Raw genomic sequence first — 56,750 nt, 5'->3', positions numbered from 1 at the left:
GGTACGTCCAGCCGTGCAGGCCCTTCTTCTTGGCCTTCTTGCAGAGGGCCAGCATGTCGTCCCAGGTCTTCGGGTATTCGGTCTCCAGCCGCTCGCGGAGCATCGTGTCCGAGTACCAGATGCCGTAGACGGTCTGGGCGATGTTCAGCTGGTAGCAGGCCTCGGTGCCGAACTGGCCCATCTCCAGGACGCCGGGCACCAGGGTGTCGCGCACCTTGACGTCCGGGTCGTCCCAGCTCGGGGCGTCGAGAAGTTCGGTGACATCGCTGACCTGCTTGTTCTTGACGAGCTTCGAGATGGACATCATCTCGGCGCCGGAGTTGTTGACCACGTCCGGCGGGTCGCCCTTGATGATCCGCGGCTGGACCTGGGTGGCGATGCGTTCGGTCTTCTTCTGGTCGACCTCCGCCTTCGGATACCGCTTCTCGTACATGTCACTGACGAAGCGCGCGTACTTGTCGTCGTATCCGCCGTTGAAGATATACGCCTGAAGAGCGGCGTTGTCTTTGACGCCCAACGGATTCTTGGCCGACTTCTTGCCCTTTTCGGCCTTCGTGTCCTCGTCGCCGCCCGTTGCGCAGGACGTCAGCGAGCCGAGGGCCGGCACGGCGAGCAGTCCGGCCGCGGTGGCCTTGACGACATCGCGACGGTTGACGCTGTTGGTTCCCATGCTCAAGTCCTCGCCTTCTCCAGGACTCAGGCGGTGTACCGGTCTCCCGTCAACTCGCCACCGGCGAAGGGCCCGACACCGCGGGTCAGTTCAAGCTGAGTGGTGCGGATCTTGCGGATGGTGCGCCAGTGAATCGGCGCCCGCGCGCGGGTACCGTTCGAGGTGGGACAGGTATAGTCCACTCTCCGCCACCTGGGCAAGATCGAGAACAGTTCGACCGACCATCTTTCCCGAGTTGAGACCTGTGCTGATTCCTCCTTCTTCCGGTATCCCCAACTGACTTGACACCAGGGCGCGTAGATACGTTACTGGTCGCTGAAATCCATAGATTGACAACGTTGTCGGCCTGCCTGCTGAGAGGTCCGTGTGCGTCAGCCGTGGAAGACCCAGGCCAAGGTCCGCGAGGTCCTCTCCCGGCTCTACGTCGGCAGCGAGATCGGCCAGGGCTACCCGGGCGACGAGGACAACGGGGAGATGTCGGCCTGGTACATCTTCAGCGCGCTGGGCTTCTACCCGCTGGTGATGGGCTCCCCCGAGTACGCGGTCGGCTCCCCGCTGTTCACCAAGGCCACCGTCCATCTGGAGGGCGGCCGCGACCTGGTGGTCAAGGCGCCCGGGAACAGTAAGCGGAACGTCTACGTCCAGGGGTTGAAGGTCGACGGCAAGAAGTGGCACTCCACCGCGCTGCCGCACAAGCTGCTGGCCGACGGCGGAACCCTGGAGTTCACCATGGGGCCGGAGCCGTCCAAGTGGGGCACGGGAGGCGACAGCGCCCCGTCGTCGATCACCCACGACGACAAGGTGCCCTCCCCGCAGGCCGACGTCAGCGAGGCCGACGACTCCCCACCGCTGGACAACACCTCCAGCACGGCCGCCGATGTCACCTTCGATCCCGTCCCGGTGGCCGAGGGCGCCCGCGTCACCTCCTACACCCTCACCTCCGACGACCGCGCGGTGGCGCCCGGCGGCTGGCGGCTGGCGGCTGGCGGGGTCGCGGGACGGCAAGCGGTGGCACACGGTGGACCGGCGTACGGGCGAGACCTTCCGCTGGGACAAGCAGACCCGGGTGTTCCAGCTTCCGCACACCGCCCGCTACCGCGGCTACCGGCTGGTTGCGGCTGGGCCGAAGGCCCGGCTGGCGGAGGTGGAACTGCTGGGCAGGCGCTGAGCGCACCGCCTCCCCGGCCAGGGGCTGGGCTTCCCGCTCAGCCCCTGACCGGAACCGCCCGGCCGTGAGGAACCGGAACCGACCGGCACCGGCACCGGCACCAGCACCGCGGACGGGCGAAACCGCGGACGGGCCGCGCCCCTGCCGGGGTGCGGCCCGTCGTCGTACGACCCGAGCGGCTGATGTCAGTCGCGGATCAGCGAGCGCAGGACGTACTGGAGGATGCCCCCGTTGCGGTAGTAGTCGGCCTCGCCGGGGGTGTCGATGCGCACCGTGGCGTCGAACTCCACGCCGGTGTCCGTGGTGACCTTCACCGTGGCCGGGACCTCACCGTCGTTGAGCGCGGTGATGCCCGTGATGGAGAAGGTCTCCTCACCGGTCAGCCCCAGGTCGAGGGCGGAGCCACCGGTGGGGAACTGCAGCGGCAGGACACCCATGCCGATGAGGTTCGAGCGGTGGATGCGCTCGTACGACTCGGCGATGACGGCGCGCACGCCCAGCAGCGCGGTGCCCTTGGCCGCCCAGTCGCGGGAGGAACCGGAGCCGTACTCCTTGCCCGCGAGGATGACCAGCGGGGTGCCCTGCGCCTGGTAGTTCTGCGCGGCGTCGTAGATGAAGGAGACCGGGGCCCCGCCCTCTTCGTTCTCCCGGGTGAAGTCCCGCGTGAAGCCGCCCTCGGTGCCCGGCGCGATCTGGTTGCGCAGCCGGATGTTGGCGAAGGTGCCGCGGATCATGACCTCGTGGTTGCCGCGCCGCGAGCCGTAGCTGTTGAAGTCGCGGCGCTCGACACCGTGCTCGGTCAGGTACTTGCCCGCCGGGGTGTCGGCCTTGATGGCACCGGCCGGGGAGATGTGGTCGGTGGTGACCGAGTCGCCCAGCTTGGCCAGTACGCGGGCACCGGAGATGTCCTCGACCGGGGCCGGGTCCATGCCCATGCCCTCGAAGTACGGGGGCTTGCGGACGTAGGTGGACTGCCGGTCCCACTCGAAGGTGTCGCCGGTCGGAACCGGGAGGGCCTGCCACTGGGCGTCACCGGCGAAGACGTCGGCGTAGTCCTTGGTGAACATCTCCTGGCCGATGCAGGAGGCGACGACCTCCTCGACCTCCTGCTCGGAGGGCCACAGGTCGGACAGGTGGACCGGGTTGCCGTCCTGGTCGGTGCCGAGGGCCTCGGTGGTGATGTCAACCTTCATCGAGCCGGCGATGGCGTAGGCGACCACCAGCGGCGGGGACGCCAGGTAGTTCATCTTGACGTCCGGGTTGATCCGGCCCTCGAAGTTGCGGTTGCCGGACAGGACGGAGACGACGGCCAGGTCGTTCTCGTTGACGGCCTTGGAGACCTCGTCCGGCAGCGGGCCGGAGTTGCCGATGCAGGTGGTGCAGCCGTAACCGACGAGGTTGAAGCCCAGCTTGTCCAGGTACGGGGTGAGACCGGCGCGGTCGTAGTAGTCCATGACGACCTGCGAGCCGGGGGCCAGGGTGGTCTTGACCCAGGGCTTGCGGGTCAGGCCCTTCTCCACCGCCTTCTTGGCCAGCAGCGCCGCGCCGACCATGACGTACGGGTTGGAGGTGTTGGTGCAGGAGGTGATGGCGGCGACGGCCACGGCACCGTGGTCGAGGTCGTAGGTGACCCCGTCGGGGCCGGTGACCTGGACCGGCTTGCTCGGCACGCCGTTGGAGACGGCCGGGGCGTCGGAGGCCGGGAAGGACTCCTTGCCCGCCTCGTCGGTGTCCGCCTCGGAGACGTAGTTGACGACGTCCTGGCCGAACTTGTGCGCGGCGTCGGCGAGCGCGATGCGGTCCTGCGGGCGCTTCGGGCCGGCGATGGAGGGAACGACCGTGGAGAGGTCCAGCTCCAGGTACTCGCTGTACTCCGGCTCCTGCGCGGGGTCGTGCCACAGGCCCTGCGCCTTGGCGTAGGACTCGACCAGCGCCAGCTGCTCGGAGCTGCGGCCGGTCAGCTTGAGGTAGTTGATGGTCTCCTCGTCGATCGGGAAGATCGCCGCGGTGGAACCGAACTCCGGCGACATGTTGCCGATCGTGGCGCGGTTGGCGAGCGGCACGGCGCCGACGCCCTGACCGTAGAACTCCACGAACTTGCCGACGACACCGTGCGCGCGCAGCATCTCGGTGATGGTGAGCACCAGGTCGGTGGCGGTGGTGCCGGTGGGCAGCTCACCGGTGAGCTTGAAGCCGACGACCCGCGGAATGAGCATCGAGACGGGCTGGCCCAGCATCGCGGCCTCCGCCTCGATGCCGCCGACGCCCCAGCCGAGGACACCGAGGCCGTTGACCATGGTGGTGTGCGAGTCGGTGCCCACCAGCGTGTCGGGGTAGGCCTGGCCGTTCCGGACCATGACCGTGCGGGCCAGGTGCTCGATGTTGACCTGGTGCACGATGCCGGTGCCGGGCGGGACGACCTTGAACTCGTCGAAGGCGGTCTGGCCCCAGCGCAGGAACTGGTAGCGCTCGCGGTTGCGGCCGTACTCCAGCTCGACGTTCTTCTTGAACGCGTCGGAGGTGCCGAAGGTGTCGGCGATGACGGAGTGGTCGATGACCAGCTCGGCCGGGGCCAGCGGGTTGATGCGGTTGGCGTCGCCGCCCAGTTCCTTGACCGCCTCGCGCATGGTCGCCAGATCGACGACGCAGGGCACACCCGTGAAGTCCTGCATGATCACGCGGGCCGGCGTGAACTGGATCTCCTGGCTGGGCTGCGCCTTGGGATCCCAGTCGCCGAGCGCGCGGATGTGGTCGGCGGTGATGTTCGCGCCGTCTTCCGTGCGGAGCAGGTTCTCCAGCAGGACCTTCAGGCTGTACGGAAGCCGGGCGGAACCCTCTACTTTGTCCAGCTTGAAGATTTCGTACGACTCGTCGCCCACCTGCAGCGTGCTGCGGGCGTCGAAGCTGTTCGCCGACACGACAGTCTCCTTCAGTGCCTTGAGTGCATCGGCCGCCGGTGCGCTATGGTGAGCGGGACACGAAGTTAGGTAAGCCTTACCAATTCCTACCGACGCCAACCCGTTCCGCTCTGCGACAGCGACCGCGACGTATGCCGTCGCCAGTTATCTCGATGTCGAGATAACTCTAGTACACGACCGCCCGCCGGTCATGCCTGCCCCCGGGTGCCCACCGCGCGCCGCGCCGACACACGCACGCGCCATGGATCTGAGGCTCCGCCTGCCCCACAGTGGTGCCGTGGCCTCCACAGACCCGCCGGCCCCCGGCCCGCACGGCACCGAAGCCCCGCACGAGCCCGCACTGAAGCGGGCCATCGGGCCCAAGCTGCTGGTGCTGTTCGTGATCGGGGACATCTTGGGCACCGGCATCTACGCCACCACCGGCAAGGTCGCCGGCAAGGTCGGCGGAGCGCTGTGGCTGCCCTTCGCCATCGGCTTCGTCGTGGCGATGCTGACAGCGGCCTCGTACGTGGAACTGGTCGGCAAGTACCCGAAGGCCGCCGGAGCCGCGCTCTACACCCAGCGCGCCTTCAAGGTGCCCTTTCTGACGTTCATCGTCGCCTTCATGGTGATGTGCTCCGGGCTGGCCTCCGCCAGCGCCGCGGCACGGGCCTTCAGCGGGGACTACCTCGACGAGCTGACGAACGGCGCCCTGCCGCCGACCCTGGTGGCGATCCTGTTCGTACTGGCGCTGGCCGGACTGACCCTGCGCGGCGTCTCGGAGTCGGTGAAGACCAACGTCGTCTTCACCGTGGTGGAGCTCACCGGTCTGACCGTCATCCTCGCCATCGGAGCCGCCGCGGTGCTCACCGGCGACGGCGAACCCTCCCGGCTGGGCGACCTGGAGACCGGTGGCACCGGCTACGCGCTGATCTCCGGAGTGCTGGGCGCCACCGCGCTGGGGTTCTTCGCGTTCGTCGGGTTCGAGGACTCGGTCAACATGGCGGAGGAGACCGTGGACCCGCAGCGGGCGTTTCCGCGCGGCATCTTCATCGGCGTCGCGGTCACCGGCACCGTCTACGTCCTCGTCGCCCTGATCTCCTCGCTGCTCGTACCGACCAGCACGCTGGCAGGATCGAGCGGGCCGCTGCTGGAGGTGGTCAAGGCCGGCGGGGTCGACTTCCCGCACCGGCTCTTCGCCCTGATCGCCCTGTTCGCCGTCGCCAATTCCGCGCTGATCAACATCATGATGGCCTCCCGGCTGTGCTACGGCATGGCCAACGAGCGCATCCTGCCCCGCGCGATGGGCAGAGTGCTCCCCGGTCGCCGCACCCCCGTCGTCGGCATCGTCTTCGTGACGCTGCTCGCCCTCGGCCTGGTGTCGACGGGCGAGATCGCCGGCCTCGGGGACACCACGTCCTTCCTGCTGCTGTGCGTGTTCGCCGTGGTGAACGTGGCGGTGCTGGTACTGCGTCGCGACCGGGTCGCACACCAGCACTTCCGCGTCCCGACCGCCCTGCCCGTACTGGGCGCCGTCACCGCGCTGGTCCTGGCCAGTCCGCTGGCCGACCGCGCCACCGGGGTCTACATCCGGGCGGGCGTTCTGGTGCTGATCGGCATCGCACTGTGGGGCGTCAACAAGCTGGTGCTCAGGGCGAGCGGCGAGGACTGACCCGACCGGGCGAGGGCGGGGCGCAGGTCCGGGGCGCAGGTCCGGGGCGCAGGATCCCGTCTGCACCGGATCTGATGGGAGCGCAACCTGACTGCGGCATTCGGGCGGTTGCCCGGACGGCACACGCGTCTCACCACCCCCGGGTGCGTTCCTATCTCAGATCTGAGATACCGTTTCGTGTATGACCGACGACTACCTCGCACGTATCGGCCAGTTGATCCGCGACGCCCGTCAGCACCGGGGCTGGACCCAGTCGCAACTGGCGGAAGCGCTCGGCACCAGCCAGAGCGCCGTCAACCGGATCGAGCGCGGGAACCAGAACATCAGCCTTGAGATGATCGCCCGGATCTCCGAGGCGCTGGACAGCGAAATCGTGTCCCTTGGTTACTCGGGCCCGATGCATCTGCGAGTGGTGGGCGGACGGCACCTCTCCGGCAGCATCGACGTCAAGACGAGCAAGAACGCGTGCGTGGCCCTGCTGTGCGCCTCCCTCCTCAACTCCGGCCGTACGGTGCTGCGTCGGGTCGCCCGCATCGAGGAGGTCTACCGCATCCTGGAGGTGCTCTCCTCCATCGGCGTCCGCACCCGGTGGATCAACGGAGGCGCGGACCTGGAGATCGTCCCGCCGGCCGAACTCGACCTGGACTCCATCGACCAGGAGGCGGCGCGCCGCACGCGGAGCATCATCATGTTCCTCGGCCCGCTGCTGCACCGGATGGACCGCTTCCGCATCCCCTACGCGGGCGGTTGCGACCTGGGCACCCGCACGGTCGAGCCGCACATGAGCGCGCTGCGCCACTTCGGCCTGGCGGTCACCGCCACCGAGGGCATCTACCACGCCGAGGTGGAGACGGGCGTCGCACCCAAACGGCCGATCGTGCTGACCGAGCGCGGGGACACCGTCACCGAGAACGCGCTGCTGGCCGCCGCCCGGCACGACGGCGTCACGGTCATCCGCAACGCCTCGTCCAACTACATGGTCCAGGACCTGTGCTTCTTCCTGGAGCAGCTGGGCGTCCGGGTCGAGGGCATCGGCTCGACGACGCTGACGGTGCACGGCGTGCCCGTCATCGACACCGATGTGGACTACTCGCCCTCCGAGGACCCGGTCGAGGCGATGAGCCTGGTCGCCGCAGCCATCGTCACCGAGTCCGAGCTGACGGTGTGCCGGGTACCGGCCGAGTTCATGGAGATCGAACTCGCGGTCCTGGAGGAGATGGGCCTCGACTTCGACCGCAGCGCGGAGTACGCGGCCGACAACGGACGTACCCGGCTGACGGACCTGACGGTGCGCCCCTCCAAGCTGGAGGCGCCCATCGACAAGATCCACCCGATGCCCTTCCCCGGCCTCAACATCGACAACGTCCCCTTCTTCGCCGCCATCGCCGCCTCCGCGCAGGGCAAGACCCTCATCCACGACTGGGTCTACGACAACCGCGCCATCTACCTCACCGACCTCAACCGGCTCGGCGGCAGGCTGCAGTTGCTCGACCCGCACCGGGTACTGGTCGAGGGCCCCACCCGCTGGCGCGCCGCCGAGATGATGTGCCCCCCGGCGCTCCGCCCGGCCGTCGTGGTGCTGCTCGCCATGATGGCCGCGGAGGGCACCTCCGTGCTGCGGAACGTGTACGTCATCAACCGCGGCTACGAGGACCTGGCCGAACGCCTCAACGAGGTGGGAGCCCAGATCGAGACGTTCCGCGACATCTGAGGGCATGACCCGAGGGGCGATGCTCCGGGAGGGGGCGACGGTCAGGTCGGGCCGCCCCTCCCCCTCCAGGTCGACCCCGCGGTTCACCCCTTGAGGGAGGCCAGGCCGCGTTTGACGTCGTCCAGATTCATCGCCGGCTGGACGGTGACCTCGGCGCCCATCTCGTTGAAGAAGGGTTCGCTGAGCGCCACGAGCTGGGAGGAGTCCTGCATGTCGAACACCATCAGACAGCTCCGGTGGCCCCGGTCCGGGGTGAAGTAGGCGGCCTCCGGCTGAAGGCGCTGCAGCAGGGATTCGAGCAGCTCGCCCATCCGGCCGCTCTCGATCAGCTCGCTGCCCTTCTCCGTGTCCAGTCTGGCCTTCAGCAACATCCGCATGGTGCGGCCTCCTCGCAGGTCGGGGCGCCCGGGCTGCCGGGCGCTCCCACCCTCCCCCGAGGCGCGGTGCGGCGCGACAGTGCGGCGTCCAAGCAGGTGACCGGGGCGGGCGCCCCCTCCGTGCGGGTCGACGGGGAGTCAGGGCCGGGCGGTGCGCAGCGGGTCGTACGGCGTCAGGTCCAGTCTTACGTCCGGGTCCGGGTCCGGCTCCCGGCCGAGGGCCAGGCGGGCGGCGACGGCACCCACGAACGGGCCGGCCGTCAGGCCTCCCGAACCGAGGCCGTTGGCGACCACCAGGCCCTGCAAAGCCGGGACGGTGCCCAGCAGCGGAAGTCCGTCCGGGCCGGCCGGGCGAAAGCCGACCCGGGTCTCCAGGTGAGTGGCCGGGGCGAGGCCCGGCGCCACCGCCAGGGCCTGGTTCAGGACTTCGGCGAGGCCGCCTGCCGTGACACGGTGGTCGAAGCCGCCGCCGTCCTCGCGGGTGGCGCCGACGACGACGCGGGAGTCGTCGAAGGTGAGCAGGTAGTGGCCGGTGCCTGCCGGAAGAACGACCGGCCAGTGGGCCGTGTCGGTGCCGGGCAGCCGCAGGTGGACGATCTGGCCCCGCTGCGGAACGACTTCGACGCGTACCCCGACCGGATCCAGCAGCGCCCTCGACCAGGCGCCCGCGGCAGCCACCACGGCGTCCGCCCCGATCAGTTCGCCGGCCACCCGCACCCCGCGTACCCGGCCGTCGCGGGCCTCGATGCCCGCTGTGCCGGCGACCGTACGCAGTCCGTGCCGTTCGGCCGCCGCGACGAGCGCCGCGCGCAGTCTGCGGCCGTCCAACCGGGCGGCCCCGGACAGTTGCAGAGCGGTGCCGCCGAAGCCGCCGTCCTTGTGGCCGAGGGCGGGGAACAGCCGTCGGGCCTCGGTGGCGTCGACGGTGGTGACCTCGCCCGCGTGCGGGTCGGCCGCCGCGCGTGCCGTCACCCGCGCCCGCACCTGTTCGGCGCGCTCCTCGTCCGGTGGGAGCAGCAGCAGGGCGCCGACCTTGCGGTGGCCGACCTCGTGCTGTCCGTCCTCGGCGAGGGCCGCGAGCAGGCCCGGGTAGTGCGCGGCGCCGACCACGGCGAGGGGTTCCTCGTCCTGGCCGGTCCAGGGGCAGGTGATGCCCGCACCGGCCGCGGTGGCGCGGCCGGTGTGCGCGGCGTCGACCAGGACGGCCTCGGCTCCCGCCCGGACCAGCTCGTACGCCGTGGCCGCGCCGACGATTCCGGCTCCGATGACGACTACCCGCACCCCGACCCTGCCTCCTCAGCCCTGCCCGGTCTTTCGCAGCAGCATTCCCGCAGTTGCCCGCGGCCTTCCGCAGCTGCCCGCGGCCTTCCGCAGCCCTTCGCCGCTCATCGTGGCTTTCCGCGGCCCCTGGGGAGCCCGGACCAGGATCACCACCGGCGGGTCAGGCGTCAACGCCCGGTCGGTGCTGACTTCCGCTCCGTCGGCCGAGAGCCGTCACCAGGGCCGCGGCTGCCAGGTGGAGGAGCGCGACGAAGAGGGTGAGGACCAGGGCCGGGAGGTGGGCGAAGGCGCCGACGAGTGCGGTGCCCGCCGCCGCGGCGGTCAGCTTGAGCCCGGCGCCGAGGGTGAAGACCTGGGTGCGGGCCTCCTCGGGGGCGTGGTCGGCGCGGATGCGCAAGGTGGCCGTCAGCAGCGGACCGTCACCCAGCCCGGCGAGGGCGAACAGCACGACCGTCCATGGGAGTGACGGGGCGAGCGCCGCACCCGCCAGCGCCGTCGCGGTCGCCAGCAGGCCGAGGCGGGCCAGCCGCGCCGGGGCCGGTGCGCGACGCCACCGCGCCACCCCCAGCGAGCCGGCCAGCCCGCCCACCGCGAACGCCGTCAGCAGCACCCCGCCCGCGCCCGGTTCACCCCGCTGCGCGGCCAGCAGTACGGCCGTGACGGGAAGACCGCCGACGCCGAGGAAGGCCACGCAGGTCGCCACCGTGACGGCCCGCAACTGCGGGATGTGCCACAGGGCTCGCGCTCCGATGGCGAGTTCACCGGGTCGAAGCCCTCGCCTCAGGGGTGTGTGGCGGGGTGCGTCGCGGTCGGCGGCGGGGAGCCGTTGCGTCACGCAGAGGAGCGCGGCGCAGCTTGCCGAGGTCGCCAGGAGCGCCGTCGCCAGGGTCGCGGAGGCCGCGGTGGCCGCGGTGCTGACGGCGGCCGGGGCGGCGACGGCGGCGGCGTTGTAGGTGGTGGCGTCCAGGGCGTAGGCGCGGGTACGCGTACGACCGACGGGGACGCGGGTGGCGAGCAGGCTGGAGAGGCCACCGGTGACCATGGGCCCGACGCTGCCGCCGACCAGCGCGGCGCCGAGGGTCAGCGGCATCGGCGCCCGCCCCAGCGTCAGGCCCAGGAGGGCGATCGCCGCGCCGAAGACGGCCAGCGCGCAGCCGTGGAAGATGCGTGGGGCGCGGGCCCGTTCGGCCAGCGCGCCGACCACGGGGGCCGCCACCGCGTGCGGTGCCAGCCAGGCAGTCAGCACGAAGGCGCCCGATGCGGGGCTGCCCGTCCGCTCCACCGCGAGCAGGGCGAGCGCGATACCGACGCCCTCGTCCGCGAACCGCGCCAGGAAGGCCGTTGCCAGGTACGTCACCATCAGCGCGGCTCCCGCTCCCTCCACGCGCGTCACGCGCACGCGTAACGCCTTGTTTCTATAATGCGTTACATGGAGCAGTACGGCGACCCTCATGGCGACTCCCCCGGCCTGCGGCCCGGTCGGGGACCTCTTCCGGCCGGAGCCGGGGGGAGGCTGATCGACCTCGCCAACGCCGTACGCGAGGACCCCGCGCTGCCCCGGGACGCGATGGCGGCCCTCCTCGCCCGGCACGGTGAGACGGAACGGGAGTTGCGCGGCCTGACGGGTGGTGAAGCGGCAGCGCTGCGCCGGGCGGTCGCCCAGCTGACGGAGCGGGTGTTGACCGAGACCGACACCGACCGCGCGGCCGAGGCGCTCAACGCGCTGCTGGAGCGCTGCGCGGCCCGCCCCCGGCTGAGCAGACACGGCGGCCACCCCTGGCATCTGCACGTCGACCGGAGCGACGACGCGAGCTGGGCCGACTGGTTCACCGCTGCCGCCGCGCTCGCCCTCGCCCAGCTGCTGAGCGAGCGCGGCGGTATCGCCTGGGGCGAGTGCGCGGCACCCGGCTGCCGACGGCTCTTCCTCGGCGGCGGCCCCGGCGCCCGGCGCCGCTACTGTTCGCGCGCCTGCGCCACCCGCACGCGCGTCGCGGAGCACCGCCGCAGACAGCACGGCGGCTGATGCCGGTGAGCGCGGGTCTCAGGGCAGTACCGCGATGCCGTCCAGCTCGATCGACGCCTTCTCGTCCCACAGCCGCACCGCGCCGATGACCGCCATCGCCGGATAGTCGCGGCCCGCCAGTTCGCGCCATACGCGGCCGAGTTCGGCCGCGTGTGCCCGGTACGCGGGCACATCGGTGGTGTGGACGGTGACGCGGGCCAGATCCGCCGGTGTGCCGCCACAGGCGGCGAGGGCGGCCAGCAGATTGGTGAGCGCGATCCGGAACTGGCCGGGGAGGCTCTGCGCGGCGATCCGCCCGTCGCCGTCGAGTGCCGTCTGACCCGCGAGGAAGACCAGCCGGGAGCCGGTGGCCGTCACCGCGTGCGAGAAGCCGCGGGGCGGGGAGAGCTCCGCGGGGTTGACTCGGCGCAGAACGCCGTCACCGTCGGGTTCCGGGCTCATGGGCGCGGCACCTCCGCTTTCGCCGCGGCCCGCTCCCGGGCCTCGTGCGCTGGTGGTTCCCTGCGCGACTCCTTGTACAGCTCCTTGGCGATGAGGGAACGCTGCACCTCGCTGGCGCCCTCGTAGATGCGGGGTGCCCGCACCTCCCGGTAGAGGTGTTCGAGCAAGTGCCCGCGCTGCAGGGCGGCGGCTCCGTGGATCTGGACGGCGGCGTCCACCACGTACTGCGCCGTCTCGGTCGCCAGCAGCTTGGCCATGGCCGCGCGCCGCGCCAGGTCCCCGCCACCACCACCGCCACCGCCACCGCCACCGCCACCGCTGTCGTACGCGCACGCCGCCGCGTACACCAGCAGCCGGGCCGCCTCCGTACGGGTCGCCATCTCCGCCAACTGGTGCGAGACGGACTGCAGATCGCGCAGGGCGCCGCCGAACGCGCGGCGCCGGTCGGCGTGCGCGAGCGAGGCGTCGAGCGCGGCCTGCGCCATGCCAATGGCGAACGCGCCGACGCTGGGACGGAAGAGGTTGAGGGTGCGCATGGCCACCCCGAACCCCTCTCCCGGCTCGCCGAGGAGGTCGCTGCGGGTGACGCGTACGGCGTCGAAGGTGAGGGTGCCCAGGGCGTGCGGCGCGAGCATGTCGAGGGGCTCGCCAGCGAGCCCGGGCCGGTCGGCGGGGACCAGGAACGCGGTCACGCCCCGGGAGCCGGTGGCCTCGCCGGTGGTGGCCTCCCCGGTGCGGGCGAAGACGGTGTAGAAGTCCGCCCATGGCGCGTTGGAGATCCATGTCTTGGTGCCGGTCAGCCGCCAGCCGCCCGAGCCACCGGCACCATCCGAGCCGCCGCGGCCGACGCCGTCCGGTTCCGCGCGCAGTGCCAGCGCGGCGGCGTCGCTGCCCGCACCCGGCTCGCTCAACGCGAACGCCGCCACGGCCCGCCCCGCGGCGGCGGCCGGCAGCCAGCGGGTCCGCTGTGCGGCCGTACCCGCGTCGGCGACCGGCCCGGCGCCCAGTCCCTGGAGCGCGAGGGCGGTCTCGGCCTCCGGGCAGGAATACGCCAACGACTCGCGCAGCAGGCACAGTTCGAGTGCGCCGACCGGAGGCCATGGGGGTTCGGCAGGTACCGCGCGGGCCAGCAGCCCGAGCGCGCCGAGTTCGCGCAGCAGCCCTCTGTTGACCCTTCCGGGCTCGCCCTGGGCAGCCAGCGGGGCGAGCCGGTCGGCGCCCAGGCCGCGCAAGCGCGCACTCCACGCGCGCTGTGCAGGTGTGAGGGCGAACTGGCAGGTCGGTGGCGGGGTGGTGGTCATGGCGGCTCCCCTCGGCCGTGGCCCGGTGCGGCCCGGACCTCCGGGCCGTCACCTCCTGTCTATCGCGGACCATTGACTGCCGTCACCAACGCGTTACGCTCGACGCCACTCACCGTACCGCCGCAACACCGCCGCCGTACCGGCGCAGAACTGCCGCCGTACTGCCGCCGCACCGGCGCCGCCGGCAGCGCGTGGTCCGTCGGCCGACGTGCGGAAGGCCGCCCGCGAGGGGGTAGAACGGTCATGATTCCGACTCCGTCCGCACACGTCGACACCTTCGCACGGGACCATCTGCCGCCCCGGGACCAGTGGCCCGTTCTCCTGCTGGACGACCCCGCCCTCTCGTGCCCTGCCCGCCTCAACTGCGGCGCCGAGTTGCTGGACCGCACCATCGACCGGCTGGGCGCGGACCGGCCCGCCTTCCACTCCGGTGGGCTGCCGCCGCCCGAGGGCGAGCCGCACGGAGCTCCGACACCGCGGCGCACCTGGTCGTACGGCGAACTGCGCACCACCGTCGACCGGCTGGCCCATGTGCTGACGGGCGAGTTGGGTGTGGTGCCGGGCAACCGGGTGCTGCTGCGCGGGCCGACCAGCCCGGAACTGGCCGCCTGCTGGCTGGCGGTGATGAAGGCGGGTGCCGTGGCGGTGACCGTCCTCGCGGCGCACCGGGCACGCGAGTTGGCGACCATCTGTCGACTGGCGCGGATCACCCACGCGCTGTGCGACGCGCGGGTGGCCGACGAGTTGGCCAGGGCCGAGGTACCGGGGCTGTGTACACGGCAGTTCGTCGCCCGGGGCACTCCCCCGGCTTCCGCCGACGGCGCTCCCACCCGGACGAAGGCCCAAGGAGGTGAGGACGACGTGCTGCGGGTGGCGGCCTCCATGCCGGACCGGTTCGAGGCGGTCGCCACGGCGGCCGACGACGTGGCCCTCATCGCCTTCACCTCGGGCACCACCGGCAGACCCAAAGGGTGTGTGCACTTCCACCGGGATGTGCTGGCCGTCGCCGACACGTTCGCCGCGCGGGTGCTGCGCCCACGTGCCGACGACGTGTTCGCGGGGACGCCTCCGCTGGGCTTCACCTTCGGGCTGGGCGGGCTGCTGGTCTTTCCGCTGCGCGCCGGGGCCTCCGCGCTGCTCGACCAGTGGAGCGGCGCGGCCCGCACGCTGGCGGTGATCGCGGCCCACCGGGTCTCGGTGCTGTTCACGGCACCGACCGCCTACCGGGCGATGCTGCCGCTGCTGGACGAGCCGGGGCCGGCCGGTCCCCGCGATCTGTCGTCGCTGCGCCGCTGCGTCTCCGCCGGTGAGCATCTGCCCGCCGCCACCTGGGAGTCCTGGTACGCACGGACAGGGCTGCGGATCATCGACGGGATCGGGGCCACCGAGCTGCTGCACATCTTCATCTCGGCCGCCGACGAGGCGGTCCGGCCCGGCCGTACGGGAGTTCCCGTGCCCGGGTACCAGGCCCGGATCGTGGCGGAGGACGAGCGGGGGAAGCTGGTGCCGGTGCCGGACGGCACGCCGGGGCTGCTCGCGGTGCGCGGCCCGGTCGGCTGCCGCTATCTGGCGGACGAGCGCCAACGCGCGTACGTACGCGAGGGCTGGAACATCACCGGGGACACCTATGTGCGCGACGCGGAGGGCTACTTCCGCTTCGTGGCGCGCGCCGACGATATGATCATCTCGGCGGGGTACACCATCTCGGGCCCCGAGGTCGAAGAAGCGCTGCGGCGCCACCCGGACGTGTGCGAGGCCGCTGTGGTGGGCTGCCCCGACGAACAGCGTGGGCAACTGGTGGTCGCGCACGTGGTGCTGGCCTCGGAGGTCGAACCGGGCAGCGGCACGGCCGAGCGGCTGCGGCGGTTCGTGCGCGGGGAGCTGGCCGCGTACAAGTGCCCGCGCCGGTTCGTCTTCCCGAAGGCGCTGCCGCGCACCCCCACCGGCAAGCTGCAGCGCTACCGGCTGCGCGAGCGGGACCCGCAGCCGCAGCCGGGCGGCGGGACGGCCGGGCGGCAGCCCTAGAGTGACAGCGTGGTTCCAAACGTGTTTCCGCAGCTCGGCGAGGCTGCTCAGGCCCCCGGTGCTCCGCAGTTGAGCAAGCCCTCACCCGGCTCCCTCATCCTCACCTTCTACGGCGCCTACGGGCGTGAGCTCCAGCCCGGAGGCAGCGTCCCCGTCGCCGCCCTTATCCGGCTGCTCGGCGCCCTGGACATCGACGCGCCGGCGGTCCGCTCCGCGGTCTCCCGGCTCAAGCGGCGCGGACTGCTGACCGCGGACAGACCCGGCAGCAAGGCGGCCGGATATCGCCCCTCGCCCGCCGCCGACCAGCTCCTCGCCGACGGCGACCGCCGTATCTACAGCCGCCCCGAACCGGACGGCGACTGGCTGCTCGCCGTCTTCTCCGTGCCGGAGAGCGAACGCGACCGGCGGCACGTGCTGCGCTCCCGGTTGGCCCGGCTCGGTTTCGGCAACGCCGCACCGGGGGTGTGGATCGCGCCCTCGCACCTGGAGGACGAGACGCGGCACACGCTCGACCGGCTGGAACTGGCGCCTTACGTCGATCTGTTCCGCGGCCGCCACACCGGTTTCACGCCGACCGCCGAGGCGGTGGCGCGCTGGTGGGACCTGGAGGCCATCGCGGAGAGCCATCGCGCCTTCCTCGCCGAGCACGAGCCGGTACTGCGCCGCTGGACACGGCGCAGCCGGGTGCCCGGTCGACCGGCCTACCGGGACTATCTGCTCGCGCTGGACGCCTGGCGGCGGCTGCCCTACGCGGACCCGGGCCTGCCGACGGCGCTGCTGCCCGGGCGGTGGCCGGGCGAGCGCTCGGCGAAGGTGTTCGGCACCCTGCACGAGAAGCTGCGGGACGCCGGGTACGCGTACGTGAGCGAGGTGTGCGCGCAGACGCTCGGCCGCTGAAGGCGCGCCGGCCCGGCGCCGGACACCGCGCCGGGCACCTCGCAGGGGCCGTCGGCTCAGCCGTATCCGTTCCCGTCCCGCGGCGGAGCGTCGTCGGACGACTCGTCCCACCAGCGGTCGTCCGACTCCCGCCGGTTGCCGACGATCGCGGCGAGCGGCGGGATGACCATGGCCACGACGCACATCCCGACGGCGGCGGGCACCGACCACAGTCGTACGAACGCCCAGGCGCTGACGAACAGCACCAGGCAGATGACCATCAGCGTGAAATAGCGGCGCCGCCTGCGCGCGTACATGTATCCACCGTACGGCGGCGGCGCGCAGCCGTCAGGCCGGGCAGGTGACGAAGCGGCGGGCGAGTTTCTCCAGCGCGTCGGCGGTGGCCTCCGGGTCGGTGAGCGGGCTCAGATGGTGTGAGGTCCGCCGCAGCACCCGGTGGCCGATGGCCTCGGCGCGCATCGCGGTCTCCTCGTAGTGCGGGCTCAGCCGCAGATAAGCGGTGCGGGCGTGGTCGGAGTCGGGGACGGCGTGCGGGGCGCGCTCCTCGAAGTAGGCGAGGGGGAGCCGCGGGAGGCCGGTGCGGAAGCGCTCGCGCAGCACCGGATCGGGCACCTCGTCGATCAGCATCTGCTCGGGGAACCAGGTGTCCCAGGGTGGCAGCGAACCGTTCTCGGCCAGCTCGCGCAGTTGCCGGGCGAGCTGCGGCGGGGCCGCCTCCAGCCGGCTGGCCCCGGGGTGCGGCCACTGCGCGTCCACGTAGACCGTTCCGGCGACCCTGCGCAGCGGACGGCGCCCCTGGGTGAGGCGTTCGCGGAGCGCGGGGAGCAGCGGGCCGGCTCCGCCGTGTCCGGCCAGCACCACCGTGGCGGGGCGGGTCTCGTCCAGGGGCGCGGTCAGTCGGCCGGTCACGGCGTCCAGCAGTCCGGGGTAGTAGGGGCCCGTGCTGCTGTCGAAGGCTCCGGCGAGGCGGGGGACGCTGACCGTCCGGCCCCGTGCGCGCAGCGCGTCGGCGACCGGCTGCCAGATGAGGTCTCCGGTCAGCGGACTGTGCACCAGTACCAGTTCGGCCTGGTTCAGAGCGGGCACATTCCTCCCCTTTCCGGCTCTCGGCGGGTGTCCGCGCTGGCTCGCCCGCACCCTCCCGGCGGCACCTTCTCCCCCGCCGGCCGGGATCGGGAACGAGACCGCTCAGCCTAGACCCGCGCCGGTGCCGAAGACCTGGGGATCACTACATACCGAGCGGTATGCCATGGGTGCGGCCGGAGTCTGCGATCAGAGTGAGAGCCGGGGCCTGGGGCTGTCCGTACGGCCGGCGGGAGGTCTGCGACTGCCCGCCCGGTACGGTTCCGGCCACGGCGCGCCGGGGCCCTCGTACCCCTGTTCGGCGGCGGCGTGCAGCGTCCAGTGCGGGTCGTACAGGTGCGGCCGGGCCAGCGCGCACAGATCGGCGCGCCCGGCCAGGACGAGCGAGTTGACGTCGTCCCAGGAGGAGACCGCGCCGACGGCGATGACGGGGACGCCCAGCAGATTGCGGATGCGGTCGGCGTACGGCGTCTGGTACGAACGGCCGAAGTCGGGGCGCTCATCGGCGACGACCTGCCCGGTCGAGACATCGATCGCGTCCGCGCCGTGCTCGGCGAAGGCGGCCGCGATCCGGACCGCGTCCTCACCCGTGGTGCCGCCCGGAGCCCAGTCGGTGGCCGATATCCGCACCGTCACGGGGCGTCCGGCGGGCCACACCTCGCGCACCGCGTCGAACACCTCCAGGGGGAAGCGCAGCCGTGCGGTCAGCGAGCCGCCCCAGCCGTCGGCGCGCCGGTTGGTCAGCGGGGAGAGGAAGCCGGACAGCAGATAGCCGTGCGCGCAGTGCAGCTCCAGCAGATCGAAGCCCGCGCGGGCTCCCCGGCGGGCCGCGGCGGCGAACTCCTCCCGCACCGCGACCATCCCCTCCCGCGTCAGCTCGCGCGGAGTCTGTCCGATCCCGGGGCGGTACGGCAGCGGGGAGGCGGCGACCAGCGGCCAGTTGCCCTCGGGCAGCGGCTCGTCGATGCCCTCCCACATGAGTCTGGTGGAGCCCTTGCGCCCGGAGTGGCCGAGCTGCAGCCCGATCGCGGCCGTCGGCGACTGCTGGTGCACGAAGTCGGTGACCCGCCGCCAGGCCGCCTCCTGCTCGTCGTTCCACAACCCCGCGCAGCCCGGGGTGATGCGGCCCCGCTCGGAGACGCACACCATCTCCGTCATGACCAGTGCGGCTCCGCCGAGCGCCCGCGCGCCCAGGTGGACGAGGTGGAAGTCGCCGGGCACACCCTGCCGGGACTTGTACATGTCCATCGGGGAGACGACCACCCGGTTGCGCAACTCCAGCCGGCGCAGCCGGAACGGGGTGAACATGGGCGGGGTGCCGTCGGGCACCCCTGCCTCCCGTTCCGTCGCCGCGACGAACCCGGCGTCGCGCAGCCGCAGGTTGGCGTGGGTGACGCGGCGGCTGCGGGTGAGCAGGTTGAAGGCGAACCGGTACGGCGGCTGGGCGGTGTATCCGGCCAGTTCCTCGAACCAGGTCAGACTGGCGTGCGCGGCGCGCTGGGTGGACCGTACGACGGGCTTGCGCTCGGCCTCGTAGGCGGTGAGCGCGGCGGCCAGGTCGGGCTGTTCGCGCAGGCAGGCGGCGAGCGCCAAGGCGTCCTCGACGGCGAGCTTGGTGCCCGAGCCGATGGAGAAGTGCGCGGTGTGCGCGGCGTCACCCAGCAGCACGATCTTTCCGGCGCTCCCGTGCCACCAGCGCTCGTTGACGACGGTACGGAAGGCGGTCCACTGCGAGCGGTTGCCGCGCAGGGTGTGCCCGCGCAGGGTCCCCGGGAACAGCTCGGCGCACCGCTCGGCCACGGCGCGCTCGTCGAGCCGGTCCAGCCCCGCGGCCCGCCAGACCTCCTCGCGGGCCTCGACGACGGCCGTGGAGCGGTCCGGAGCATAGGGGTAGGCGTGGAGCTGGAGGATGCCGTGCTCGGTCTCGGCGATCTCGAAGCGGAAGGCGTCGAGCGCGAAGTCGGCGGCGAGCCAGATGTAGCGGCAGCGGTGGGTGGTGAGGGTGGGCCGGAAGACGTCGGCGTGCGCGGTACGGGTGGCGCTGTGCACCCCGTCCGCGGCGATCACCAGATCGTGCCCGCGCGCCAGTTCGGCCGCCGGGGGCGCCTCGGTGCGAAAGCGCAGCACCACGCCGAGCTCGCGGCACCGCTGGTGCAGCACCGACAGCAGCGTACGGCGGCCGAGGGCGGCGAAGCCGTGCCCGGTGGAGGTGAGGGTGCGGCCGCGGTGGACGATCTCGATCGCGTCCCATCGCACCATGTGTGCGCCCAGGGTGGCGAAGACCTCGGGGTCGGCGTTCTCGATGCCGCCGACGGTCTCGTCGGAGAGCACCACCCCGAAGCCGAAGGTGTCGCCGGGCGCGTCCCGCTCGTAGACGGCGATGTGCCGCGCCGGGTCCAGCCGTTTGAGCAGCACCGCCGCGTACAGCCCTCCGGGGCCGCCCCCGATGACGGCCACCCGCAGCGGCCGGGTCCCTCCCGCCGTCGGACGGGCGGCAGCCGCAGCGTTCACGGCTGCCTCACCGGCCCTGCCAGTCGGGCGGCCGCTTCTCGGTGAAGGCGGCGTGGAACTCCTTGTAGTCCTCGCCGTGCATCAGCAACGCCTGGGTGGCCGCGTCGAGTTCGACCGCACCGGACAGCGGGAGGTCCAGTTCGGCCGTGAGCAGCGCCTTGGTCTGCGCGTGGGCGAGCGCGGGACCGTCCGCGAGCCGGCGGGCGAGGCCGTGCGCGGCCCGCGCCGTATCCCCCTCCTCCACCAACTGGCTCAGCAGCCCGATCCGTTCGGCCTCCGCGGCACGCACCGGCTCCCCCAGCATCAGGATGCGGGTGGCGTGCCCCAGCCCGACGACGCGGGGCAGCAGATAGGCGGCGCCCATGTCGCCGCCGGACAGGCCCACCTTGGTGAACAGGAAGGCGAACCGCGCCGTGGGGTCGGCCACCCGGAAGTCCGCTGCGAGGGCCAGCACCGCGCCGGCGCCCGCCGCCACCCCGTGCACGGCGGCCACCACGGGGAACGGCGCCTCTCTGAGGGCCCGTACGACCTGCCCGGTCATCCTGTTGAAGTCCAGCAGCCGGGCGGTGTCCATCCCGAGGGTGGCGCCGATGATCTCGTCCACGTCCCCGCCCGAACAAAAGCCGCGCCCCTCCCCCGCCAGCACCAGGGCGCGGGTGCGGTGGCGGTGGGACAACTCGGCGAGCAGGTCGCGCAGATCGGCGTACGCCTCGAAGGTCAGTGCGTTGAGCTTCGCGGGCCGTGCGAGCGTGACGGTGGTGACCCCGTCCTCCTCGTCGACCCGCAGATGCCGCCACTGGGCGGTGCGCTGCGCTGATCCGGTGAACGGGCTCATTCCGCAGCCTCCGTCGCTCGGTCGGCAAACCGCAGACCGCCCGCCCGGTCGCGCGGGCCGCCACCCGCTGAACGTATCACTGCTTCATGACTGTCGTCACGAGTGCGCGATACAGCGGGCGCGTTCGACAATCGGCGGGCGGCGGACGGCGGACGGCGGGCGGCGCGACAGTCGACTCGTCATCCGATCGAGGGAGCCCGCAGATGCGGGAACGGTTCGCCTGGCGGGACGTGCGTACGGTCGCCGACATGGGAGCGCCACAGCACGCCGGTGGAGCGGCAACTCTCGACGACCCCGGGCAGGCCGTCCGGACGCCGACCGTCAGCGCGCTGCGCCTGTCCGCCTTCCGCACACTGCGCGCCCGCACCGTCCCGCTCGGTCCCGTCACAGTGGTGACCGGTCCGAGCGGATGCGGCAAATCGACCGTCCTGGAGGCCTACGAGGCGCTGGCGCGGCTCGGGCAGGGCGGCGCGCTGGAGGAAGTGTTCGGGGCACGGGTGGCGCCGCCCGGTGACCCCTCTCCGTACGTACCGCGGGACGCCCGGCCCGACCGCCAGGGGCGGCGCGGATTCCGGCTCGGCTGCGCCGTGGCGGGCCCGGCCGGGCCGCTGCGCTTCGACGTCGCCGTGCAGGCCGAGCCCGAACTGCGGGTCGTGGGCGAGCGCTTGTCCCGCGCCACCGGTGAGACGCTGCTGGCCACGGCGCTGCGGGACCCCGCGCGGCGTGCCGTGTCGGCCACCTGCCGGGTGGCGGGCGCGACCCGGACGCTGCGGACGCCGTTCCCGGACGACCGGCTGACGCTGCCGCTGCTGCCGTTGCGGATGGCGGGGACGACGGCGGACGAGCGGGCACTGCTGGAGGCCGTCGAGCAGGTGGTCGTGGCCCTGCGATCGGTCTTCGCCTGCGACCCGGTGCCCGCCCGGATGCGGGGACCCGTCGCCGCGGGGGACGGCAGGCTGCGCGGCGACTGCGGAAACCTCGCCGATGTGCTGCGCCGTACGCGTGCGGAGTGCGCCACCCGGCATGCGGCGCTGCTGTCCGCGGTGCGGGAGGGGTGCGCGGGGGCGGTGACGGAGCTGTTCGCGGAGCCGGCCGGGCGGACCGGCAGCGGACTGGTGCGCGGCGTACTGGAGCACGGCGGCGGCGGACCGGCCACCCCGCTGGAGTGGCTGGGCGAGGGCGAGTTGCGGTTCGTGGCGCTGGCGCTGGTCCTGCTGACGGGTCCCGGTGTGCTGTCGGTGGAGACGGTGCACGAGGTACCGGCGGCGCGGCAGGCGCTCACGGTGCTGGCGGACGGACTGGACCGGGGACTGGACGGGCGGCAGACGGCCGAACTGCTGGCGCTGGCGCGCCGGATGGCCCGACGCGGCCATGTGCGGCTGCTGGCGACCGGCCCGGACCAGGGACCGCTGGCACAGGAGGCCGCGCGGACGGCGGACGTGACCCTGGTAGACCTTGGGAGGTGAACGAACAGCACGACGACACACAGGCGGCCGACCGGGACGCCCGGCGCAACGGCCAGGCCGAGACCCCCCGCACGGTCGCGGGACTCCAGCGGCGCCTCGCCCGGTTCGCGGCGGCACGGGACTGGGGGCAGTACCACACCCCCAAGAACCTGTCCGCGGCGCTGAGCGTGGAGGCGGGCGAACTGGTGGAGATCTTCCAGTGGCTGACGCCCGAGCAGTCGGCCCGGGTGATGGCGGACCCGGAGGCGGCGGCACGGGTGGAGGACGAGGTCGCCGATGTCCTCGCGTACCTCCTCCAGTTCTGCCAAGTGGTGGGCGTCGACCCCCTCGTGGCACTGGAAGCAAAGATCGAGAGGAACGAATCGCGTTTCCCGAAGCCCGGAAACGGTCACTCTATGGAGTGACGAAGTTATTCACACGAGCCTTTTATCCACGGAATTCCGAAACCTCCTGGCGGAGCTGGCCATTTGCAGTCACGCTGGGTAACGACCAGTGAGGGGTAGGCAGATGGATGCAGTCCGGCTCATCGCCGCCACGCGCCAGGCCCTCGCGCTCAGCGCGGACGTGTCCGACATCCTTGCCGAGGCCTGGCAGGCCCAGGCGCTGGCGGCGGCGGTCGGCAGCCATCTCGCGATCAGCGGCCCTCCGGCAGCGCGGTCGGAGGCACTGGGACTGAGCGAGGTGGGCGGCAGAGCCAACGGCTCCAGGAACCAGGCGCTGCGCGCGAGCGCCGTACGAGCCGCGCGGCTCTCGGTGATCGAGGACCCCCGGCGCACGCTGGACGACCTGGGCGCGCTGCTGGGCGAGGCGGGGGTCGCCCTGGTGGGTGTCGCGGTCACCGCGGAGGACGAGACGCTGTACTGGCAGTGCATGGAGGCCATCGACGCGGCGGACGAGTCGGGTGACAGGATCGCCTCGATCCTGCGCACCCTCTCCATGCGCGAGCGCGGCAGCCTGGCCTGAGCGCCCGGCGTCGGCGGGCCCGGGGAGCCCGCCGCGGCGGGCGGCTACGCGTCGGGCCGCGCGCCGAGTTCGTAACCCGCCTCCTCCACCGCCCGGCCGACCTCCGCGACACTCACGGCGGTGGTGCCGGTGACGGTGACGGTGTCGTTCTCGACGTCGACCGACACCCCGGTGACACCGGGGATGCGGGTCAACTCCTCGGTGACGGCATCCGCGCAGTGGCCGCAGGCCATACCGAGGACCGGATAGGTGCGGACGACCGGAGCACTCATGCCGCGGCCTCCGTCCCGGACGGGACGGTACGGGTCAGCATCCGGGCCTGCCGCAGCCGCCCGTCGGGCGCGAACCGGCCGAAGAAGCAGACCTCGATGGCGAGTTCCCGCTTGGGAGCCCGTACGTGCATCGTGTAGCGGGCGGCGAGCCGGTCCTCGGCCGCCAGCGCCTCATGGACCGACACCCGCAACTCGGGACGCTGCTTGCGCGTGGGACGGGTGTGGGCGATCAGCTTCTGACGGTCCATCCGGTGACCGTCGGTGATCTGCACGACGTCCGGGGTGTGGTAGCGGTCGACGATCACTCCGGCGTCCTCGTCGCTGCCCACCAGTTCGCCGTGGAACCCCGTGAGGAAGTCGGCGATGAAGCGGTGGGGGTCGGTTGCCTCGAACGGGTCCATACGGCCTCGGCTCCTTCTGCAAGTCTTACACGCTGTATGAGTTGCAAGGTAGGAGCCTCACGGTAGTTTTGACAAGATGTAAGAGATGACTCCCCCGCCCGATCCGAACCGCGCCCGGAACCGCCGCGCCGACGCCCGCCGCAGCAGGGCGTCGATCCTCCAGGCCGCGATCCGGCTGCTGAACGAGCGGCCCGACGCCAGCGTGGAAGCCATCGCCACCGCGGCAGGCGTGACCCGGCAGACCGTCTACGCCCACTTCCCCGCCCGCGAGCAGCTGCTGGCGGCCGCACTCGACCGGCTCACCGAGCAGACCGTCGCCGCCATGGCCGCCGCCGACCCGGACTCCGGACCGGCGGCGGACGCGCTGCTGCGGCTGCTCGACGCCGCCGAGCGGGCCGCCCGGGAGTATCCGGCCCTCACCCGGATGCTCAGCACCCTGCCCGCCGGCGCGCAGCAGGACGCCGAGCGCCACATACCGGTCGCCGAACTGCTGGAGCGCGTCGTGCGGCGTGGTCAGGCGATGGGCGAGTTCGACGACCGGCTCCCGGCGGGCTGGCTCGTGACCGCCACCATCGCCCTCGCTCACGCCGCCGACGCAGAAGCCGAAGCCGGACGACTGACCTGGCAGGAGGCCAGGGACACACTCCGCACCAGCCTGCTCCGTCTGCTGGGGGCGGACCGGGCGGCCGGTGCCGAGGGCACCCGCGCCGACCCCGGCGAGGGGCACACCGGCTGAGGAGGGCACCTGGCGAAGCGGGGACGGCGGCCAGGCAGGATGGGGACATGCGACTGCGAATCTTCACCGAGCCCCAGCAAGGGGCGGACTACGACACCCTGCTCAAGGTCGCGAAGGCCACCGAGGACCTCGGCTTCGACGCCTTCTACCGCTCCGACCACTATCTGGCCATGGGTGACTCCGACGGCCTCCCCGGTCCCACCGACGCCTGGATCACCCTGGCCGGGCTCGCCCGCGAGACGAGCCGTATCCGGCTGGGCACGCTGATGACCGCGGGCACCTTCCGGCTGCCGGGGACGCTGGCGATCCAGGTCGCACAGGTGGACGCCATGTCCGGCGGCCGGGTCGACTTCGGGCTGGGCTCCGGATGGTACGAGGCGGAGCACACCGCCTACGGCATCCCCTTCCCCAAGGAGAAGTTCGGCCGGCTGGAGGAGCAGCTGGAGATCATCACCGGGCTGTGGCAGACCCCCACCGGCGAGAAGTTCGACTACGAGGGCACCTACTACCAGCTCAAGGACTGCCCCGCGCTGCCCAAGCCGTACCAGGAGCGGATCCCGGTCCTGGTCGGCGGCTTCGGTGCCAAGCGCACACCGCGCTTGGCGGCCCGGTACGCGGACGAGTTCAACGTGCCGTTCGGCTCGCTGGCCGACAGTGAGCGGCAGTTCGACCGGGTACGGGCCGCCGCCGAGGAGCGCGGCCGTGCCGCTTCCGAGCTGGTCTACTCCAACGCCCTGGTCGCCTGCGTCGGCAAGGACGACGCCGAGGTGGCCCGCCGCGCCGCGGCCATCGGACGGGAGGTGGCCGAGCTGAAGGAGAACGGCCTGGCGGGCACTCCCGAGGAGGTCATCGACAAGATCGGCCGCTACGCCGAGCTGGGCAGCTCCCGGATCTATCTGCAGATCCTCGACCTGAGCGATCTGGACCATCTGGCGCTGATCGCCGACCAGGTGCAGGCCAAGCTGTCGTGACCCCCGACGCCGCGCCCCCGCTCGCCCACGCCCTCGCCGCGGGCGCCGTCCTGCTGGACGGCGGCCTCTCCAACCAGTTGGAGGCGCAGGGCAACGATCTGTCCGACGAGCTGTGGTCCGCCCGGCTGCTGGCCGAGGCACCACAGGAGATCGAGGCCGCACACGTCGCCTATGTGCGCGCCGGCGCCCGGGTGCTGATCACCGCCGGCTACCAGGCGTCCTTCGAGGGCTTCGGGCGGCGCGGGATCGGGGTGCGGGAGGCCGGGGCGCTGTTCGGGCGCAGCGTCGAGCTCGCCCGTACGGCGGCCGCCGGCGCGACCGGCGAACCCGTGTGGGTGGCGGGGTCGGTCGGCCCCTACGGTGCCGTGCTCGCCGACGGCAGCGAGTACCGCGGCCGGTACGGGCTGAGCGTCGAGGAGCTGACCGCCTTCCACCGGCCGCGTATCGAGGCGCTGGTGGCGGCGGAGCCGGATGTGCTCGCGCTGGAGACGGTGCCGGACGTGGTGGAGGCCGAGGCACTGCTGCGGGCAGCGGACGGCTGCGGGGTGCCGGTGTGGCTGAGCTACACGGTGGCGGACGGCCGGACCCGTGCCGGTCAGGCGCCGGCTGAGGCCTTCGCCGTGGCGGCCGGCAATCCGCAGGTGCTCGCGGTCGGGGTCAACTGCTGTGCGGCCGACGAGGTCGGCGGGGCGCTGGAGGCGGCCGCTGCGGCATGCCCGGGTGTGCCGCTGGTCGCCTACCCGAACAGCGGCGAGGGCTGGGACGCCGGGCGCGCGGCCTGGACAGGTGCGGCATCGTTCGACGCGGCGCTCGCCGCCGAGTGGGTGGCGCACGGCGCACGGCTGATCGGCGGCTGCTGCCGGGTGGGCCCCGACGACATCACCGCGCTGGGAGACAAGTTGCGGCAAGCCAGCTGAATACAGCGCCCCTCAGGGGCGCGGGGAACCGCTCCCCCAAGCCACAAACCGACCCGCAGACCGGGAATAACCTCCAGGGGCACCCCCTCCCCGCAAACCCCGTGAATCACAGGCGTCCTCGCAAAGCGGCTGACGCTCCGCGAGGATTGCCGCATGGGATTCCATGTCGACTCCGAGACCGGGCGGCTGCGCCGCGTCATCGTGCACCGGCCGGGGCTCGAACTGAAGAGGCTCACCCCGACCAACAAGGACGACCTCCTCTTCGACGATGTGCTGTGGGTGCGCCGGGCCCTCGAAGAACATGACGCGTTCGCCGACACCCTGCGCGAACTCGGCGTCGAGGTGCACCTGTTCGGCCGACTGCTCGCTGAGGTGCTCGATGTACCCGCGGCCCGGTCCCTCGTCCTGGACCGGGTCTTCGACGAGAAGGAGTACGGCCTGCTGGCCACCGACCATCTGCGGGACTCCTTCGACCGGCTGCCGACGGCTCAGCTGGCCGAGGCGCTGATCGGGGGCATGACCAAGCGGGAGTACCTGGAGCGCTGCGCCGAACCGGCCTCCGTGCGCTTCCATGTGATGGATCCGGACGACTTCCTGCTCGCCCCGCTGCCGAACCACATCTTCACCCGCGACACCTCCGCCTGGGTCTACGACGGGGTGTGCATCAACGCGATGCGGTGGCCGGCGCGGCAGCGCGAGACCGTCCACTTCGAAGCCGTCTACCGGCACCATCCGCTCTTCACCGCGTCCGGGGAGGGCGGGACCACCTCCGGGGAGGGCGGGGGCTTCCACACCTGGGCGGGCGGCCAGTCGGCGTACCCCGCCACCATCGAGGGCGGCGACGTACTGGTGCTGGGCAACGGCGCCGTGCTGGTCGGGATGAGTGAGCGGACCACCCCGCAGGCTGTCGAGACGCTGGCCCACGGGCTGTTCGCGCAGGGCTCGGCGCGCTCGATCGTGGCACTCGACATGCCCAAGCGCCGCGCCTTCATGCATCTGGACACGGTGCTGACGATGGTCGACGGGGAGACCTTCACCCAGTACGAGGGCCTGGGCATGCTCCGCTCGTACACGATCGAGCCGGGCTCGGGCCTGTCCGAGCTGAAGGTCTCCGACCATGCGCCCGCGCACATGCACCGCGCCATCGCCGCCGCGCTGGGGCTGGACCGGATCCGGGTGCTGACGCCGACGCAGGACGTGCGCTCGGCGGAGCGGGAGCAGTGGGACGACGGGTGCAACGTGCTGGCCGTCGAGCCCGGTGTGGTGCTGGCGTACGACCGGAACGTGACGACCAACACCCATCTGCGGCGGCAGGGTGTCGAGGTGGTGGAGATCCCCGGTGGCGAGCTGGGGCGGGGACGTGGTGGGCCGCGCTGTATGAGCTGCCCGGTGGAGCGCGACCCGGTCGTATAGGAATTCCGGAGACCGTATACAATTGCGGCCGCAATCGTCAGCGCGTGCAGCTAGGAGCCCTCATGGCAGCAGACCTCACAGGCCGCCACTTCCTCAAAGAGCTGGACTTCACACCGGAGGAGTTCCACGGCCTGGTCTCGCTCGCGGCCGTGTTGAAGGCCGAGAAGCGGGCGGGTGCCGAGCGCCCACGGCTGCCGGGGCGCCATATCGCGCTGATCTTCGAGAAGGCCTCCACCCGCACGCGCTGCGCGTTCGAGGTCGCCGCCGCCGACCAGGGAGCGCGCACCACCTATCTCGACCCCACCGGCTCGCACCTGGGCGCGAAGGAGTCCGTGAAGGACACCGCGCGGGTGTTGGGCCGGATGTTCGACGGGATCCAGTACCGCGGCAGCGGACAGGAGGTCGTCGAGGAGCTGGCCGCACACGCCGGGGTGCCCGTCTACAACGGGCTGACCGACGAGTGGCACCCCACCCAGATGCTCGCCGACGTACTCACCATGACCGAGCACGCACCGGGGGCACCGGGGCGGGCTCCGTCCGAGTTCGCGTACGCCTACCTGGGCGACGCGCGCAACAACATGGGCAACTCCTACCTGGTCACCGGCGCACTGCTGGGGATGGACGTGCGTATCGTGGCGCCGCGCTCGCTGTGGCCCGAGGAGTCGGTGACGGCGCGGGCACGGGAGCTGGCCGAGCGCACCGGTGCGCGGCTCACCCTGACCGAGGACGTGGCGGAGGGCGTGCACGGCGCGGACTTCCTCACCACGGACGTATGGGTCTCGATGGGCGAGCCCAAGGAGGTCTGGGACGAGCGGATCGCGCTGCTGCGGCCGTACGCGGTGACCATGGACGTGCTGCGGGCGACCGGGAACCCGCAGGTGCGCTTTCTGCACTGCCTGCCCGCCTTCCACGACCTGGGCACGTCCGTGGCCCGGGAGATCCACGAGCGCCACGGGCTGACCTCCCTGGAGGTCACCGACGAGGTGTTCGAGTCGGAGTACTCGGCCGTCTTCGACCAGGCCGAGAACCGGCTGCACACGATCAAGGCCGTCATGGTGGCGACACTGGGCTGAGGCCGCGCCGCCCGCCCCACCGTGTGTGCATAGTCATACGGAGGAGCGCGGGATCATGCAGAATCCGCCGTTACGATGGACGCAACCTCGAAGGGTCCGGGCCACCGCCCGGGCCCTTCCCTGTGTCCCCGTGCACGTCCGCGTGTGCACGCCACCCCTGTGCACACCCCAGCACCGCCCTGGAAGTCCCATGCCCCGCACCGGCCTGCGTCTGAAATCCCCCGATCTGCTGGTCGCCGAATCCGGCGCCGATCTGGAGGGACACGGCCTCAAGCGCACCCTCGGCCCGTTCCAGCTCGTGTGCTTCGGCATCGGCGCGATCGTCGGCACCGGTATCTTCGTCGGCCTGTCCGACACCGTGGCCGAAGCCGGGCCCGCCGTCCTCATCTCCTTCATCCTGGCCGCGCTGACCTGCGTCTTCACCGCCTTCTCGTTCGCGGAGCTGGGCGGCGCCATCCCGGTCTCGGGCAGCTCCTACTCCTACACGTACGCCTCCCTCGGAGAGCGCGCGGCGTTTCTGGTGGGCTGGTGCCTGCTGCTGGAGTACGGGGTCTCCGTCTCCGCGGTCGCCATCGGATGGGGGCAGTACCTCAACGAACTGCTGGACAACACCGTCGGCTGGCGTATCCCCGCCGCCCTCGCCCAGGCGCCCGGACACGGCGGGGTCGTCAACGTGCCCGCCGTCGTGGTGATGCTGCTCGCCGCGGTACTGCTGGTGCGCGGTGTGCGGGAGAGCGCACGCGCCACGGCCGTGATGGCGGTGATCAAGGTCGGCATCCTGGTGCTCTTCTGCGCCATCGCGCTGACCGCCTACGACGCCGGAAACCTGACACCCTTCGCCCCCGCGGGCATCGGCGGCATCGGGGCCGGTGCCTCGCTGGCCTTCTTCTCCTTCATCGGCTTCGACGCGATCTCCACCGCCGGTGAGGAGGTCAAGAACCCGCGCAAGAACATTCCGCTGGCCATCCTGGTGACCATCGGCTGCGTCGCGCTGCTCTACTGCCTGGTGTCGGTCGCCGCGATCGGCGCCATGCCCTGGGAGCAGGTCGGCGGCAAGCCCGCCGCCCTCTCGCTGATCGTCGACCGCGCCACCGGCTCGGGCGTCGGCTCGACCGTGATCGCGCTGGGTGCCGTCGTGGCCATCGCCTCGGTGGTGCTGGCGGTGATGTACGGGCAGACCCGCATCCTGCTGTCCATGTCGCGTGACGGGCTGGTGCCACGGGTGTTCGAGCGGGTCTCACCGAAGACCTCCACCCCCGTCGCCAACACCTGGATCGTCGCGGTCGTCTTCGCCGTCCCGGCCGCCGTGGTGCCGCTGGACGTGGTGCTGGACATGACGGTGATCGGCACGCTGGCGGTCATGGCCGTGGTGAACATCTGCGTACCGGCCCTGCGCCGCTCCCACCCCGGGCTGCAGCGCAGGTTCCGGGTGCCGCTCTACCCGGTGGCGCCACTGCTGGGCGTGGCCTTCAGCCTGTATCTGATGTGCGGACTGCCGCTGGTGACCTGGGTCCAGTTCGCGGTCTTCCTGGCGGTCGGAGCACTGCTGTACACGCTCTACGGGCGCCCGCGCTCGCGGCTGGCCCGCGACGCGGAGGCCGGCCCGACGGAGGCTGCCACCTCTTCGGTCCGGTAGGTCCTACGCATCGTCGCTGGGGCGCGGGCCCTCCGGGCCGTCGGGGCCGATCCGGACCAACCGTTCCACGCGAACGAGCCGCAGCCGGCGCTCCGCGAAGCACAGTTCGATGCCGCGCTCGGCGTCGAGCCGGTCGGCGGCCTCCTTGTAGAGGGCACGGGACACCTCGTCCAGCCCCCGCGTCGCGGGGGTCAGCACCCGCAGCCGCATGGTGAGGGCGTCGCGGGCCTCCTGCGGGGTGCCGCTGTCGCCGGTCTCCGCACGCCAGGCACCGCCCTCCCCCTCGGCGAAGAGGAAGGCGGGCGGCAGCAGCACGCCCCCCGGATGGGTGACGGCGGCCCGCCGCGCGTCCTCGCGGACCCGGGGCTCGTCGCCCTCACGGTGGGCGAGGGCCAGCAACTCCGCCTTGAGGACTCCCTCGGAGGGGCCGGTGGGGGCTGCCGCGTCCAGGACGAACCCCTCGGTGCGGTCGGGCAGCCGGCCGGTGGCGCCGGGCTCCACCGGGTCGGGGTCGGAGGGACGCGGCGGTTCGGGGCCCTCGGGCCCGGAGCGGACGACGTTCTGCGCGCGTACGATCCGGTGGCGCTCACCGAGTACGGTCAGCTCGTCGGGCGCTTCCCGGTCGAGGTGTTCGGCAGCCGCCCGGCAGGCGGCGCCGGTCTCTCTGTCGCCCGCCTCCCCAGCCTCGTGGGCGCGGCGTCCGAGGTGCGAGCCCAGCCCGTCGCGGGCGCCCTGCGGGGTGGGCGAGCCGAAGTACGACAGCAGCTGCCAGCCGCCGCCCTCCTCCTCGCTGCGCTCCCTGGCCGGGCCGAAGACCGGGCGGAAGCCCAGCAGCACGGGATAGCGTTGCCGCGCCGACCAGGCCTCCTCGTCCGCCATGGCGGCCACCGGCTCCGCCGCAGGAGCCACCCTGATCGTCCGGTAGGACCGTACGCGGTCCGCCGCGTCACCCGCCCCGTCACACTCTCCCCGCATGCGGCAAGTATGCGCATGACTACCGTACGTACGGGGCAAGTTCGTGATACTCCCGCGCCGCGCCCCTCCGTGCCGCGGTTCGCGTGCCGGTGCCCAGGGCACTGCGGTAAGGGACGAATTGGCGCAACAGGCGCGGAGCGGGACGAGAGGACGGGTGAGATCGGATGCGCGTGGGAGTGCTACGGGCCGTGGGCGCGGTGACGGCCTGCTACGGAGTCGTCGTCGCCGCCCGTCCCCAGCTGCTGGCCAGGCCCTCCGGACTGGTGGACGAGGCCGGGCGGACCGCCGATGCCACCCGTACCTCGCTGCGTCCACTGGCCTGGCGGGACGCGGCAGGCGGGCTGGCTCTCGTACTGGCGCCCGAAGGCCCCGCGCTGACCACCGCCGCCTGGCTGCGGATCGCGGCGGACCTGGGCGACGCCGTACTGCTCGGCGCCACGCTGCCCCGGGCCGCCCGCGCCAAAGCGGTCGCCGTCTCCGTGGGCTGGGGTGCGCTGTCGGTGGCGGCGCTGTGCGCGGACCGGACGCGCTCGCCGGGCGGTGACGGCGGCCCGCCGCTACGCTCATGACATGGGTGGTCGGCGCCGTCATGCGCGGCCGGCGAGCGCCGACGATCTGCTCTCGCAGCTCGGGCGGCTCACCGCCAGGGTCCGTGAGGAGGTCGAGGTCCAGCGCGCCCGGGTCGAGCTGGCCGAGGCACTGCAGCGCGGAATGCTCCCCTCCACCCTGCCGACCGCACCGGGACTGCGCGTCGCGGCCCGCTACGCGCCGGCACGCAACGGCCTGGACATCGGAGGCGACTGGTACGACGGCTTCCTGCTGTCCGACGGGACCCTCGGCTTCTCCGTGGGTGATGTGCAGGGGCACGACGTGGAGGCCGCCGCCTACATGGGCCAGGTGCGGATCGCGCTGCGCGCGGTGGCCGCCATGGGCACCACCGACCCGGGCGAGATCCTCCACTCCGCCAACGAGCTGCTCGTCGCGACGGACAATCCGCTCTTCGCCACCTGCATCTTCCTGCGCTTCGACCCGCGCACCTGGAGCGTGCACACCGCGCGTGCCGGACACACGGGCGCGGTCTGGGCGCGGGCCGACGGAGTGTACGGGGTCATCGACCATCCCCCGGAGGAGATCGGCCTGCCGCTGGCCGTTCTGCCGGGCCAGGGCTACATGGTCACCGAATACCGCTTCACCCGGCCCGGCGCTCTGGCGCTGCTGACCGACGGAGTCGTGGAGGGGCCCCGGTTCCCCCTGGAGGAGGGCCTGCAGCGGGTGGCACAAGTGCTGCACGACGGCGTCCGCGACGACCCCGAGGTGCTCGCGGACCGCGTCATGGAGGTGGCGGAGCAGACCGGGCACACCGATGACGCCGCCGTGCTGGTGCTCAGCTATGAAGGGCCGGAGGCGTGTCAGACGGCCGGTGCGGCGCCGGGCGTTGTCTGATGAACAGGTGGCACCCAGCGAGACGACGCCAAACCGGACACCGGGACCCTCCTCCGCACTCGATGCCGCCCAGCGGTGGCCGGGCGGCATCAGGGGGAGGCTGTTCGCGGCGTACCTGCTGCGCCTCGTCGTCCTCGCCCTGTGCTACTACGCGGGCGGCAGGCTCGGCCTGCTGTGGAAGGTCGCGGTAGAGGGGGCGATCGTCACCCCGTTCTGGCCGCCGACCGGGATCGCCGTCGCCGGTCTGCTCTTCTTCGGCCTGCGGGTATGGCCGGGGGTGGCCCTCGGTGCGCTGCTGGTGCTCCTCACCATGGGGCCGCTGAGCTGGACGGCGCTGGGTTCGGTCGCGGGCAGCACACTCGGCCCGCTCCTGGCGTGTGTCCTGCTGCGCCGCGTGGGCTTCCGCGAGCAGGTCGACCGGCTCAGGGACGGGGTGAGCCTGGTCTTCCTCGGAGCGTTCCTCGGCATGGCGGTGAGCGCGACCGCGGGCTGTCTGATGCTGGTCGCGGGCGACAACCTCCGGCTGTCGGAGTTCTGGCCGGTCTGGTCGGCCTGGTGGGCCGGCGACGCGGTGGGCGTACTGGTCGTCACCCCGCTGCTGCTGTCCCTGCCCAAGCTGGGGCGGCCGCGCAGCTGGCTGCAGGCGACGGAGGCGGTGGGACTGGGCGCGGCGACGGTGGCGGTCGCCGTCGTGGTGACCCGGGCACCGATCGACCTGCTGTTCCTGGTCTTCCCGCTGCTGGTGTGGGCCGCGCTGCGGTTCCGGCTGGTGGGCAGCGCGGTGAGCACGACGATCCTCGCGGTCGCCGCGACCGGGGCCGCGACCGACCGGACCGGGGTCTTCGCCCGGCAGGACCTCATCACCGACATGGTCACCCTCCAGGCCCTCAACGGCTCCGCCGCACTGACCACGCTGCTGCTGGCCGCCGTCACCGCCGAGAAGCACAACACCCACCGCAGGATCGCCGCCGCCTGCGACGACCTCGCCGAAATGGTGGAGGTCCTCGCCCCTCAGGGCCGTGGCCCCCGTTCCTTCCCCGCGGGCGGCCGTACGGGGCAACGCCAGGGCTAGAGTCCCCCCATCGTGGCCGCGCCGACCGCCGACCGCCGACCGCCGTCCGGCCCCGGCCGCGCCGTCGCCGGAGACCGCCTCGTCGTCGGAGACCACCCCTTCGTCGGCGACCGACCCGTCCGCTGTCAGCTCGGCTGTCGCCCCCTTTGTCACCCGGCCAGATGGCCGATCAGGTCCGGACCTGCCGGATAGGGAGGTTCGGCGGGCAGCAGGGCGCGAGCGGTGTCCAACGCGCCTTCCCGTACGGCAGCGTGCACCCGGCGGGCGAGTGGGGTGACGTCGGTGAGGGAGACCGTCCACTCGTCGGCGTACCGGCGCGCGGCCTCACCCGCCAGACCGAGCTGGAGGGAGCGGTACGGCAGCGGACGCAACTGCAGGTCGCGTTCGGGGTCCCACTGCACCCGGGCCGGCGCCTGACGCAGCTGCCGCTGCCACTGGGTGCGGTCGGCGTGCCGTTCGGCGTCGTAGTGCGACAGGCAGGCGTGGCGCAGTGCCCACTCGAAGCCCTCGCGGGTGATCTCCACGGCGAGGACCGTCTCCTGGTCCTGCTTGGTGGCCCAGCCGCAGCGGTACATCATCCACAGGAAGGACGGCTTGATCCACGTCATCCGGTCGCGCTTCCACTCCGCCGGGAACCGCCCCTCGCGGACCGCGGGCAGCCCGATCCGGGGCGCGTACGCCTGGTAGACGGTGACCGTGGACGCCGTGTGCGCAGCCCGTATCCGGTACTTGGGTTCTTCCGACACAGCGTCCAGGGTCGCCGCAGCCGGCCGCACCTGCCAGCGATTTACGGCGCCCAGAACGTCACGGGCACGTACGAGCCGTCACAACCGTCGTACGAGCCGTCAGAGGAGCTCCAGCGGGCGCTTGCGGGTGGGCGGCGGGAACGCCTCGTCCAGCGTGGCACGGTCCTCGTCGGTGAGGCGCAGGTCGGCCGCCGCCCGGTTCTCCTCGACGTGGCCGCGTGTGGACGCCTTCGGGATCGCGACGACGTCGTCGTGCCGCAGCACCCAGGCCAGCGCCACCTGCGCGGGAGTGGCGCCGTGCGCGTCGGCGACCGAGCGCAGCGCGGGGTGGTCGAGCAGCCTTCCCTGCTCCACGGGCGAGTAGGCCATCACGGGCACCGACAGCTCGCGGCAGCGGGGCAGCAGATCGAACTCGGGGCCGCGCCGGGAGAGGTTGTAGAGGATCTGGTCGGCGGCGGGCACCGCGCCTTCGGGCAGGTCGGCCAGGTCGTCGGTGTCCAGGTTGCTCACGCCCCAGTGACGGATGTCGCCCGCTCGGACCAGGCCTTCCAGCGCCTCGACCGTCTCCGCCAGCGGGACACCGCCCCGCCAGTGCAGCAGATACAGATCGATGTGGTCGGTGCCCAGTCGGCGCAGGCTCGCCCGGCAGGCTTCGACGGTGCCGTGCCGGTCGGCGTTGGAGGGCAGCACCTTGCTGACGAGGAACACCTCGTCCCTGCGGCCTTCGACGGCCTCGCCGACCAGTTCCTCGGCGGCGCCGCTGCCGTACATCTCGGCCGTGTCGATGAGCGTCATGCCCAGGTCGATACCGGTGCGCAGCGCGTCCAACTCCTCGGCCCGCCGGGAGGGATCGTCACCCATGTGCCAGGTGCCCTGGCCGAGGGCCGGGACGAGGGCACCGGAGGGAAGGTTCACTGTGCGCACGACGTTCACGGTCCTTTCCTGCGAAGGCGACTTGCCGGCTCCCCCTCATGATCGCTCAGGCCGGGACGCCGTCCGGTATCCGCCTGCCGTTGGCGAGGCCCGCGGGGTCGAGCCCCAGCGCCACGGCGGCCGTGGCGCCCACATCGGCGAGGCTTTCGGCGTCCGGCAGCAGTTCCACCCCGGGTACCCCGGGACGGTGGATGAGCACGGGCACGTACTCGCGGGTGTGGTAGGCGTGCCCGATCGTCGGATCGTTGCCGTGGTCGCCGGTGACGACCAGGCGGTCACCGGGCCGGTCCAACAGCGCGACCAGCGCGGCCAGCCCCGCGTCGACCTGCTCCAGGATGCGCGCGTACCGCTCCGGGTCCCGCTGATGGCCCGCCAGATCGCTCTCCTGCACATTGGCGACGACCAGCGACTCGCCCCCGGCGCGCACCGCCTCCATGGTGTGAGCCAGGACGTCGGCCGTGGGCACCGCGGGACGGCGGACGGCCGCCTCGCACGCCAGGATGTCCGCCGCCTTGCCGACGAGCGTCACCGGGATCCCGGCCCGCGCCGCCAGTTCGGGAAGCTGCCGGGTGTGGTCCGACTCCACGCCCAGATGCTGTACCTGGAGGCCGTCGTGCCGGTAGAACCCGCTCGCCGGGGTGTCCAGGCCGACCGTGCCGCCGTCGCCCTCGCGGACGAAGCCGCGCAGCGGTCCGTCGGCGTGGCCACCGACCGCGATGACCCGCGCGACGGGCGCCACCGCCCGCACCGTCCGGGCGACGGCCAGGATGCCGTCGAAGCCGAGGTCTTCCAGGCGGGCCGAGGCGTTCCAGTTGATGCCGGGATCCGCCTCCAGGTTGTCGTGCACGAGCACACTGCCGTCGACCAGCAGCAGCGGCCTGCCGTCCAGGAGTTCGACCCGGTGGCCCGCCGCGCGCAGCGCCGCCGTGACCTGAGCCAGGTGATCGGCGAGACGGGCGACCGTCACCCGGCTGAAGTCCGCGCCCATCATCGTCTGGTGGCCGGCGAACGTGTCGGCACCCGGGTAGCCGAGCGCCGCCCGGCCCGCCGCGACCGGCAGCCGGGTACGGCGGGCGAGGTCGCGGTGCGGATGGACCAGCCCGAGGCCCAGCGCGCCCAGCACCGGCAGCCGCAGCGGCCGTCCGAACGCCTCGCGGGCGTGGTCGAGCACATGGCCGCAGGTGTCGGCGGCTGCGTCGCCGGGACGCAGCGCCCCGGCGTCCGGCATCGCGCCGATACCGAACCCGTCGACGACGACGATGACGGTCCGCCCCCGGCCGTACCGTGCGTCGGTGCCCTCCTCCGGCCGCCCCGGGGCTTCCTGAGGCACGCCGCGCTCGTCCTCCCGCGCGCCGTGCGCCCCCTCCGGCACGCCGTGCGCCGCCGCGGTCACAGCGCCCTCCCCCAGGTGTCGTAGAGCCCGGCCAACCGCGGCCTGCCGGACGCGATTCCGGCCACCACCGCGACCGTGGAGCGGGTCACGAAGATCTGCGTACGGAAGGCCAGCAGCGCCGTGTCTCCGGCGCGCACCCGGCCACCTGCCTCGGGTGCGGCCAGCAGCCGGTAGTAGTCGATGTTCTCGGGCGGCGCGTCCTGCACATCCAGACGGTGTCCGGTGCGGGGCAGCAGCGCGGAGTCGATCCGCGCACGAGGGTAGAACCCGCCGCCGAACACCGCGGGACGACCGTCGGCCAGGGTGTGCGCGACCTCCGTCACATACACATACGCGGGCCGCTCGGGCTGACCGGTGTCGCGTGCGTGCAGCGGGGTGGTACCGGTCAGCGCGTGGCCGGGCTCGCCGTGGGTGGCGCCGAGCCGGGCGAGCAGCGGCAGGCTGGCCATGGAGGTGGCGCTGGGGGCGCTGAGCTTGAGGTCCCGGTGTCCGCGCGCGGCCAGCAGTTCGCGGGCCTTGACGGCCAGATCGAAGGTGGGGGTGGGGGTCGGGGCGCCGGTCTCCGGGTCGCACAGCACGCAGGGGAACGCGGTGACGCCCGCGATCCTGATGCCCGGGAGCCGTTCGGCCTCCTCGGCGAACGCGTCCAGAGCGGACAGCGGGACGCCGCCCTCCTGCCCCGGGTAGACCACCCCGGCCGCGCCTTCGAGCCGGACCAGCACGTCCTGGACGAAGCCGAGGCGCTGGGCCGCCGCCGAGACGGCGCGTGCGTTGGCCGGATCGAAGACCGTGACGGCCTCCGGCCTCCAGCCGAGCATCTCGGGCAGCGCGCGGTGCGGGATTTGCACCAGGTGGCCCAGATTGCCGGCCCGGGCGCCGGCGGCGTGCAGCGTACGGGCCTCGGCGGGGTCGATCGCGGCGAAGGCGGGGATGGCGTGGGAGACGGCCCGGATCAGCTCCGGGTTGCGGCCGAACTGCTTGACGACGAACCAGAGGGACAGGCCGAGCCGTTCGGCCTCGTCCGCGAGGAGGGTGGCGTTCTCCGCGACGGCGTCCAGGTCCATGACGTAGGTGTCGGGTGGGATCTCGCCGCGCCGGTGGAGGTCGGCCGCGGTGTCGGCCAGCTCCGGATTGCGGGCGAGGAGGCTGTCGAGGAACACGTCAGTCCTTTGTGCGGTGCTCTTGTGTTTCTGTGCGGTGCTGCGGTGCTGCCGCGCGGTGCGGCGCCGATTGAGCGGACGGCTCGTCGCCGATCGCCTCCAGGGAGTGGCGCAGAATGTCGAGAACCAGCTCGGCACCGGCGCGCATCGGATTGATACGGACCACCCAGTCGGCCAGCTCCGGCGCGTCGTCCAGAGCCGAGCTGGACATGCGGTAGAAGAGCGGCGCGATCTCGTACCGGGAGTTGGAACCCACCGGATAGGGCGCGGCACCGAACCGGGCGGCCACCTCGGGAAGGTGCCCGGCGACGGGTGCGTCGAGCTGGACGAGCAGGCATCTGTCCTGCGCGTTGGCGATCCGTACGTCGGCGACCCCGGGCACCTCTCCGGCGGCCAGGCGTTCGGCGACCTCGGCGCCCACGCGGGACTGCACGGCCCACAGCACCGGCACATGCGTGAGCGCGCGCAGCGCGTCGAGCGCCTGGTGGCCCTGGACCTGGCCGCCGCCGGAGTAGTTGTCGGCATGCACCCGGGCCACCAGGTCGCCCGCCCCGACGACGGCGCCGACACCCTCGGGACCGTGCAGCTTGAACAGCGAGAAGCAGGAGGCGTCCGCGCCCAGTTCGACACCGGAGGCGGGCACCCGGAAGACGGCGTAGTTGTCGTCGACGAGCGTGCGGACCCCGGCCGCGCGGCAGGCGGCCAGCACCTCCCCCGGATCGTAGGAGTCGGCGAGGCGCTGCCGGGTGTGCTGGACATACGCCCAGCCGAAGCGGCCGGAGGCCAGCGCTTCCCGCAGCGCGTCGAGGTCGTTGAAATCGACGGGGACCGTCTCGACGCCGAGCCCGCGCAGGGTGACGGCGGTGGTGCGGTAGACGGGCGCCCGGTGGATGAGCAGCGGCTCGCCCGGCCCCACTGCGGCGCCGAGGGCGGCCCGGATCGCGCCGGTGCCCGCGCCCTGCACGAGCGCGGCGTCCTCGGCGCCGAAGTAGGCGGCCAGCACCGCCTCGACGCCCGCTGTGGTCCGTGGCCGCCCGATTCCGGGCACCACTCCGGAGTCGGCGGCGAACAGCTCCGGCCCGGTGAAGTGCGCGGCGGTTGCCTCCAGCAGCCGGAACTGCCGCGCGACCGCCTCCTCCACCGGGACGGTGGCCAGCGGGAACGTGCGGGGCAGCGGCGGGGGCACCGGACCGGGGCCGGCGGATGGGGTGACTGCCGTCTCGGCCATCTCAGATCTCCTCGGGGCTCGCGCCGGTCAAAAAGCGCAACGGGTTGCGCCGGGTCATCAGATCGATCAGGTCGTCGTCCACCCCCGCGGCGCGAGCGGCGGGCAGGAAGGAGCGGAACAGATGGCCGTAGCCCTGGCCGCCCTCGGTGCGCAGGTAGCCGTGACGGGAGATGTCGCAGCTGAGCAGCGCCCGGTCGGCGTGCCCGGCCTCCAGGAACGCGAGGAGCAGCCGCAGCCGCATCTCGTCGCTCTGATAGCTCTCCTTGCCGACGGTGTCGAAGGCGACGTAGGCCCCCTCCTCGGCGAGCCGCCGGTGGACGGCCGGGGCGGCGAGGAGGTCCTGGTGTCCGACGCAGATCCGGTGCGGAGCGAGCCCGGCCCCGGTCAGCACGTCGAGTTGGGCGAGCCCGCCGTGACCGAGCTGGGCGTGGGTGGCCACGGACAGGCCGGTGGCGGTGGCCGCCCTGGCGGCGGCCCGCAGCGAGCGGGTCTCCGGCTCGCTGGGAACCTCACCGTGGCTGCCCACCTCGCCGAGCACACCGGGACGGATCCCGGTCGGCCTTCCGTCAGGGCCGGCGATCCCGTCGCGGATCTCCCCCACAAGGGTGGCGGTGAGCTGTTCGACGGAGGCGCCGGCCAGGTCGGACGCCGGGTGGAACGGCTCGTAGTACCACCCGGTCGCGGCGACGACGGCCACCCCGCTCTCCTCCGCGATCCGGGCGAGCGCGCCCGGATCGCGGCCCATGCCCCGGCAGGTCTGCTCGACGACGAGGCAGAGCCCGAACTCCTCGCGCAGCTCGGCGAGCTCGCGGCCGACCGCCGGGCCGTGCCGCCGCGCGTCGAGGACGGCGGCGCCGTCGCCCTTGAGGTCCAGGTCGAGGACCAGGTGCTCATGGGTGAGGGCGGGGCCGGTCACGGACGCGGCGGACAGCGGGCCCGCAACGGTGTGCAGCAGTGGTGCGGAGCTGTGGGGGGTGGCGCTGGTACTCATGTGGCCTTCCTGGTGGCAGCGCGGCCTCGGCGCCGACGGGGTGGGATCAGCCCTTGACGGGGGTGAACAGGTCGAGCCAGTAGAGGACGTTGAGCAGAACACCGCCGACGATCACAGCGGCGGGGGCGGCCGCCATCCGGACCACCGGGCGGCCCATCGCCTCGTTGAGCAGATAGAGCCCACCCACGACGAGGATGCCGAGGCCGGCGCCCATCGCGTTGGCCGCCATCAGCGAGCCGAAGAGGATGGCCAGGTGGAGGCTGTCGGTGATGGCGCTGCGCAGATGCTCGGACGAGTCGCGGACGCTGGGCAGCTTGCCGAGCACCTTGCCGATGGAGGACAGGGCCATGACCTCGATGGCGAAGACGGCCGCTCCGGCTATCGCCGCCAGCACCGGGTTCGGCATCAGATAGCCGATCGGGTAGGCGATCGTGAAACCGGCGATGCCGTAGGCACCGGAGGCCAGCGCCGTCGTCGCGATCAGCGGGATGAAGCCGAAGAAGCGGTAGAAGTCGACCTGCGCGGCCTCGGAGATGTTGCCCTTGGCTATCAGGAAGCTGGTGGCCTCCCCGCCGCCGAATATGTGCATCTGCGCGAGCATGCACACGCCTGCGCCGAGCACCATGAACAGCGGCAGATAGCGACGCAGTCGGGCAGCGCTGGTGGAGAACAGCGACGCCATCGGGTCGTCCTCGGGCGGTCCCTGGGCAGCAGCCCCCGACGCGGCCTCGTCCGCGCGGTCGGCCTTGCGCTGCGCCAGGTCCCGCCGGACAGCGAGGCCGATCAGCAGCAGCACACCGACGGCCATGGCGAGGGCGCCGGCGAACATGTCCGGCCACAGCTTCATCGTCAGTACGACGAGGGCGAGTTCCAGCACGCCCGCCGCCCCGCCCCAGGCGCGGCCGAACTGCTTGGTGATGGCCAGCACCGGGAAGAGCGTGAACAGGAAGAGGATCGGCGTCGACATCTGCTGCATGGCTGTCAGGAAGTCGACGGGCAGGTCGTGCGCCACTTCATTGGCGCCGTTGAGCCCGAAGACGACCACCGCGCCCCACCCGGCGCCCAGCAGCGGCGCCAGCCACTTCTTCGGCGCCAGCAGGCCCAGGATGTCGGTGGGCAGGAAGAGCAGCCACGGATTGAGCACACCGGAGGAGAGGGCCATCGGCGCGCCGAGCCCGAAGATGAAGCCGGCGGACAGCCCGAAGGAGACCGCCGTGGTGGCCGAGCGGGTGGTACGCCCGTGGATGAAGTCCAGCATGAACGGGCGCACTCCGTCGTTGAAGACGGCCAGCGCCATGTGCGAGATGAACGCGGTCAGCGCGCACAGGAGGATAACGGTCAGCTGCTGCGGCAGCGAGAAGTCCAGCCCGGCGTCTGCGGCCAGTTGCAGGCCGGGGGTGCTCACGGTACTCACGGGGTCGCTCCTTCACGCCCGGGGTGTCTGCGCCGGCACCCGGTCAGGCACGCGCGGCGACGGCGCGGGCGAGCAGGGGGGCGATGGTCTCGATCTGGTCCATGGAGAAGCCGAAGACCTTCTTGCCTTCGGCCAGCAGCGCGGCGACCTCGTCCTCGGTGGGCACCGAGCGGCCGAAGGTGTGGCAGGCGGGCTGCCCGAGGAGGCCGACGAGGACGCCCAGAGAGGCGCCCGCACCGGTGTGGCAGGTCCCCAGGAAGTAGTCGGCCTGGCCGGAGCGGAGCTTCATCGCGGCATCCATGTCGCTGGAGACGGCGACGTCGACGCCGTCGAGACCGAGCGCCTTGACGGCGTTCGCGACCTCGGTCTTGCCGACTCCGCCGGTGAGGATTTTCGTCATGGCTTGGTGCCTCTTATCTGTGCTGCGGGGCCCGGGGGGTTGAGGCCTGGCCCGGGTATCGGGGTGCGGGACGGTCTGCGGGGGGTGGGGGATCCGGGAGGGGGACGACGGGCGACGGGCGGCGGGTCAGCCGGAGACGCGCTGGGCGAGGACGGCCAGATGCATGGCCATGAAGTTGACTTCCGAGCCCGGCAACGCGGCCCCCAGTTCCTTCTCGGCTCGGGCGGCGACGCGGCGCGCCCGTTCGACGGCCGCCGGGTGGTCGGCCAGCTCCGCCGCGACCTGTTCGTCGGTCTGGAATTGCTCGATGGGCTCGCCGTCGAGCAGCCGGGTGAGGGCCATCATCAGATGACTCGTCAGCATGCCCGCCGTCTCCTCGGTGACCGGAGCGCCCTCGTCGGCGAGCACGGCCAGCTCGGCCGTCACGAAGTCGACGACCTCGGGAGGGACTTGGCCGCCCTCGCGGAAGAGCTGGATTCGGAGTGCGAGCTGGTCGTCCACGGCGTTCTCCTCGACGGCGACAGAAAGCTGGATACTGGATTCTCATGGCAGCCCGGGCCCGTCCGGGCCGGGCGCGACCCCCGTGCGCTGCGGAGGGAGTGCCGGGTCAGTACGAGGGCATGCGTTCTCCTCGTACGACCGCGGACTGCAGCTTTGTCACCCGTTCGGGGTCGATGGCGTCCCGTATGGCGTGCAGCGCGGCGACGCTCTCGGCTCTTCCGATGACCGCCGCGCTGGAGTTCCGCAGCGACAGGTCTCGCGTTATCTCGTCGCCCAGCGGCAGCACGTCGATGCCCGCGTCGATCCGGCCCTGCACCTCGTCCAGGTTCCAGACGGTGGCGTCCGCCCTGTTCTGCGCCAGCAGATCGGGCAGTTGCATGTACGAGCACTCGATCCACTCGACGTCGTCCCGGCCGGCGAACGCCCGCTCGGCGAGCATCCGCTGGTCCTCCGAGGCGTGGTCGACCGCGACGCGCAGGTCCGGCGCGTCCAGCGAGCCGCCCTCGCGCAGCAGCACCCCGTGGGCGCCGACGTAGGTGGTGGGACCGAGGTCGACCACCAGCGACAGGTCCTCCGGATACTCCTCGATCAGCCGGTCGGCGGCGAAGCGGGACAGGACGACCAGGTCGGCCTTGCCCTCCAGCAGCGCCGTGGCCCGGCTGCCCGCGCCGCGCATGAAGGTGATGGCGAAGGGCGTCCCCGCGTCGTCGAAAGCGGCCCGCAGGCCGGTGGCCAGCCCCTCGTAGCGGCGGGAGTAGGGCAGCGGCATGGCGGCGAGCAGCGTGCCCAGCCCCGAGAGCCGCCACAGGATCGAGCGGTCCGACCGGATGAGGAACGTCCCCAGATGACCGCGCGCGGCGGTCTCGATCGCCCCGGCCTCCTCCAGCAGCCGCAGCGCGGCCTGGACGGTGCCGTTGCCGCACCCCAGTTCCTCGGCGAAGTCCCGCACGCGGGGCAGCCGCGTCTCCGGCTCGTACTCCAGCAGGAGGAGCGCGAGCTGGCGGGCCGCCAGGCCGTTGCGGGTCAGGAACCGCTCGTCGTAACCGTTCACGAGGGAACAGTAAACAGAATCCTGGATTTTTGACAAGACCCCTCTTCCGGCTCTCCTCGCTCCTCCGCGCCCGCCCCGCTGTTTCCCGGGCAGGCGCGGACGGGCGGAACCCCGGGGCTTTCCGGGGGCGGACGCCCGAGTCGACGGAGGCTTGCTACGCCGGGAACTGCTAGAAAAGGGTCATGCGCGGACTTTTCTGGCGCCGGTCGGCTCGGCGCGAACGGCACCGCCGGGTGCCGCCCGCCTCCGCGCGCTCCGAAGAAGGTCCCGGGGACGAGGAAGCGCCCGCTCTTTTGGGCAGCGAACAGCCGCCGCCCCGCCGGCGCCGCCGCCGGTTCCCGTTCGGGCCCCGCACCGTCGCGGGGGAGGTCTTCGTCCTCCAGGTGACGGTCATCGTGCTGCTCATGATCGGTGTCGTGGTGGCCTTCGTCCTGCACGCCCGCTGGGACAGCACCCGCGAGGCGGAGCAGGAATCCCTCGCCGTCGCCGAGACCTTCGCGCAGTCACCGGACGTGTTGGCCGCCCTGGACCGGCCTAACCCGACCGCGGTTCTCCAGCCCCGTGCCGAGGCGGTACGCAAGGCGACCGATGTCTCCTACGTGGTCGTCTGGAAGCCGAACGGCATCCGCGTCGCGGCACCCGACCCCGACCTGATCGGCAAACACGTCATCGGGCCCTTCAAGGACATCGTCGAGGCCGCCCGCGAGGGCCGCTCCTCCAACAGGATCTTCAAGGCGACCACGGGCGAGACCATGGTCTCCGTGGCCCCCGTCACCCGCGCGGACGGCAGCCTCGCCGGGCTGGTGTCCACCGGAGTGCCGATCTCGCGGGTCAACGAAGGGGTGAAGAATCAGCTGCCCGTGCTGCTCATGTCTTCCGCGGGCGCACTCGTCCTCGCCTCCGGAAGCTCCGCACTGGTGAGCAGGCGGCTGCGGCGCCAGACCCACGGCCTGGGGCCCGAAGAGATGACCCGCATGTACGAGCACCACGACGCGGTGCTGCACGCCGTCCGGGAAGGGGTACTCATTCTGGACGACGCCGGCCGGCTGGTACTCGTCAACCAGGAGGCCCGGCGGCTGCTGGAACTGCCCGAGAAGGTGGAGGGACGCCGCGTCGACGAGGTCGGCCTGGGTGCGGGCATGGCAGCACTGCTGACCTCGGGCCGCACCGCCTCGGACGAGGTGCACCTGGCCAAGGGACGGCTGCTGTCCGTCAACGTCCGCTCGACCCGTGGCGAGGAGGGCCCGCCGGGCCGGGTGGCCACCCTGCGGGACACCACCGAGTTGCGCGCGCTGGAAGGCCGCGCGGAAGGGGCTCGGGAGCGGCTGCGGCTGCTGTACGAGGCCGGGGTGCGGGTCGGCACCACGCTGGACGTGGTACGCACCGCCGAGGAGCTGACCGAGGTGGCCGTACCCCGGTTCGCCGAATTCGCCACCGTGGAGCTGCTGGACCCGGTGCTGCGCGGTGAGGAGCCCTCGGCCGCCCGCACCGACATGCGCCGCACGGCCATGAGCGGTGTCCGCGACGACGTGCCCCTGCTCCCGGTGGGCGAGGTCGTCCGCACCGTCGAGACGGTGCCCGGCGAGGCCGAGGAGGAGAGCGGACAGGCGGTCCTGCTGACCGACCTGCGCGAGGCGCACGACTGGCTGGCGCACAACCCCGAACACGCCCGGCAGGCCCTGGAGTACGGCATCCGCTCGCTGATCAGCACCCCGCTGCGGGCACGCGGTGTGGTGCTGGGCACCGTCGACTTCTGGCGTACCGAACACAGCGAGCCCTACGGCGAGGAGGACCTGGCCTTCGCCGAGGAGCTGACGGCACGCGCCGCGGTCAGCATCGACAACGCGCGCCGCTACACCCGCGAGAACGCCATGGCCGTCACCCTGCAGCGCAGTCTGCTGCCGCGCGGTCTGCCCGAACAGGACGCCCTGGAGGTGGCGTCGCGCTACCGGCCCACCAGGGCGGGGGTGGGCGGGGACTGGTTCGACGTCATCCCGCTGCCCGGCGCCCGGGTGGCGCTCGTGGTGGGCGACGTGGTGGGGCACGGCCTGCACGCCGCGGCGACGATGGGCCGACTGCGCACGGCAGTGCTCAACTTCTCCTCCCTCGACCTGGCCCCCGAAGAACTGCTGGCGCACCTGGACGAACTGGTCGACAAGATCGACCAGGACCAAACGGCAGAGGGCAACGGCGCGATCGTCACCGGAGCCACCTGTCTGTACGCGGTCTACGACTCGGTCTCCGGCCGCTGCATCATGGCGCGGGCCGGCCACCCCGGGCCCGCACTGGTGCTGCCCGACGGCACCGTCGAGTACCCGGACGTGCCGGTAGGACTGCCGCTCGGCCTGGGTGGCGCACCGTTCGAGACGGCCGAACTGCGGCTGCCCCGGGACAGCCAGCTCGTCCTGTTCACGGACGGCCTGGTGGAGGACCGCGAACGCGACATCGACGACGGTCTGGCCCTTCTGCACCAGGCGCTGACCGGCCACCCCGGCAGGTCGCCCGAGGACACCTGCCGCGCCGTGCTCGACACCCTGTTGACCACCGAGCCCAGTGACGACGTCGCGCTGCTGGCGGCCCGCGCCCGGCTGCTCGACCCCGAACGCGTCGCACAGTGGGACGTACCCGCCGACTCCGGCGCAGTCGCACCACTGCGCGCCCAGGTCAGCCGGAAACTGTCCGAGTGGGGGCTGGAGGGTGAGTCCTTCACCACGGAGCTGATCCTCAGTGAACTGGTCACCAACGCCATCCGCTACGGCAGCGAACCCATCCGGGTCCGACTGCTGTACCAGTCCTGCCTCACCTGCGAGGTCGCCGACGGCAGCAGCACCTCCCCCCATCTGCGCCGGGCGGCAGCCACCGAGGAGGGCGGGCGCGGGCTGTTCCTCGTCGCACAGCTCGCCGAGCGCTGGGGAACGCGTTACACGCCGCACGGCAAGGTGATGTGGACCGAGCAGAACCTGCACAGCGAGGCGACCGGCCCCACCGAGGACACCGACAGCCTTCTCGACCAGTGGGACGAGCCCCTGTGACGCCGCTCGGGCCCCGCCGACTCCTGGCACCGCCGCCCCGTCCCCTCCGGGTGCTGGGCCACACTTGAGCCATGCCTAGCTCCACCCCGTCGCACGACACGCACGCCGCCGCGGCAGAGCCGCAGCAGGCCTCTCCCACACTGGCGAGCCTGCTGGCCATCGGCGCGGGCGAGGCGCTGGAGGTCGTGCGGGCCCCCCGCGGTACCGGTGTCCCCGTACGCGGGGTGGGAGTGTTCGACTCCGGAGAGACGCTCGCAGCCCATGGGCAGGTGCTGATCGCGGCCGGGGTGGACGACTCCTCCGACGTCGCCCCGCTGGTCCTGCGGTCGGCCGCGCGGGCAGGCGCAGTCGCCGTCGTCGTACGGCGCGGGGCGAGCGGGCCGTCGCGGCGGCTGCTGGAGGTCGCCGAGGAGACCTCCACCGCGCTGCTGACCAGAGCGCCGTGGATCGAGTGGACCGAGCTGATCGGCATGCTGCGGGCAGGGCTCGCCCACGGCGGCGGCCCGCTCCGCACGGAGTCCCCCACCGACGTACCGCTCGGTGACCTGTCCGCGCTGGCGCGGGCCTTCTCCGAGCTGGTCGGCGGAGCCATCACCATCGAGGACCCGGACTCGCGGGTGCTGGCCTTCTCACCGACCGAGCACGGCGCCGATCCGCTGCGCCGGCAGACGATCCTCGGACAGCAGGTGCCCCGGTGGCGACTGGCGGAACTGGCCGCCAGCGGGTTTCTGCGCACCCTGTGGTCGACGGACGACGTGGTGCACCGTCCCGCCGAGGAGCGGTTCTCCGAGCGGCTGGCCATCGCGGTACGCGCGGGTGACGAGGTGCTCGGCTCCCTCTGGGCAGCCGCCGACGGTAGCCCGTTGCGGCCCGAAGCCCGGCAGGCCCTGCGGGAGGCCGCGCGCACCGCCGCGCCGCATCTGCTGCACCACCGGTTGCGCACCCAGAACGGCTCGACCCGCCGCCGCCGGGCAGTACGGGCGCTGCTGGACGGCACCGGTGAGACCCGCGCGGCCGCGGCGACGCTCGGATTCACTCCGGGAACGCCCTGCGTCGTGCTGTCCGTCGCCGCCGAGGGGACCGGGCCGGGACGGGACGGGGACGGGACGGCGCGGGACAGGGCGCTGCGGATGGCCGCGCTCCAGGTGACCGCCCACCAGCCGGCCGGCTACACCCTGCGCGCCGACAACCGGCTGGACGTACTGCTACCCCTCCCGGAGGACGAGCCCCCTACCGCCTCCGGACGCGCCCGGCGACTGGCGCTGCAGTTGGCCACCGTGGTGCGCGAGGCGGGCGCCCGCCCCTTGGTGGCGATCGGCACGCCCGAGTCCGGCCCGGCACAGGCGCCCGCATCCCGCGCCTGCGCCCATCTCGTCCTGCAGGTTCTGCGGGAGCAGTCGGCACGCGCGGGGTACGACGGCAGCCGGGCGGCGCCCCAAGGCGGTCGGGACGACGGCGGGCCGGGGCCGCTGGAGGTCGCCGACGAGTCGGACGTACGGGCGGCGCTGGACGCCCTGCGGGCAGTGCGGGCCGTCACCGAACTGACGCCCCAAATGGACGGTCCGGTACGGGAGCTGCTGGCCTACGACCAGCAGCACCGCACCGACCTTGCGCAGACCCTCTCCGCCTACCTGAGCAGCTTCGGGGACGTGGCGAGCACCGCGCGACAGCTGGGCATCCACCCCAACACCCTGCGCTACCGGCTGCGCCGACTGCGCAGCCATTTCGGGCTCGAACTGGACGACCCTGACGTGCGCCTGCTGGCCGAGCTGGGGCTGCGCGCAGCAGGCCGCTACCCCGCGGGGCCGCGCCTCGACGGTCCGTCGGCATGAGCCGCCCGAAGCGTCGTTGCGTCCCGCACGCAACCGGTGCCCCCGCCGGGACCCGGGCGGTGCCACCCGAGCGGAAGCGTTGTCCTGTCGCACCACTGTCGACCCTCCCTGTCGTGCGACAGGACAATGCCGGCCTGTGCGCCGTCGACCCGTTGTGCGGGACCCCATGACCCCGGCCGCAGCTTCGGCCCATCCGCCGCAGACAGGGCACACTCCCGGGGCGCAGAGTGGACGGGTTCCACTGGTCCCGATCCGCAGATCCCGATCCCTCGGCCCCGATCCCTTCGACCATCGGTCCCGAACCGCCGGGCCCGAACCGCCGGGCCCGAACCGTCGGGCCGAACCGCCGGGCCCGCATCCGTCGCGGTCGGGACCGCCGCACGAGGAAGCCGCACGAAGAAGGAGCCGTACATGGTGCTGGACGCTGTGGCACGCAGGCAGGACGCGATCGCCGCAGCGGCCCGCGAGGGACTGCTCGGCCCGGAAGCGCCGGTCGTCGCCCTGCTGGATGTGCAGGGCATCAGGGAGACCGCCCGGCAGTTGCACGCGGCGTTCACCGGCCCCTCCCCCGTGCTGCACACCTTCGCCGTCAAGGCGGGCGCGCTGGTGCCCGTACTGGAGCTGCTGGCCGACGAAGGAGTCGGCTGCGAGGTGGCGAGCCCGGGTGAGCTGGCGCTCTCCCGCGCGGCAGGTGTTCCGGCCTCCCGGACCGTCTTCGACTCTCCCGCCAAGACCGTGGCCGAGCTGCGCGACGCCCTGGAGACCGGCGTCGCGGTCAACGCCGACAACGCCCAGGAGCTGGCCCGCCTGGACGCGCTCGTCGCCGCGCGCACCGCCGCGGGACAGGACCCCGGCGCACCCATCGGGTTGCGGATCAACCCGCAGGTGGGCACCGGCTCCATCGGCGCGATGAGCACCGCGACTGCCACCTCCAAGTTCGGGATCGGGCTGCGCGACGAGGGTGTCGAGCAGTGGATCGTCGACAGCTGTCTGGCCCGCCCCTGGCTGACCCGGCTGCACACCCACACCGGTTCCCAGGGCGTACCGCTGGAGCTGATGGCCGAGTCGGTACGGGTCGTCTTCGAACTCGCCGAGCGGATCAACCGCGTCGCGGGCAGACAGCAGATCGACACCCTCGACATCGGCGGCGGCCTCCCGGTGAACTTCGCGGGCGACCAGACCGAGCCGTCCTTCGACACCTACGCCCAGCTGCTGCGCCGCACCGTGCCGGGGCTGTTCGACGGGCGGTACACCGTCGTCACCGAGTTCGGCCGGTCGCTGCTGGCCAAACAGGGCTTCATCGCCGCAATTGTCGAATACACCAAGAGCTCCGGCGGCCGGCGGATCGCCGTCACCCACGCGGGAGCGCACGTGGCGACCCGTACCGCGTTCGCCCCCGAGTCATGGCCCCTCCGGGTCGGCGCCTTCGACGCCAAGGGCGCGCCCAAGGGCGCACCGGAGATGGTGCAGGACGTGGCCGGTCCCTGCTGCTTCGCCGGGGACCTGATGGCACGCGAGAGGGCACTGCCCGAGCTGTCACCGGGCGATGTGGTGGCCCTTTGGGACACGGGCGCCTACTACTTCTCGACGCCCTTCCAGTACAACAGCCTCCCCCGGCCCGCCGTTCACGGCTTCTGGCGCGCTACTGACGGCCGCATCCGCTTCTCACTGGTGCGACCGGCGCAGCAGATCGAAGAAGTGCTGGCGGACAGCGGCGCCGCGCAGCGCGGTGCGCTGACCGCCGGGACCGCACCCGCCCGCTGATCCGGGCAGACAGCCCGGATAGGCTCCCGCACGGTTCAGGAAGGATCCGTTCCGCACGGGGGTCAGTGTGTTTGGTTTTCTCCGCAGGTCGCCGATATTTCCCTGGGTGGGCAACCGGCTGCGGACCTCCCGTTCGGGCGGTGAGACGGACCCGGCGGTGCTGCGCGGGCTGGCCTGCGGTGCGCACCTGAAGTACGCCAACGGCGCCCACTGGAACGCGGTCGCCGACCCGAACCCCGCCCCCGAGTGGGAGCGTGCCCGGCTCAAGGCGATGTGGGGCGTCACCACCGCGGACCAATGGCACGAGATGGTGCAGGAACTCCTCGACGGCCAGGTCTCCACCCCGCTGTGGGACATGGCCATGGGTGCGCGGGCAGCCCTGCTGGTACGGCAGGAGGGCGCCCCGGTCACCGAACAGGCGTGGCGCGACGCCATCGGCCGCCTGCTGGTGGACCAACTGGGCCCCCACCACCCCGAACTGACCAGCGCCGTCGCTGCGGGGCACGAGGTCATCGCCCGCATACCGCGCTACGAGGCCCGCTTCCGCGAGGACGGCCTCCTCGCCCCGCAGGCCCACGTACGCCGCACCCTGGCCTGGGACCTGGGCCGCGCCGCCAACATGGCCTGCTGGGGCGTCGACGCGGGCTTCGCGAGCCCCGACGAGGCCCGCGAAGCACTGCGCGTCATCGGCGCCGCAGCCGCGGAGGAGTACGACACCTGGAGCGACTTCTCCCTCGGCTACGTCCTGGGCCGCTGTCTGCACTTCGACGAGGACGCCTTCGGCTCCTGGTACCGCGAGGTCCGCAAGTCCCACCGCCTGCTGACCACCCGCCGGAACAGCCCGTGGACGACGATGCCGCTGCGGGGATGAAGCGCGGACGTCACGGGGGGGCTTGCACTCGCCGTCAGTGATGTCCGGTGTCGATGACGCAGAACCGGTTCCCCTCCGTGTCGGCGAGCACGACGAAGTCCGCGTCCTCCGGGGCGAGATCCCAGTCGACGCGCTGCGCCCCCAGCGAGACCAGCCGCTCGACCTCGGCGGCCTGGTCGCGTGCGTCCCCGGCGTACAGGTCCAGATGAACCCGGGGACGCTCTTGGACGGGTGTCTCGCTGAGGCCGAGTGACAGCTGCACTCCGGCCCCTTCCGCCGGCACCAGCACCACCCAGTCGTCCGCCATCTCCTCGCGGGGGACGTAGCCCAGGGCCGCCGTCCAGAACGCGGCCGCACGCGGCACATCGAAGACGCCCAGCACGACCGAACCGACTCTCAACACGCTCCGATTCTGGCAGACGGGTGAGACAGGTCACCGTCCCTGCAGCACCGGTTCCACATCGCCGGAGCGGGACCGCCACCACGGCAGAAGCTGGGCCAGACCGAAACCCACCTCCACGACGAAAAAGACCCAGAGCAGCTTGAAAGCACCGTGCGCGAGCGCGTACGCCTGCCACATCGCGAACAGCGTCCGCGCCGCACCGTCGAACAGGCCATGCACCGCCAGCGGCCTGACGAGTCGCAGCAGTGCCCAGACGACCACGACCGAACCCATGAGGTTCGCGTACAGGGTCTGGATCGGGTCGAGGGCGGGCAGCACACCCAGACCCAGCGCGTCGCCGAGCGACGACAGGCCATCGTGCAACAGCGCATACGACCACGGCGTCGCGAACCCCGCAGTGACGACGAGGTCGTACCAGGCGCTCGCGCGTACGACGCCAAGATACGCGGGCTGGGAAGGAGAGAAGGAACGCATCATGACCGGAACTCCCACTGTTCTGCAGCGCCTTTCGGCAAGACGGCGTCACGCTAAACAGTGGAGTACGCTCCAAGGTCAAGGCCGAGTGGCCGAGGGGGGAGCAGAGGGCTGTGCGGATCGGAGAGCTGGCCGCGCAAACCGGCCTGACGAAGGACACTATTCGCTTCTACGAAAAGATCGGCCTCGTCACCGGCCGACGACTGGCCAACGGCTACCGTGACTTCCCGCCGGAGGCAGTGACCTGGCTGCAGTACGTGCGCACCGCACAGAAGCTGGGCTTCTCGTTGGCCGAGATCGCACAGCACGGCGAGGAACTGCGTGACGCACCGGATTCGGCCGATGCGCTGTCCGCTCTCCTGGCGGAGAAGATCCAGCTCATCGACGCCCGCATGGCCGAACTCGCCGGCTTGCGCGCCGACCTCGCATCGCGCGTCGGCACGGGGTGTCCGCTGCGCCCCGCACAGCGAGACGACTGAGCGCACCCACGGAGAGGCCCCCGCGCCCTCGATCGACGCGGAGCCGCCTCGTTGCACCAGTTGCGGACCAGGCCCTCTGACGTCTCGTGCAACTCCGTCGCTTCGCCCCATGGTGAGATGCGCGATGGCATGCTCCCGAGTGGCTGACGGAGTGGTGCCCGTGCGCGAAACTGACCCTGCCCGGGCACCTCCGCTCGCGTGCAGAGAGGCAGCAGGGTTCGAAACGGGGAGGCGTAGCAGTGCAGGACCAGCTACTAGCGGGCCGTTACCGGTTGGTGCGGCAGCTCGCCGAGGGCGGGATGGGGGAGGTGTGGGAGGCGCAGGACGAGACGCTGGGACGCCCGGTCGCCGTCAAGCTGATCTTCCAGCTCGCCGGTGGCGGAAGTCGCGGCAATCAGGAACGTGTCCGATTCCTGCGTGAGGCCCGGATCACTGCCCAGTTGCAGCATCCCAACATCGTGACCGTCCACGATCTCGGCGAGACTGGCGCGGGGAATGACCGTGTCCCGTTCCTGGTGATGGAGATGGTCCGCGGCGAGGGCCTGGATGTGGTGCTGAACCGAGGGGCCGTCCCTCTACCGGACGTGGCCCGGTGGGGCGTGCAGATTTGTGAGGCGCTTGACGACGCGCACAAAGCCGGGATCACGCACCGGGACATCAAGCCGTCCAACATCTTGGTCACACCATCTGGCGTCGTGAAGGTCCTCGATTTCGGCATCGCCAAGGCAGCCGATCCCATCGCGACCCGGGTCACGAGGACGGGCTTCATCATGGGTAGTCCCGCGTATATGGCCCCTGAACAGGCGCGCGGCTACCCGGAACCCAGCAGCGACCTGTACGCCCTGGGCTGCCTTCTCTTCGAGCTGATCACGGGCCAGCAGCCGTTTCAGGCCCCCGATGCCATGGGTTACATCACCGCGCACGCCACCCAGCAGCCGCCCACGCCCAGCTCGGTGTCCGAAGGCGTCCCGCCCGACTGGGACGATCTCGTGCTGACCCTGCTCGACAAGGACCCCGCCCAGCGGTACTCAGATGCCGCCGCCCTCGGGCGGGCGCTGCGACGGCTCAGCAGTGGCCCGTTGGGTCCGTTCCATATCTGGACGTTCGCCGGCAGATGCCTGGACGTCTGGTATTCCAGCACCGAGGACGGTACGAGGATCGTCCAGCACAGTTGCCACGGTGGGCCGAACCAGCAGTTCACCCTCCACCCGATCGGTGACGGGCTGTACGAGATCAGGACGTTCGCCGGCAAGTGTCTGGACGTCTGGGGTGCCAGCACCGAGGACTTCACTCAGATCGTCCAGCACAGCCGCCACGGTGGACCGAACCAGCAGTTCACCCTCCACCCGATCGGCCAGGGCCTGTTCGAGATCGGGACGTTCGCCGGCAAGCGGCTGGACGTCCATGAGTGCCGCACCGACGACCACACGCCGATCATCCAGTACCCCGGCCACGGTGGGATGAACCAGCTTTTCCGCTTCGTGCTGGTTGGCTCGGAGAATCTACCCGATTAGCAAGTTTCCTCCGCTGTAGTGGACCACCGAAACGCACCGTGGCCTGGCTCGCCGGCTGCCGCCGACTCCACCGCCGCTATCGCAAGGCCGAACGTCGTCGTACGGCAGGACGGTCACCTGTCGGTGCTGGACTGGGAGACGATCTCGCTTGACGATCCCCTCCTCGACCTCGGAATGGCGGCCGTAGGGCTTGCCCAGGACGCCGGGAACCTGGCCCCGGCGCGACTGGACGCCCTTCTCTCCGGATACCAGGACATCGCACCGCTGTCGGACGAGGACGCGGCAGCCCTGCCGATGGAGATCGTGCACGCTGCGTTGAGCATCGCCTTCCACCGCTACTACCGGCACAACATCCGCTTCCCCGACCCGGCCAAGAGCTCCATCCACAACGAGATGCTGCAATTCGTGGATTCGGTGGAGAAAATGACCTCGTTGCGAGGCTGAGAGGGATCGGAACAGACTCTCACCAGCGCCAGGTGGGCTGGCTGAAGTACACAGGGAAGCGGCTCCAGCGACCTACGATGCTGGAGCCGCTTCCCTGTTCTTGCTGTCGCTCAGGCGCGCAGTTCGCCGCCCTTGACGGCCGATACGAACGCCGACCAGCCGTCCGCCGCGAACGTCAGGACCGGCCCGTGCGGGGTCTTGCTGTCACGGACGGGGACGACAGCGGGGAGGTCGTCCGCGACCTCGACGCATGCGCCACCGTCTGGGTTGCTGTAGGAGCTCTTGCGCCAGGTAACGGCGCTCAGATCGAGGGATCGCACGGCACTTCCTCCAACATGCGCAGGACGAACTTCCGCGACTCAGCCGGGGACAGCGCCAAGTCGCGCAACGCATCGTACGCACGCTGCAAACGCTCAACCGACGCGTTTTCCTCGATGAGGTCGCCACGGTAGGTGCTTTCGCTGTACGCCACGGTACGTGCGTCCGTGAATCGGAGGAACCACATGTCTGTTCCTACCAAGCCGTGCAATCCAGCGTCGAACGGCAGCACATGCAAGGTGACGTTGCTTCGCTGTGTCACGTCCCTGATGTACGCCAACTGCTGCTGCCACTCTCCGACGTCCCGCAGCGGCGTCCGCAACACTGCTTCCGACACGATGGTCCAAAACGGCGGTGCCTCGTCGCCTGCCAGCAGAGAGCGTCGTCCCATTCGCGCCTGTACTTGTTGCTCAAGCTCCGGGCCCTTCAGCCCGCCAGCGGAAAGAACCTCCCTTGCGTACTCAGGGGTCTGCAACAACCCCGGAACGACGCTCACCGCGAAGTGCCACAGGCTCGTCGCCTTCGCCTCCAGTTCCATGTAGCGGCGATAGCGCTCGCGGAACTGGGTCTGGTCGTTGATGGCCAGCTCCCACAGGGCCAGGAGCAGCCCTGGCGTGCCGTAGTGCTGGTCCAGGGCCTCGACCACTTCGGGCCCGCCCAGGGTCTCGCCGCTCTCCATCTTTCCGAACAGGGACCAGTCCCAGCCCAGCCGTTCGCCGAGCTGGCGCAGGCTCTCCCCGCGTTGCGCCCGCAGGTGCCGCAGTTCCTCCGCGAACCGGGCGCGTGGTTCGCGGCTGCGGCCGGTGACCGCTCGCCTCGTCGGCATGGTGTGCCTCCGTGGAAGGTGTGGAACATGCGCTGATCTGCCGGGGAAGCACAACCGGTCTGCGGTGTGCGCAGCTCAGCGAGGCCGCATTCTCGTAATGCGCCCATCACGCACGGTAGTTCAGACGGTGCACTCCGGGTGGCGAAATATCAGAACAAACAATGAAAAGTTCAGGAGTACCCCTTATGACGAGCCCGCAGCGAGCCGACCGGGACGAGACCGCACACGAGAACGAACTCCGGGGCTGGACGGAGGGCCGGACTCCGGCCGGGGCCGTCAAGATCCGGGAGGCGGTGGACGCGCGCGACGCCCTGGCCCGAGCGCTGACCCGCGCGGGAATCCAGCTCCCGGCCATGGACGTACGCACCCCATGGCGGGATGCGTCGGCGAGCGACGGCGAGGACGCCCCGGACTGCGCGCGGGCCGCCCGCTACGCGCTCGTACACCTCGGCGTCTGTTCCTCCTCCGTCGCCCACGCGCTGGCGGCCGTGATCGCGCGCGGTGCGGGCCGGTGACGGATGGCGGCCCCCAGCCGCAGGCGCCCGCCACCGCCGCGCCGGTGGAGCCGGTCGTCGGCTCGACCGTACGGGACCTCGCCAGTGCCCGGGTCGGGCTCGTGACGGGGCGGGAGGGCCGCTGTCTCCGGCTCCGGCCGCTCAGCGGGGGACGGGAGTGGGACGCGGACCCCGACCGCGTCCGGCTGCTTACCCACGCCGAAGTGCTGAGTGCCCGCGTCGCGGAACTGA

54 protein-coding genes and 1 pseudogene (2 of these 55 running past the window's edge) are annotated in these 56,750 nt (G+C 72.0%); 27 read left to right on the top strand and 28 right to left on the bottom strand.

The genetic code is table 11. From position 1 onward, the window contains the following. Positions 1 to 670: the 5' portion of an N-acetylglucosamine/diacetylchitobiose ABC transporter substrate-binding protein gene (ngcE, locus tag KBY19_RS07615; protein ID WP_099884904.1), read on the bottom strand. It extends 755 nt beyond the left edge of the window; the window shows 670 of its 1,425 coding nt (coding positions 1–670); its start codon is at positions 668 to 670; the stop codon falls past the left edge of the window. Between the two features lie 372 nt (positions 671 to 1,042). On the opposite strand from ngcE, the pseudogene KBY19_RS07610 reads away from it, so the two are divergent. Then, a pseudogene (locus KBY19_RS07610) lies at positions 1,043 to 1,838 on the top strand (glycoside hydrolase domain-containing protein); the annotation flags it as partial. Between the two features lie 185 nt (positions 1,839 to 2,023). On the opposite strand, the gene acnA reads toward KBY19_RS07610, so the two are convergent. After that, positions 2,024 to 4,756 (bottom strand): aconitate hydratase AcnA, encoded by a 2,733-nt coding sequence (gene acnA / locus KBY19_RS07605; protein WP_099884903.1) that lies wholly within the window; start codon positions 4,754 to 4,756, stop codon positions 2,024 to 2,026. A 340-nt stretch (positions 4,757 to 5,096) separates the two neighbouring features. Here acnA and KBY19_RS07600 point away from each other — a divergent pair, with 340 nt between their 5' ends. Both KBY19_RS07600 and KBY19_RS07595 read left to right on the top strand, forming a co-directional pair. Further along, complete coding sequence (locus KBY19_RS07600; protein WP_099886849.1) at positions 5,097 to 6,407, top strand: APC family permease; 1,311 nt, start codon at positions 5,097 to 5,099, stop codon at positions 6,405 to 6,407. 181 nt (positions 6,408 to 6,588) lie between these two features. After that, on the top strand, positions 6,589 to 8,118 hold the full coding sequence (locus KBY19_RS07595; RefSeq protein ID WP_099884902.1) for a UDP-N-acetylglucosamine 1-carboxyvinyltransferase: 1,530 nt from the start codon (positions 6,589 to 6,591) through the stop codon (positions 8,116 to 8,118). A gap of 83 nt (positions 8,119 to 8,201) precedes the next feature. On the opposite strand, the gene KBY19_RS07590 is transcribed toward KBY19_RS07595, so the two are convergent. From KBY19_RS07590 to KBY19_RS07580, 3 genes are all read right to left on the bottom strand, one after another. Beyond that, the gene (locus KBY19_RS07590) at positions 8,202 to 8,495 is read right to left on the bottom strand and encodes a hypothetical protein (protein WP_099884901.1); all 294 of its coding nucleotides are present in this window, start codon (positions 8,493 to 8,495) and stop codon (positions 8,202 to 8,204) included. A gap of 138 nt (positions 8,496 to 8,633) precedes the next feature. Continuing rightward, complete coding sequence (locus KBY19_RS07585; protein WP_210965442.1) at positions 8,634 to 9,776, bottom strand: FAD-binding oxidoreductase; 1,143 nt, start codon at positions 9,774 to 9,776, stop codon at positions 8,634 to 8,636. 160 nt (positions 9,777 to 9,936) lie between these two features. Beyond that, positions 9,937 to 11,175: an MFS transporter gene (locus KBY19_RS07580; protein ID WP_307842405.1), complete on the bottom strand. Its 1,239-nt coding sequence runs from the start codon at positions 11,173 to 11,175 to the stop codon at positions 9,937 to 9,939. Between the two features lie 30 nt (positions 11,176 to 11,205). Here KBY19_RS07580 and KBY19_RS07575 point away from each other — a divergent pair, with 30 nt between their 5' ends. Then, a complete protein-coding gene (locus tag KBY19_RS07575) occupies positions 11,206 to 11,799 on the top strand; it encodes a CGNR zinc finger domain-containing protein (protein WP_210955765.1) in 594 nt (197 codons plus the stop codon). 18 nt (positions 11,800 to 11,817) lie between these two features. On the opposite strand, the gene KBY19_RS07570 is transcribed toward KBY19_RS07575, so the two are convergent. After that, complete coding sequence (locus tag KBY19_RS07570; protein WP_210965441.1) at positions 11,818 to 12,240, bottom strand: RidA family protein; 423 nt, start codon at positions 12,238 to 12,240, stop codon at positions 11,818 to 11,820. Beyond that, complete coding sequence (locus KBY19_RS07565; RefSeq protein ID WP_210965440.1) at positions 12,237 to 13,541, bottom strand: acyl-CoA dehydrogenase family protein; 1,305 nt, start codon at positions 13,539 to 13,541, stop codon at positions 12,237 to 12,239. The genes KBY19_RS07570 and KBY19_RS07565 overlap by 4 nt, the downstream gene beginning before the upstream one ends. A 243-nt stretch (positions 13,542 to 13,784) precedes the next feature. Between KBY19_RS07565 and KBY19_RS07560 the strand changes: the two genes are divergently transcribed. Together KBY19_RS07560 and KBY19_RS07555 are read left to right on the top strand one after the other, a co-directional pair. Further along, positions 13,785 to 15,566 (top strand): AMP-binding protein, encoded by a 1,782-nt coding sequence (locus tag KBY19_RS07560; protein WP_210965439.1) that lies wholly within the window; start codon positions 13,785 to 13,787, stop codon positions 15,564 to 15,566. A gap of 9 nt (positions 15,567 to 15,575) precedes the next feature. Further along, on the top strand, positions 15,576 to 16,463 hold the full coding sequence (locus tag KBY19_RS07555; RefSeq protein WP_099884894.1) for a PaaX family transcriptional regulator C-terminal domain-containing protein: 888 nt from the start codon (positions 15,576 to 15,578) through the stop codon (positions 16,461 to 16,463). A 56-nt stretch (positions 16,464 to 16,519) separates the two neighbouring features. Here the strand turns inward: KBY19_RS07555 and KBY19_RS07550 are convergent, their stop codons facing one another. The 4 genes from KBY19_RS07550 to KBY19_RS07535 form a co-directional block, all read right to left on the bottom strand. Next, positions 16,520 to 16,759 carry a DUF3099 domain-containing protein gene (locus tag KBY19_RS07550; RefSeq protein WP_210955768.1) on the bottom strand — a complete coding sequence of 80 codons (240 nt, stop codon included), beginning with the start codon at positions 16,757 to 16,759 and terminating at the stop codon, positions 16,520 to 16,522. Between the two features lie 31 nt (positions 16,760 to 16,790). Continuing rightward, positions 16,791 to 17,549, bottom strand: a complete 759-nt coding sequence (locus KBY19_RS07545) for a hypothetical protein (protein WP_210965438.1) — start codon at positions 17,547 to 17,549, stop codon at positions 16,791 to 16,793. A 186-nt stretch (positions 17,550 to 17,735) separates the two neighbouring features. After that, on the bottom strand, positions 17,736 to 20,057 hold the full coding sequence (locus tag KBY19_RS07540) for a bifunctional salicylyl-CoA 5-hydroxylase/oxidoreductase (protein ID WP_307843461.1): 2,322 nt from the start codon (positions 20,055 to 20,057) through the stop codon (positions 17,736 to 17,738). A 7-nt stretch (positions 20,058 to 20,064) separates the two neighbouring features. After that, positions 20,065 to 20,892: an enoyl-CoA hydratase family protein gene (locus KBY19_RS07535; protein WP_099884890.1), complete on the bottom strand. Its 828-nt coding sequence runs from the start codon at positions 20,890 to 20,892 to the stop codon at positions 20,065 to 20,067. 203 nt (positions 20,893 to 21,095) lie between these two features. On the opposite strand from KBY19_RS07535, the gene KBY19_RS07530 reads away from it, so the two are divergent. The 3 genes from KBY19_RS07530 to KBY19_RS07520 all read left to right on the top strand — a co-directional run bounded on the left by KBY19_RS07530 (position 21,096) and on the right by KBY19_RS07520 (position 23,321). Beyond that, positions 21,096 to 22,358: an AAA family ATPase gene (locus tag KBY19_RS07530; protein ID WP_247690708.1), complete on the top strand. Its 1,263-nt coding sequence runs from the start codon at positions 21,096 to 21,098 to the stop codon at positions 22,356 to 22,358. Next, the gene (locus KBY19_RS07525; protein WP_307842407.1) at positions 22,355 to 22,762 is read left to right on the top strand and encodes a nucleotide pyrophosphohydrolase; all 408 of its coding nucleotides are present in this window, start codon (positions 22,355 to 22,357) and stop codon (positions 22,760 to 22,762) included. The genes KBY19_RS07530 and KBY19_RS07525 overlap by 4 nt, the downstream gene beginning before the upstream one ends. Before the next feature lie 103 nt (positions 22,763 to 22,865). Further along, the gene (locus tag KBY19_RS07520) at positions 22,866 to 23,321 is read left to right on the top strand and encodes a DUF6099 family protein (protein WP_185018336.1); all 456 of its coding nucleotides are present in this window, start codon (positions 22,866 to 22,868) and stop codon (positions 23,319 to 23,321) included. Positions 23,322 to 23,365: 44 nt separating this feature from the next. Here the strand turns inward: KBY19_RS07520 and KBY19_RS07515 are convergent, their stop codons facing one another. Both KBY19_RS07515 and KBY19_RS07510 read right to left on the bottom strand, forming a co-directional pair. Beyond that, positions 23,366 to 23,593, bottom strand: coding sequence for a heavy-metal-associated domain-containing protein (locus KBY19_RS07515; RefSeq protein WP_099884888.1), 228 nt, complete (start codon positions 23,591 to 23,593; stop codon positions 23,366 to 23,368). After that, positions 23,590 to 23,994, bottom strand: coding sequence for a nuclear transport factor 2 family protein (locus KBY19_RS07510; RefSeq protein WP_210965437.1), 405 nt, complete (start codon positions 23,992 to 23,994; stop codon positions 23,590 to 23,592). The genes KBY19_RS07515 and KBY19_RS07510 overlap by 4 nt, the downstream gene beginning before the upstream one ends. A gap of 85 nt (positions 23,995 to 24,079) precedes the next feature. Between KBY19_RS07510 and KBY19_RS07505 the strand changes: the two genes are divergently transcribed. The 6 genes from KBY19_RS07505 to KBY19_RS07480 all read left to right on the top strand — a co-directional run bounded on the left by KBY19_RS07505 (position 24,080) and on the right by KBY19_RS07480 (position 30,740). Next, positions 24,080 to 24,730: a TetR/AcrR family transcriptional regulator gene (locus tag KBY19_RS07505; protein WP_210955769.1), complete on the top strand. Its 651-nt coding sequence runs from the start codon at positions 24,080 to 24,082 to the stop codon at positions 24,728 to 24,730. Between the two features lie 47 nt (positions 24,731 to 24,777). Beyond that, entirely contained in the window at positions 24,778 to 25,701 is a 924-nt protein-coding gene (locus KBY19_RS07500) for an LLM class F420-dependent oxidoreductase (protein ID WP_099884885.1), read from the top strand. Further along, positions 25,698 to 26,618, top strand: coding sequence for a homocysteine S-methyltransferase (gene mmuM / locus KBY19_RS07495; RefSeq protein ID WP_099884884.1), 921 nt, complete (start codon positions 25,698 to 25,700; stop codon positions 26,616 to 26,618). The genes KBY19_RS07500 and mmuM overlap by 4 nt, the downstream gene beginning before the upstream one ends. Positions 26,619 to 26,771: 153 nt before the next feature. After that, on the top strand, positions 26,772 to 28,031 hold the full coding sequence (locus KBY19_RS07490) for an arginine deiminase (protein ID WP_099884883.1): 1,260 nt from the start codon (positions 26,772 to 26,774) through the stop codon (positions 28,029 to 28,031). Positions 28,032 to 28,093: 62 nt separating this feature from the next. Then, positions 28,094 to 29,104, top strand: coding sequence for an ornithine carbamoyltransferase (gene argF / locus KBY19_RS07485; protein ID WP_210965436.1), 1,011 nt, complete (start codon positions 28,094 to 28,096; stop codon positions 29,102 to 29,104). Between the two features lie 190 nt (positions 29,105 to 29,294). Beyond that, positions 29,295 to 30,740, top strand: coding sequence for an amino acid permease (locus KBY19_RS07480; RefSeq protein WP_210965435.1), 1,446 nt, complete (start codon positions 29,295 to 29,297; stop codon positions 30,738 to 30,740). A 3-nt stretch (positions 30,741 to 30,743) separates the two neighbouring features. Here KBY19_RS07480 and KBY19_RS07475 read toward each other — a convergent pair whose 3' ends face one another. Next, complete coding sequence (locus KBY19_RS07475) at positions 30,744 to 31,715, bottom strand: DUF5954 family protein (protein ID WP_210965434.1); 972 nt, start codon at positions 31,713 to 31,715, stop codon at positions 30,744 to 30,746. A 164-nt stretch (positions 31,716 to 31,879) separates the two neighbouring features. Here KBY19_RS07475 and KBY19_RS07470 point away from each other — a divergent pair, with 164 nt between their 5' ends. Genes KBY19_RS07470 through KBY19_RS07460 form a run of 3 tightly spaced genes read left to right on the top strand, consistent with a single transcriptional unit; the run spans position 31,880 to position 34,230 of the window. Continuing rightward, positions 31,880 to 32,284 (top strand): hypothetical protein, encoded by a 405-nt coding sequence (locus tag KBY19_RS07470; protein WP_185018331.1) that lies wholly within the window; start codon positions 31,880 to 31,882, stop codon positions 32,282 to 32,284. Between the two features lies 1 nt (position 32,285). Next, on the top strand, positions 32,286 to 33,158 hold the full coding sequence (locus tag KBY19_RS07465) for a PP2C family protein-serine/threonine phosphatase (RefSeq protein ID WP_099884879.1): 873 nt from the start codon (positions 32,286 to 32,288) through the stop codon (positions 33,156 to 33,158). 7 nt (positions 33,159 to 33,165) lie between these two features. After that, entirely contained in the window at positions 33,166 to 34,230 is a 1,065-nt protein-coding gene (locus KBY19_RS07460) for an MASE1 domain-containing protein (protein ID WP_307842408.1), read from the top strand. Positions 34,231 to 34,379: 149 nt separating this feature from the next. Here the strand turns inward: KBY19_RS07460 and KBY19_RS07455 are convergent, their stop codons facing one another. From KBY19_RS07455 to yhfZ, 10 genes are all read right to left on the bottom strand, one after another. Next, positions 34,380 to 34,985, bottom strand: coding sequence for a DUF4291 domain-containing protein (locus tag KBY19_RS07455; protein ID WP_099886847.1), 606 nt, complete (start codon positions 34,983 to 34,985; stop codon positions 34,380 to 34,382). 90 nt (positions 34,986 to 35,075) lie between these two features. Continuing rightward, positions 35,076 to 35,909: an aldo/keto reductase gene (locus KBY19_RS07450; protein WP_210965433.1), complete on the bottom strand. Its 834-nt coding sequence runs from the start codon at positions 35,907 to 35,909 to the stop codon at positions 35,076 to 35,078. A 46-nt stretch (positions 35,910 to 35,955) separates the two neighbouring features. Continuing rightward, positions 35,956 to 37,239, bottom strand: coding sequence for a phosphopentomutase (locus tag KBY19_RS07445; protein WP_099886846.1), 1,284 nt, complete (start codon positions 37,237 to 37,239; stop codon positions 35,956 to 35,958). A 59-nt stretch (positions 37,240 to 37,298) separates the two neighbouring features. Continuing rightward, complete coding sequence (locus KBY19_RS07440) at positions 37,299 to 38,462, bottom strand: alanine racemase (protein WP_210965432.1); 1,164 nt, start codon at positions 38,460 to 38,462, stop codon at positions 37,299 to 37,301. A gap of 1 nt (position 38,463) precedes the next feature. Next, a complete protein-coding gene (locus KBY19_RS07435) occupies positions 38,464 to 39,690 on the bottom strand; it encodes an aminotransferase class V-fold PLP-dependent enzyme (protein ID WP_210965431.1) in 1,227 nt (408 codons plus the stop codon). Between the two features lies 1 nt (position 39,691). Next, positions 39,692 to 40,681 carry a phosphotriesterase gene (locus KBY19_RS07430; protein WP_210965430.1) on the bottom strand — a complete coding sequence of 330 codons (990 nt, stop codon included), beginning with the start codon at positions 40,679 to 40,681 and terminating at the stop codon, positions 39,692 to 39,694. Between the two features lie 46 nt (positions 40,682 to 40,727). Next, complete coding sequence (locus KBY19_RS07425; protein ID WP_180289959.1) at positions 40,728 to 42,086, bottom strand: YhfT family protein; 1,359 nt, start codon at positions 42,084 to 42,086, stop codon at positions 40,728 to 40,730. 52 nt (positions 42,087 to 42,138) lie between these two features. Continuing rightward, on the bottom strand, positions 42,139 to 42,495 hold the full coding sequence (locus KBY19_RS07420; RefSeq protein WP_099884874.1) for a DUF2620 domain-containing protein: 357 nt from the start codon (positions 42,493 to 42,495) through the stop codon (positions 42,139 to 42,141). 126 nt (positions 42,496 to 42,621) lie between these two features. Further along, a complete protein-coding gene (locus tag KBY19_RS07415; RefSeq protein ID WP_185018328.1) occupies positions 42,622 to 42,996 on the bottom strand; it encodes a PRD domain-containing protein in 375 nt (124 codons plus the stop codon). Between the two features lie 106 nt (positions 42,997 to 43,102). Then, positions 43,103 to 44,047: a GntR family transcriptional regulator YhfZ gene (gene yhfZ / locus KBY19_RS07410; RefSeq protein ID WP_099884872.1), complete on the bottom strand. Its 945-nt coding sequence runs from the start codon at positions 44,045 to 44,047 to the stop codon at positions 43,103 to 43,105. A 404-nt stretch (positions 44,048 to 44,451) separates the two neighbouring features. Between yhfZ and KBY19_RS07405 the strand changes: the two genes are divergently transcribed. The 4 genes from KBY19_RS07405 to KBY19_RS07390 all read left to right on the top strand — a co-directional run bounded on the left by KBY19_RS07405 (position 44,452) and on the right by KBY19_RS07390 (position 51,546). Next, positions 44,452 to 47,079 (top strand): SpoIIE family protein phosphatase/ATP-binding protein, encoded by a 2,628-nt coding sequence (locus tag KBY19_RS07405; protein WP_247690720.1) that lies wholly within the window; start codon positions 44,452 to 44,454, stop codon positions 47,077 to 47,079. A 71-nt stretch (positions 47,080 to 47,150) separates the two neighbouring features. After that, positions 47,151 to 48,911, top strand: a complete 1,761-nt coding sequence (locus KBY19_RS07400) for a CdaR family transcriptional regulator (protein WP_210965429.1) — start codon at positions 47,151 to 47,153, stop codon at positions 48,909 to 48,911. Positions 48,912 to 49,322: 411 nt separating this feature from the next. Beyond that, on the top strand, positions 49,323 to 50,675 hold the full coding sequence (locus KBY19_RS07395) for a diaminopimelate decarboxylase (protein ID WP_210965428.1): 1,353 nt from the start codon (positions 49,323 to 49,325) through the stop codon (positions 50,673 to 50,675). Positions 50,676 to 50,781: 106 nt separating this feature from the next. Next, positions 50,782 to 51,546, top strand: a complete 765-nt coding sequence (locus KBY19_RS07390; RefSeq protein ID WP_099884868.1) for a DUF1266 domain-containing protein — start codon at positions 50,782 to 50,784, stop codon at positions 51,544 to 51,546. A gap of 34 nt (positions 51,547 to 51,580) precedes the next feature. Here the strand turns inward: KBY19_RS07390 and KBY19_RS07385 are convergent, their stop codons facing one another. Then, on the bottom strand, positions 51,581 to 51,949 hold the full coding sequence (locus KBY19_RS07385; protein ID WP_210955780.1) for a VOC family protein: 369 nt from the start codon (positions 51,947 to 51,949) through the stop codon (positions 51,581 to 51,583). A gap of 30 nt (positions 51,950 to 51,979) precedes the next feature. Further along, positions 51,980 to 52,426 (bottom strand): hypothetical protein, encoded by a 447-nt coding sequence (locus KBY19_RS07380; RefSeq protein ID WP_099884866.1) that lies wholly within the window; start codon positions 52,424 to 52,426, stop codon positions 51,980 to 51,982. Positions 52,427 to 52,536: 110 nt separating this feature from the next. Here KBY19_RS07380 and KBY19_RS07375 point away from each other — a divergent pair, with 110 nt between their 5' ends. From KBY19_RS07375 to KBY19_RS07365, 3 genes are all read left to right on the top strand, one after another. Beyond that, positions 52,537 to 52,902, top strand: coding sequence for a MerR family transcriptional regulator (locus tag KBY19_RS07375; protein ID WP_210965427.1), 366 nt, complete (start codon positions 52,537 to 52,539; stop codon positions 52,900 to 52,902). A 239-nt stretch (positions 52,903 to 53,141) separates the two neighbouring features. Continuing rightward, positions 53,142 to 54,416, top strand: coding sequence for a serine/threonine protein kinase (locus KBY19_RS07370; protein WP_099884864.1), 1,275 nt, complete (start codon positions 53,142 to 53,144; stop codon positions 54,414 to 54,416). A gap of 18 nt (positions 54,417 to 54,434) precedes the next feature. Beyond that, on the top strand, positions 54,435 to 54,860 hold the full coding sequence (locus tag KBY19_RS07365; RefSeq protein WP_107488712.1) for a phosphotransferase: 426 nt from the start codon (positions 54,435 to 54,437) through the stop codon (positions 54,858 to 54,860). Positions 54,861 to 54,970: 110 nt separating this feature from the next. Here the strand turns inward: KBY19_RS07365 and KBY19_RS07360 are convergent, their stop codons facing one another. Further along, a complete protein-coding gene (locus KBY19_RS07360; RefSeq protein ID WP_099884862.1) occupies positions 54,971 to 55,180 on the bottom strand; it encodes a DUF397 domain-containing protein in 210 nt (69 codons plus the stop codon). After that, complete coding sequence (locus tag KBY19_RS07355; RefSeq protein WP_210965426.1) at positions 55,162 to 56,004, bottom strand: helix-turn-helix transcriptional regulator; 843 nt, start codon at positions 56,002 to 56,004, stop codon at positions 55,162 to 55,164. Before KBY19_RS07355 ends, KBY19_RS07360 begins: the two co-directional genes overlap by 19 nt. A 185-nt stretch (positions 56,005 to 56,189) precedes the next feature. Between KBY19_RS07355 and KBY19_RS07350 the strand changes: the two genes are divergently transcribed. Together KBY19_RS07350 and KBY19_RS07345 are read left to right on the top strand one after the other, a co-directional pair. Next, entirely contained in the window at positions 56,190 to 56,519 is a 330-nt protein-coding gene (locus KBY19_RS07350; RefSeq protein WP_247690707.1) for a hypothetical protein, read from the top strand. After that, positions 56,516 to 56,750, top strand: the 5' portion of a protein-coding gene (locus KBY19_RS07345) for a hypothetical protein (protein WP_307842410.1). The gene runs 50 nt beyond the window's last position; only the first 235 of its 285 coding nucleotides appear in the window; its start codon is at positions 56,516 to 56,518; the stop codon falls past the right edge of the window. Before KBY19_RS07350 ends, KBY19_RS07345 begins: the two co-directional genes overlap by 4 nt.

The organism is Streptomyces sp. B15, assembly GCF_018070605.1.
Lineage (GTDB): Bacteria > Actinomycetota > Actinomycetes > Streptomycetales > Streptomycetaceae > Streptomyces > Streptomyces smyrnaeus.
Note: the sequence above shows the minus strand (reverse complement) of the source record. Positions and strands in the feature narration are given on the sequence as shown.

Coding starts and splice junctions, on each gene's coding strand:
- KBY19_RS07595 (WP_099884902.1), top strand. CDS start 6,589: ATGACCGACGACTACCTCGCACGTATCGGCCAGTTGATCCGCGACGCC.
- KBY19_RS07590 (WP_099884901.1), bottom strand. CDS start 8,495: ATGCGGATGTTGCTGAAGGCCAGACTGGACACGGAGAAGGGCAGCGAG.
- KBY19_RS07575 (WP_210955765.1), top strand. CDS start 11,206: ATGGAGCAGTACGGCGACCCTCATGGCGACTCCCCCGGCCTGCGGCCC.
- KBY19_RS07570 (WP_210965441.1), bottom strand. CDS start 12,240: ATGAGCCCGGAACCCGACGGTGACGGCGTTCTGCGCCGAGTCAACCCC.
- KBY19_RS07565 (WP_210965440.1), bottom strand. CDS start 13,541: ATGACCACCACCCCGCCACCGACCTGCCAGTTCGCCCTCACACCTGCA.
- KBY19_RS07560 (WP_210965439.1), top strand. CDS start 13,785: ATGATTCCGACTCCGTCCGCACACGTCGACACCTTCGCACGGGACCAT.
- KBY19_RS07550 (WP_210955768.1), bottom strand. CDS start 16,759: ATGTACGCGCGCAGGCGGCGCCGCTATTTCACGCTGATGGTCATCTGC.
- KBY19_RS07535 (WP_099884890.1), bottom strand. CDS start 20,892: ATGAGCCCGTTCACCGGATCAGCGCAGCGCACCGCCCAGTGGCGGCAT.
- KBY19_RS07530 (WP_247690708.1), top strand. CDS start 21,096: ATGCGGGAACGGTTCGCCTGGCGGGACGTGCGTACGGTCGCCGACATG.
- KBY19_RS07520 (WP_185018336.1), top strand. CDS start 22,866: ATGGATGCAGTCCGGCTCATCGCCGCCACGCGCCAGGCCCTCGCGCTC.
- KBY19_RS07515 (WP_099884888.1), bottom strand. CDS start 23,593: ATGAGTGCTCCGGTCGTCCGCACCTATCCGGTCCTCGGTATGGCCTGC.
- KBY19_RS07510 (WP_210965437.1), bottom strand. CDS start 23,994: ATGGACCCGTTCGAGGCAACCGACCCCCACCGCTTCATCGCCGACTTC.
- KBY19_RS07505 (WP_210955769.1), top strand. CDS start 24,080: ATGACTCCCCCGCCCGATCCGAACCGCGCCCGGAACCGCCGCGCCGAC.
- KBY19_RS07500 (WP_099884885.1), top strand. CDS start 24,778: ATGCGACTGCGAATCTTCACCGAGCCCCAGCAAGGGGCGGACTACGAC.
- KBY19_RS07490 (WP_099884883.1), top strand. CDS start 26,772: ATGGGATTCCATGTCGACTCCGAGACCGGGCGGCTGCGCCGCGTCATC.
- argF (WP_210965436.1), top strand. CDS start 28,094: ATGGCAGCAGACCTCACAGGCCGCCACTTCCTCAAAGAGCTGGACTTC.
- KBY19_RS07480 (WP_210965435.1), top strand. CDS start 29,295: ATGCCCCGCACCGGCCTGCGTCTGAAATCCCCCGATCTGCTGGTCGCC.
- KBY19_RS07475 (WP_210965434.1), bottom strand. CDS start 31,715: ATGCGGGGAGAGTGTGACGGGGCGGGTGACGCGGCGGACCGCGTACGG.
- KBY19_RS07470 (WP_185018331.1), top strand. CDS start 31,880: ATGCGCGTGGGAGTGCTACGGGCCGTGGGCGCGGTGACGGCCTGCTAC.
- KBY19_RS07465 (WP_099884879.1), top strand. CDS start 32,286: ATGGGTGGTCGGCGCCGTCATGCGCGGCCGGCGAGCGCCGACGATCTG.
- KBY19_RS07435 (WP_210965431.1), bottom strand. CDS start 39,690: ATGGCCGAGACGGCAGTCACCCCATCCGCCGGCCCCGGTCCGGTGCCC.
- KBY19_RS07430 (WP_210965430.1), bottom strand. CDS start 40,681: ATGAGTACCAGCGCCACCCCCCACAGCTCCGCACCACTGCTGCACACC.
- KBY19_RS07420 (WP_099884874.1), bottom strand. CDS start 42,495: ATGACGAAAATCCTCACCGGCGGAGTCGGCAAGACCGAGGTCGCGAAC.
- KBY19_RS07405 (WP_247690720.1), top strand. CDS start 44,452: ATGATCGGTGTCGTGGTGGCCTTCGTCCTGCACGCCCGCTGGGACAGC.
- KBY19_RS07400 (WP_210965429.1), top strand. CDS start 47,151: ATGCCTAGCTCCACCCCGTCGCACGACACGCACGCCGCCGCGGCAGAG.
- KBY19_RS07395 (WP_210965428.1), top strand. CDS start 49,323: ATGGTGCTGGACGCTGTGGCACGCAGGCAGGACGCGATCGCCGCAGCG.
- KBY19_RS07380 (WP_099884866.1), bottom strand. CDS start 52,426: ATGATGCGTTCCTTCTCTCCTTCCCAGCCCGCGTATCTTGGCGTCGTA.
- KBY19_RS07355 (WP_210965426.1), bottom strand. CDS start 56,004: ATGCCGACGAGGCGAGCGGTCACCGGCCGCAGCCGCGAACCACGCGCC.
- KBY19_RS07350 (WP_247690707.1), top strand. CDS start 56,190: ATGACGAGCCCGCAGCGAGCCGACCGGGACGAGACCGCACACGAGAAC.